At 61.6% G+C, this 54,095-nt stretch carries 57 protein-coding genes (2 of these 57 cut by a window edge); 28 read left to right on the plus strand and 29 right to left on the minus strand.

All coding sequences use genetic code 11. From position 1 onward, the window contains the following. Positions 1–243, plus strand: the 3' end of a protein-coding gene (locus BFN10_RS04050) for a LysR family transcriptional regulator (RefSeq protein WP_071488576.1). 684 nt of this gene lie to the left of the window's left edge; the window shows 243 of its 927 coding nt (coding positions 685–927); its start codon lies off the left edge, out of view; it ends in the stop codon at positions 241–243. On the opposite strand, the gene ribD is transcribed toward BFN10_RS04050, so the two are convergent. The 6 genes from ribD to BFN10_RS04080 form a co-directional block, all read right to left on the minus strand. Next, entirely contained in the window at positions 222–1,328 is a 1,107-nt protein-coding gene (gene ribD, locus BFN10_RS04055; RefSeq protein ID WP_071488577.1) for a bifunctional diaminohydroxyphosphoribosylaminopyrimidine deaminase/5-amino-6-(5-phosphoribosylamino)uracil reductase RibD, read from the minus strand. The genes BFN10_RS04050 and ribD overlap by 22 nt on opposite strands. Then, the gene (locus BFN10_RS04060; protein ID WP_071488578.1) at positions 1,325–3,028 is read right to left on the minus strand and encodes a WD40 repeat domain-containing protein; all 1,704 of its coding nucleotides are present in this window, start codon (positions 3,026–3,028) and stop codon (positions 1,325–1,327) included. Before BFN10_RS04060 ends, ribD begins: the two co-directional genes overlap by 4 nt. 40 nt (positions 3,029–3,068) lie before the next feature. Further along, the gene (locus tag BFN10_RS04065) at positions 3,069–3,683 is read right to left on the minus strand and encodes a GTP cyclohydrolase II (protein ID WP_071488579.1); all 615 of its coding nucleotides are present in this window, start codon (positions 3,681–3,683) and stop codon (positions 3,069–3,071) included. A 58-nt stretch (positions 3,684–3,741) separates the two neighbouring features. Continuing rightward, positions 3,742–4,749, minus strand: a complete 1,008-nt coding sequence (locus BFN10_RS04070) for a formylglycine-generating enzyme family protein (RefSeq protein ID WP_071488580.1) — start codon at positions 4,747–4,749, stop codon at positions 3,742–3,744. Between the two features lie 63 nt (positions 4,750–4,812). After that, the gene (locus BFN10_RS04075; protein ID WP_071488581.1) at positions 4,813–5,559 is read right to left on the minus strand and encodes a class I SAM-dependent methyltransferase; all 747 of its coding nucleotides are present in this window, start codon (positions 5,557–5,559) and stop codon (positions 4,813–4,815) included. A 92-nt stretch (positions 5,560–5,651) separates the two neighbouring features. Further along, positions 5,652–6,098 (minus strand): DMT family transporter, encoded by a 447-nt coding sequence (locus tag BFN10_RS04080; RefSeq protein WP_071488582.1) that lies wholly within the window; start codon positions 6,096–6,098, stop codon positions 5,652–5,654. Between the two features lie 189 nt (positions 6,099–6,287). Here BFN10_RS04080 and moaC point away from each other — a divergent pair, with 189 nt between their 5' ends. From moaC to moaE, 3 genes are read left to right on the plus strand one after another with little or no spacing between them, the layout of a single operon-like run. Then, positions 6,288–6,761, plus strand: a complete 474-nt coding sequence (gene moaC / locus BFN10_RS04085) for a cyclic pyranopterin monophosphate synthase MoaC (RefSeq protein WP_071488583.1) — start codon at positions 6,288–6,290, stop codon at positions 6,759–6,761. Then, positions 6,758–7,000: a molybdopterin converting factor subunit 1 gene (gene moaD / locus BFN10_RS04090; RefSeq protein ID WP_071488584.1), complete on the plus strand. Its 243-nt coding sequence runs from the start codon at positions 6,758–6,760 to the stop codon at positions 6,998–7,000. The genes moaC and moaD overlap by 4 nt, the downstream gene beginning before the upstream one ends. A 2-nt stretch (positions 7,001–7,002) precedes the next feature. Further along, on the plus strand, positions 7,003–7,455 hold the full coding sequence (gene moaE / locus BFN10_RS04095) for a molybdopterin synthase catalytic subunit MoaE (protein WP_071488585.1): 453 nt from the start codon (positions 7,003–7,005) through the stop codon (positions 7,453–7,455). A 127-nt stretch (positions 7,456–7,582) separates the two neighbouring features. Here moaE and rhlB read toward each other — a convergent pair whose 3' ends face one another. Beyond that, positions 7,583–9,052, minus strand: coding sequence for an ATP-dependent RNA helicase RhlB (rhlB, locus tag BFN10_RS04100; RefSeq protein ID WP_165447910.1), 1,470 nt, complete (start codon positions 9,050–9,052; stop codon positions 7,583–7,585). Positions 9,053–9,148: 96 nt separating this feature from the next. Further along, positions 9,149–9,805 (minus strand): alpha/beta hydrolase, encoded by a 657-nt coding sequence (locus BFN10_RS04105; RefSeq protein ID WP_071488587.1) that lies wholly within the window; start codon positions 9,803–9,805, stop codon positions 9,149–9,151. A gap of 346 nt (positions 9,806–10,151) precedes the next feature. Here BFN10_RS04105 and BFN10_RS04110 point away from each other — a divergent pair, with 346 nt between their 5' ends. The 4 genes from BFN10_RS04110 (at position 10,152) to BFN10_RS04125 (ending at position 14,321) form a co-directional block, all read left to right on the plus strand. Beyond that, the gene (locus tag BFN10_RS04110; protein ID WP_071488588.1) at positions 10,152–11,183 is read left to right on the plus strand and encodes an amino acid ABC transporter substrate-binding protein; all 1,032 of its coding nucleotides are present in this window, start codon (positions 10,152–10,154) and stop codon (positions 11,181–11,183) included. A gap of 72 nt (positions 11,184–11,255) precedes the next feature. Next, complete coding sequence (locus BFN10_RS04115; protein ID WP_071488589.1) at positions 11,256–12,437, plus strand: amino acid ABC transporter permease; 1,182 nt, start codon at positions 11,256–11,258, stop codon at positions 12,435–12,437. Positions 12,438–12,447: 10 nt separating this feature from the next. Beyond that, positions 12,448–13,545, plus strand: a complete 1,098-nt coding sequence (locus BFN10_RS04120; protein ID WP_058422897.1) for an amino acid ABC transporter permease — start codon at positions 12,448–12,450, stop codon at positions 13,543–13,545. 11 nt (positions 13,546–13,556) lie between these two features. Beyond that, entirely contained in the window at positions 13,557–14,321 is a 765-nt protein-coding gene (locus BFN10_RS04125) for an amino acid ABC transporter ATP-binding protein (protein WP_003171943.1), read from the plus strand. A gap of 52 nt (positions 14,322–14,373) precedes the next feature. Here BFN10_RS04125 and BFN10_RS04130 read toward each other — a convergent pair whose 3' ends face one another. Both BFN10_RS04130 and BFN10_RS04135 read right to left on the minus strand, forming a co-directional pair. Beyond that, complete coding sequence (locus BFN10_RS04130) at positions 14,374–14,856, minus strand: type II toxin-antitoxin system MqsA family antitoxin (RefSeq protein WP_071488590.1); 483 nt, start codon at positions 14,854–14,856, stop codon at positions 14,374–14,376. Next, positions 14,853–15,164: a type II toxin-antitoxin system MqsR family toxin gene (locus BFN10_RS04135; RefSeq protein WP_071488591.1), complete on the minus strand. Its 312-nt coding sequence runs from the start codon at positions 15,162–15,164 to the stop codon at positions 14,853–14,855. The genes BFN10_RS04130 and BFN10_RS04135 overlap by 4 nt, the downstream gene beginning before the upstream one ends. A 158-nt stretch (positions 15,165–15,322) precedes the next feature. Here BFN10_RS04135 and BFN10_RS04140 point away from each other — a divergent pair, with 158 nt between their 5' ends. Both BFN10_RS04140 and BFN10_RS04145 read left to right on the plus strand, forming a co-directional pair. Further along, entirely contained in the window at positions 15,323–15,982 is a 660-nt protein-coding gene (locus BFN10_RS04140; protein WP_071488592.1) for a FadR/GntR family transcriptional regulator, read from the plus strand. Further along, positions 15,972–17,237, plus strand: a complete 1,266-nt coding sequence (locus BFN10_RS04145; RefSeq protein ID WP_071488593.1) for a CynX/NimT family MFS transporter — start codon at positions 15,972–15,974, stop codon at positions 17,235–17,237. The genes BFN10_RS04140 and BFN10_RS04145 overlap by 11 nt, the downstream gene beginning before the upstream one ends. Positions 17,238–17,291: 54 nt before the next feature. Here BFN10_RS04145 and BFN10_RS04150 read toward each other — a convergent pair whose 3' ends face one another. The 9 genes from BFN10_RS04150 to BFN10_RS04190 all read right to left on the minus strand — a co-directional run bounded on the left by BFN10_RS04150 (position 17,292) and on the right by BFN10_RS04190 (position 25,667). Then, the gene (locus tag BFN10_RS04150; protein ID WP_071488594.1) at positions 17,292–17,942 is read right to left on the minus strand and encodes a DUF1120 domain-containing protein; all 651 of its coding nucleotides are present in this window, start codon (positions 17,940–17,942) and stop codon (positions 17,292–17,294) included. A gap of 10 nt (positions 17,943–17,952) precedes the next feature. Then, complete coding sequence (locus BFN10_RS04155; protein WP_071488595.1) at positions 17,953–18,573, minus strand: DUF1120 domain-containing protein; 621 nt, start codon at positions 18,571–18,573, stop codon at positions 17,953–17,955. A 10-nt stretch (positions 18,574–18,583) separates the two neighbouring features. Then, positions 18,584–19,711, minus strand: a complete 1,128-nt coding sequence (locus BFN10_RS04160) for a DUF1120 domain-containing protein (protein WP_071488596.1) — start codon at positions 19,709–19,711, stop codon at positions 18,584–18,586. Between the two features lie 11 nt (positions 19,712–19,722). Continuing rightward, a complete protein-coding gene (locus BFN10_RS04165) occupies positions 19,723–22,185 on the minus strand; it encodes a fimbria/pilus outer membrane usher protein (protein ID WP_071488597.1) in 2,463 nt (820 codons plus the stop codon). 81 nt (positions 22,186–22,266) lie between these two features. Next, complete coding sequence (locus tag BFN10_RS04170) at positions 22,267–23,004, minus strand: fimbria/pilus chaperone family protein (protein ID WP_071488598.1); 738 nt, start codon at positions 23,002–23,004, stop codon at positions 22,267–22,269. A gap of 2 nt (positions 23,005–23,006) precedes the next feature. Next, positions 23,007–23,636 (minus strand): DUF1120 domain-containing protein, encoded by a 630-nt coding sequence (locus BFN10_RS04175; RefSeq protein WP_071488599.1) that lies wholly within the window; start codon positions 23,634–23,636, stop codon positions 23,007–23,009. Positions 23,637–23,723: 87 nt separating this feature from the next. Continuing rightward, entirely contained in the window at positions 23,724–24,347 is a 624-nt protein-coding gene (locus tag BFN10_RS04180; RefSeq protein ID WP_071488600.1) for a DUF1120 domain-containing protein, read from the minus strand. 36 nt (positions 24,348–24,383) lie between these two features. Continuing rightward, on the minus strand, positions 24,384–25,007 hold the full coding sequence (locus tag BFN10_RS04185) for a DUF1120 domain-containing protein (RefSeq protein WP_071488601.1): 624 nt from the start codon (positions 25,005–25,007) through the stop codon (positions 24,384–24,386). A gap of 33 nt (positions 25,008–25,040) precedes the next feature. Continuing rightward, entirely contained in the window at positions 25,041–25,667 is a 627-nt protein-coding gene (locus BFN10_RS04190; RefSeq protein ID WP_071488602.1) for a DUF1120 domain-containing protein, read from the minus strand. A gap of 448 nt (positions 25,668–26,115) precedes the next feature. Between BFN10_RS04190 and BFN10_RS04195 the strand changes: the two genes are divergently transcribed. Both BFN10_RS04195 and BFN10_RS04200 read left to right on the plus strand, forming a co-directional pair. Continuing rightward, on the plus strand, positions 26,116–26,937 hold the full coding sequence (locus BFN10_RS04195) for a response regulator (RefSeq protein WP_071488603.1): 822 nt from the start codon (positions 26,116–26,118) through the stop codon (positions 26,935–26,937). A 196-nt stretch (positions 26,938–27,133) separates the two neighbouring features. Further along, entirely contained in the window at positions 27,134–27,766 is a 633-nt protein-coding gene (locus BFN10_RS04200) for a response regulator (RefSeq protein WP_071488604.1), read from the plus strand. A 156-nt stretch (positions 27,767–27,922) separates the two neighbouring features. On the opposite strand, the gene BFN10_RS29660 is transcribed toward BFN10_RS04200, so the two are convergent. Further along, positions 27,923–28,165, minus strand: a complete 243-nt coding sequence (locus tag BFN10_RS29660) for a hypothetical protein (RefSeq protein WP_231999551.1) — start codon at positions 28,163–28,165, stop codon at positions 27,923–27,925. Here BFN10_RS29660 and BFN10_RS04205 point away from each other — a divergent pair. The 6 genes from BFN10_RS04205 (at position 28,140) to dacB (ending at position 34,732) form a co-directional block, all read left to right on the plus strand. After that, complete coding sequence (locus tag BFN10_RS04205) at positions 28,140–28,625, plus strand: DUF1120 domain-containing protein (protein ID WP_231999546.1); 486 nt, start codon at positions 28,140–28,142, stop codon at positions 28,623–28,625. The two genes, BFN10_RS29660 and BFN10_RS04205, sit on opposite strands and share 26 nt — an antisense overlap. 96 nt (positions 28,626–28,721) lie before the next feature. After that, positions 28,722–29,192, plus strand: coding sequence for a nuclear transport factor 2 family protein (locus BFN10_RS04210; protein ID WP_071488605.1), 471 nt, complete (start codon positions 28,722–28,724; stop codon positions 29,190–29,192). A 37-nt stretch (positions 29,193–29,229) separates the two neighbouring features. Beyond that, complete coding sequence (locus BFN10_RS04215) at positions 29,230–29,502, plus strand: GIY-YIG nuclease family protein (protein WP_071488606.1); 273 nt, start codon at positions 29,230–29,232, stop codon at positions 29,500–29,502. Between the two features lie 75 nt (positions 29,503–29,577). Next, positions 29,578–30,513, plus strand: a complete 936-nt coding sequence (locus BFN10_RS04220) for a glutathione S-transferase family protein (protein ID WP_071488607.1) — start codon at positions 29,578–29,580, stop codon at positions 30,511–30,513. A gap of 109 nt (positions 30,514–30,622) precedes the next feature. Beyond that, the gene (locus BFN10_RS04225; RefSeq protein ID WP_083351542.1) at positions 30,623–33,040 is read left to right on the plus strand and encodes a TonB-dependent siderophore receptor; all 2,418 of its coding nucleotides are present in this window, start codon (positions 30,623–30,625) and stop codon (positions 33,038–33,040) included. A 234-nt stretch (positions 33,041–33,274) separates the two neighbouring features. After that, a complete protein-coding gene (gene dacB, locus BFN10_RS04230) occupies positions 33,275–34,732 on the plus strand; it encodes a D-alanyl-D-alanine carboxypeptidase/D-alanyl-D-alanine endopeptidase (protein ID WP_071488609.1) in 1,458 nt (485 codons plus the stop codon). 1 nt (position 34,733) lies between these two features. Here dacB and BFN10_RS04235 read toward each other — a convergent pair whose 3' ends face one another. Then, positions 34,734–35,513 carry an IclR family transcriptional regulator gene (locus tag BFN10_RS04235; RefSeq protein ID WP_071488610.1) on the minus strand — a complete coding sequence of 260 codons (780 nt, stop codon included), beginning with the start codon at positions 35,511–35,513 and terminating at the stop codon, positions 34,734–34,736. Between the two features lie 120 nt (positions 35,514–35,633). Between BFN10_RS04235 and hmgA the strand changes: the two genes are divergently transcribed. The 4 genes from hmgA to BFN10_RS04255 all read left to right on the plus strand — a co-directional run bounded on the left by hmgA (position 35,634) and on the right by BFN10_RS04255 (position 40,303). Continuing rightward, a complete protein-coding gene (gene hmgA / locus BFN10_RS04240) occupies positions 35,634–36,917 on the plus strand; it encodes a homogentisate 1,2-dioxygenase (RefSeq protein ID WP_071488611.1) in 1,284 nt (427 codons plus the stop codon). A gap of 3 nt (positions 36,918–36,920) precedes the next feature. Next, positions 36,921–38,207, plus strand: a complete 1,287-nt coding sequence (gene fahA / locus BFN10_RS04245; protein ID WP_071488612.1) for a fumarylacetoacetase — start codon at positions 36,921–36,923, stop codon at positions 38,205–38,207. Positions 38,208–38,219: 12 nt separating this feature from the next. Further along, positions 38,220–38,855, plus strand: a complete 636-nt coding sequence (maiA, locus tag BFN10_RS04250; RefSeq protein ID WP_071488613.1) for a maleylacetoacetate isomerase — start codon at positions 38,220–38,222, stop codon at positions 38,853–38,855. Between the two features lie 77 nt (positions 38,856–38,932). Next, a complete protein-coding gene (locus tag BFN10_RS04255; protein ID WP_071488614.1) occupies positions 38,933–40,303 on the plus strand; it encodes an MFS transporter in 1,371 nt (456 codons plus the stop codon). Positions 40,304–40,446: 143 nt separating this feature from the next. Here BFN10_RS04255 and BFN10_RS04260 read toward each other — a convergent pair whose 3' ends face one another. Beyond that, positions 40,447–41,250 carry a SirB1 family protein gene (locus BFN10_RS04260; RefSeq protein ID WP_071488615.1) on the minus strand — a complete coding sequence of 268 codons (804 nt, stop codon included), beginning with the start codon at positions 41,248–41,250 and terminating at the stop codon, positions 40,447–40,449. Between the two features lie 187 nt (positions 41,251–41,437). Between BFN10_RS04260 and BFN10_RS04265 the strand changes: the two genes are divergently transcribed. Further along, a complete protein-coding gene (locus tag BFN10_RS04265) occupies positions 41,438–42,457 on the plus strand; it encodes a Glu/Leu/Phe/Val dehydrogenase family protein (protein ID WP_071488616.1) in 1,020 nt (339 codons plus the stop codon). A 54-nt stretch (positions 42,458–42,511) separates the two neighbouring features. Here the strand turns inward: BFN10_RS04265 and BFN10_RS04270 are convergent, their stop codons facing one another. Further along, positions 42,512–42,772 carry a YebG family protein gene (locus BFN10_RS04270; protein ID WP_003171979.1) on the minus strand — a complete coding sequence of 87 codons (261 nt, stop codon included), beginning with the start codon at positions 42,770–42,772 and terminating at the stop codon, positions 42,512–42,514. Between the two features lie 248 nt (positions 42,773–43,020). On the opposite strand from BFN10_RS04270, the gene BFN10_RS04275 reads away from it, so the two are divergent. Then, on the plus strand, positions 43,021–43,509 hold the full coding sequence (locus tag BFN10_RS04275; protein WP_058427808.1) for a phosphate-starvation-inducible protein PsiE: 489 nt from the start codon (positions 43,021–43,023) through the stop codon (positions 43,507–43,509). Here the strand turns inward: BFN10_RS04275 and BFN10_RS04280 are convergent. Together BFN10_RS04280 and BFN10_RS04285 are read right to left on the minus strand one after the other, a co-directional pair. Continuing rightward, on the minus strand, positions 43,506–43,820 hold the full coding sequence (locus BFN10_RS04280; protein WP_071488617.1) for a DUF3509 domain-containing protein: 315 nt from the start codon (positions 43,818–43,820) through the stop codon (positions 43,506–43,508). The genes BFN10_RS04275 and BFN10_RS04280 overlap by 4 nt on opposite strands. A gap of 334 nt (positions 43,821–44,154) precedes the next feature. Then, entirely contained in the window at positions 44,155–45,531 is a 1,377-nt protein-coding gene (locus BFN10_RS04285) for an L-serine ammonia-lyase (protein WP_071488618.1), read from the minus strand. Between the two features lie 137 nt (positions 45,532–45,668). Between BFN10_RS04285 and BFN10_RS04290 the strand changes: the two genes are divergently transcribed. Beyond that, complete coding sequence (locus tag BFN10_RS04290; RefSeq protein WP_071488619.1) at positions 45,669–46,616, plus strand: LysR substrate-binding domain-containing protein; 948 nt, start codon at positions 45,669–45,671, stop codon at positions 46,614–46,616. A 212-nt stretch (positions 46,617–46,828) separates the two neighbouring features. Further along, on the plus strand, positions 46,829–47,239 hold the full coding sequence (locus BFN10_RS04295; protein WP_071488620.1) for an HPF/RaiA family ribosome-associated protein: 411 nt from the start codon (positions 46,829–46,831) through the stop codon (positions 47,237–47,239). 54 nt (positions 47,240–47,293) lie between these two features. Here BFN10_RS04295 and BFN10_RS04300 read toward each other — a convergent pair whose 3' ends face one another. Next, complete coding sequence (locus BFN10_RS04300) at positions 47,294–48,805, minus strand: MFS transporter (RefSeq protein WP_071488621.1); 1,512 nt, start codon at positions 48,803–48,805, stop codon at positions 47,294–47,296. A gap of 105 nt (positions 48,806–48,910) precedes the next feature. On the opposite strand from BFN10_RS04300, the gene BFN10_RS04305 reads away from it, so the two are divergent. Then, on the plus strand, positions 48,911–49,783 hold the full coding sequence (locus BFN10_RS04305) for a LysR family transcriptional regulator (RefSeq protein WP_071488622.1): 873 nt from the start codon (positions 48,911–48,913) through the stop codon (positions 49,781–49,783). Here BFN10_RS04305 and fecA read toward each other — a convergent pair. From fecA to BFN10_RS04320, 3 genes are all read right to left on the minus strand, one after another. Further along, the gene (gene fecA, locus BFN10_RS04310) at positions 49,780–52,116 is read right to left on the minus strand and encodes a TonB-dependent Fe(3+) dicitrate receptor FecA (RefSeq protein ID WP_071488623.1); all 2,337 of its coding nucleotides are present in this window, start codon (positions 52,114–52,116) and stop codon (positions 49,780–49,782) included. The genes BFN10_RS04305 and fecA overlap by 4 nt on opposite strands. Positions 52,117–52,207: 91 nt before the next feature. Further along, positions 52,208–53,149, minus strand: a complete 942-nt coding sequence (locus tag BFN10_RS04315) for a FecR domain-containing protein (RefSeq protein ID WP_071488624.1) — start codon at positions 53,147–53,149, stop codon at positions 52,208–52,210. Further along, positions 53,146–53,634, minus strand: coding sequence for a sigma-70 family RNA polymerase sigma factor (locus BFN10_RS04320; protein ID WP_071488625.1), 489 nt, complete (start codon positions 53,632–53,634; stop codon positions 53,146–53,148). Before BFN10_RS04320 ends, BFN10_RS04315 begins: the two co-directional genes overlap by 4 nt. A 170-nt stretch (positions 53,635–53,804) precedes the next feature. On the opposite strand from BFN10_RS04320, the gene BFN10_RS04325 reads away from it, so the two are divergent. Continuing rightward, positions 53,805–54,095, plus strand: the 5' portion of a protein-coding gene (locus BFN10_RS04325; protein ID WP_071488626.1) for a DUF3649 domain-containing protein. It continues 12 nt past the right edge of the window; 291 of the gene's 303 nt are visible here — the first part of the coding sequence; it begins with the start codon at positions 53,805–53,807; its stop codon lies off the right edge, out of view.

The following is a 54,095-nucleotide window of genomic DNA, read 5'->3' on the forward strand; positions in this document are numbered from 1 at the left end:
GTGCCGCACTGGCGTACGGCGCCGAGCCTGTTGCACAACACCGACCTGATCCTTACCGTGGCCACCCGCACGCTGGAAGACACGTTGCTTAACCCGGACCTGGTGCAATTGCCGCCACCGTTCAGCATTCCGCGCTTTCCCTTTGTGCAGATCTGGCACCAGCGATTCTGTGACGATCCGGCACATGCGTGGTTGCGCGAACAGGTCAAGCAAGTGGTAGCTCATACCGTGCAGGTCGACTGATCGGGGCGCAGGCGTAATCGCAAGTCCTGGCCCAACTGGGTCACTTCATACAGGGTGAAGTCCAGGGAGTGGGTGAGGTTTTCCAGCTCCGGCAAATGCACCAGCGGCCGTGCGAGGTCGCCGAGCAGGCGCGGCGCGACGTACAGCAACAGCTCATCCACCAGTCCGGCGCGCAGCAGGTTGCCGGCCAGGGTCGGCCCGGCCTCGACCATCACATCATGCAAACCGCGCTGGCTCAGATGGACCATCAAGGCATGCAGATCGAGGCCATTCTGGTTGCCCGGCAGGCCGAGCAAGCGCTCAGCGTTGGCGCCTGGCGGCAGATGTTGCTCGTGCACCACATGCAGGCTTGGCGCCTGGTCGTCGAACACTCTCGCGGTACCCGGCACCCGCGCCTGGCTGTCGAGGATCACCCGCAGCGGCGCGATGGCTTCGGCGGACGCCATCTCGCGTACGGTCAATGAGGGGTTGTCGGCCAGCACCGTGCCGCTGCCGGTGAGGATCGCTGCACTGCGCGCTCGCCAATACTGCACATCGGAGCGCGCCCTGGCGCCGGTGATCCATTGCGAGCGCCCGTTGTTCAGCGCGGTGCGGCCATCCAGGCTCATGCCCATCTTCAGTTGCACCCACGGCCGCTGGCGCTTGACCGAGGACAGGAAGCCACGGTTCAACTCGCGGGCGACCGCATTGAGTAAGCCCACGCGAACCTCGATCCCGGCGTCGCGCAGTTCGGCGATGCCACGACCGTCGACCTGCTCGAACGGGTCTTCATGGGCAACGACCACACACGCCACGCCAGCCTCGATCAGCGCCTGGTGACAGGCACCGGTGCGCCCGACATGGCTGCAGGGTTCCAGCGTCACATAGGCCGTGGCGCCCTTGGCCAGGGCACCGGCCTGGCGAAGGGCGAAGATCTCGGCGTGCGGACCGCCCGCACGCCGATGCCAGCCCTCGCCCACGATGTGTGCACCGTGGGCGATGACGCACCCGACCCGTGGATTGGGCCAGGTGGAGTGACTGCCGCGCTCGGCCAACGACAATGCATGGTGCATATGTTGAAAGTCGATTTCGCTGAAGTGGGTCATGGGCGGCGTTGCCCTGCCACGGCGTGGGCGGTGATCGGGTAGATACGCCCGTCGTAGGCGCTGGCCAGGAAGCCACTGCCTTCGGCGTCATGGGTCAGGCAGGAAATACCGCTGGCGGTGATCTTCTCCACCTTTGCCCATTTGCGCTTGGCCAGGTCGAACACGGCCACGGTGCCGCCGTAGCTGCCGGTGGCGATCATCTGGCGGTCCTTGGAGATCGCAATGCACTTGATCGAGTGGCTATGAGGGGTGTCATACACCTCGCTGTTGCCGGCTTGCCACAGGCGCAGCTTGAGGTCGCGCCCGATACTGGCAAAGCCGCCCTGGATCTGCGTGCAGCCGTTGGAAATACGGTCGTGGGCTTTGTCCAGGTAGGTTTCCAGTTCGAAGTCGCTGATCCGGAAGAACGCCGCGGCCGCTGTCGCGCATACGCTGAACAGGTACTGTTCATCGGCGGCGATGCCCTTGATGGCGTTCTCGTGCATGCGCACTTCGCGCAGGAAACGCGGCTGCTGGTTTTCCAGATTGAAGATCAAGGCTTCGCCAGTGTACGTACCGATTGCGGCGTGCAACTGGCCATCTTTTTCGAAGGTGGTGCCGCAGTTGAGCGGTGAACGGTGCTGGTAGATGACGTCGCCGGTCTTGGCGTCGAACACCGTGCCCATCTGGCCGCCGGTCAACACGCTGTCGCCGAAGGGCAGCAGGAAGTTGCACAGACTGCCGGCCTTGGTGCTGGGCTGGCCATTGATCTGCAGGATGCCGGCATCACCGATGCTGTAGATGTCGTCGCCGACCACCGTGACGGCGTTCAAGCTGATGGCCGGCTCGATGCCGCCCACGTCCCATTCCTGAGTGGTGAAATCCCAGGTGGCGTAGGTGGAGCCGAAGGTCACGAAGGCGATGCGATGGTTGCCCAGCAATGCACAGCTGCGTGGCCAGATGATGCTTGGCAGTGAAGTCTGGGCGGTTTTTACCAGTTGGTTGTCGGGCGTCAACTCCCACAGCATGACGCAACGGTCGTAGCTGAGGCTGACCAGCAGGCGCTGCGCGTCGTTCCATACGATGCGCTTGATGCCGGCGGCATGGGCGGCTTGCAGGTAGGTGCCGCTGCTGCTGATCACGGAGATTTTGCCTTCGTCGTCACCGGCGAAAATGATGCCCTCGCGGGACAGGGCCACGGTGTCGGTTTCGACGCCGCCCAGGTCGATCAGGTCCAGTTGTTCGCCGCTGGCAGCGTCCCAACGGCGGATCGAACCGTCATCGCTGCTGGAAACCAGGGTCTTGCCATCGGCGGCCCAGCACACCGAAATCACATCGGCATCGTGACCGCTGAGGATCCGCAGGGTTCGCCCACTGAGGTCGAACAGGCGGATGCTGTGGTCCCGCGAGCAGGTGGCGATGGTCTGGCCATCCGGTGAGAAGGCAGCCATTTCGATGTCGTCATCGTGACCCACCAGCACGCTTTTCAAGCGCAGCGAAGGGATTTCCCAGACGCGGGCAGTGTAGTCGCTGCTGGCGCTGACCAGCAGGGTGCCGCTGGCGTTGAACGCGCATTGGTTGGCCAGGTGGTCGTGGAGCACGCGCTGGATCGGCGTCTTGGTTTTTGCATCCCACAAAATAACCTGGTTGTCATAACCGGCGGTTGCAACGTACGTATCGTTGAATGTTGCGATACCGCTAATAGGGCCAAAGTGTCTCATGCGTCATCATCCTTAATGTAGTGTGGGCGAAAGAAAGTGTTCAGGCGCGCTTCGGTTGTTTCATCAGGTTGATCACGTGGTTTTTCTTATCGACTTTCGCTTGCAAGTAATGAGTGTTATGTCGGGTGACAAACACGCCGGTCGGAATAACGTTGTCCACTACAATGCCGTTATCCACCAGGGCTTGAACTTTGTCCGGGTTATTGGTGATCAATTGGCAATGTTTGATGTTCAGCGCTTTCAACATGCCTGCGGCCATGGAGAAATCGCGGTCATCTTCCGGAAAGTTCAGATGAGTATTGGCTTCGAACGTGTCCATGCCAGAATCTTGCAGGCGGTAGGCGTCCAACTTTGCATATAAGCCGATGCCGCGGCCTTCTTGGCGCAGGTAGATAAGATAGCCACCCACTTCCTGCATGCGCAGGATCGACTCGTTTAATTGCGGGCCGCAGTCACAGCGCTGTGAACTGAATACATCGCCGGTCAGGCATTCGGAGTGAATACGCACCAACGGGCTGATGGGATTGGCGGGGCCAAGCTTTATCACGATATGTTCGTGTGCCGTGTCCAACCCACTGAACGTGTAGAAAGTTCCAGGGTTGGAATGGTCGTCCAGGGGGATATCAACATGGTTGCGTACGCTTAGGCGGTTCATGGCGGTTCCTTCCGTGCTTGAATGTTCAACGCGTTATTGTTTTGGTACAGAGGAGGGATTACAGGGTTTGTGCGAGGCGAAAGCCCATTACGTAAATCTGTCGCGGATACTTGCCGTGACGCCGGCAATTTCGGGTCAGGTCGCGAAACCGCGTGAAGCTGCCACCACGGGCGATGCGGTGGGTGCCAACCACAGTGACGAGGTCGTCGGTGATGGCGGTGCCGCCGGGGTAGGGGGCGTAGTCGTCAGCGACGAATTCTTCGACATTACCGGCCATGTCCAGACAGCCAAATGGCGAAGCACCCTCGACCAGGAAGCCGACCGGAGTGGTGTCGAACAGGCCCAGTTCGGCGGTGTTGGCACGCTCGGGCAGGAAGGTATTCCCCCAGGGATATTCGAGGTTTTCCGGGCCGGCGGCGGCGTATTCCCATTCAGCCTCGGTGGGCAGGCGGAAGCTGCGGCCACTGGCTTCGCTGAGCCAGGCAGCGTAGGCGTCGGCGTCATCGGCAGTGATCCCGTAGACCGGATGGTTAGCGCGTGCGTGAGGGTACTGTCCGAAGGCCCAGCTTTCGGGAATCCGTGCCTGCGTGTTGGCTTCGAGAAAGGCTCGGTATTCGAGGTTGGTCACCGGATATTTACCGATGGCGTATGGCCGCAGGTGTACGCGATGACGAGGGACTTCCTTGGCGATCCAGTCCTGATCCAGGCCCAGGCCGCGCATGTCATGCATCACCTGGTCGACCGCCGATTCGGCCAGACCGATCTCGACGGTGCCTGCGCTGATTTGAATCATCGTGGGGTTGAGTACATCGAGCCTGGGGTCATGGGTCAGTGCCAGCAGTTGGGCGGCGGCATAGCGCCAGGCCAGCGGCGAGACAGGGTTTTCGACGCGGTCGGCCAACTGTTCGCTGGTCTCTTCCGACACCAGGCGCCAGGCTGCCAGCGGCAACTTGAGGTTGACGGCTTCGTGGAAATGCTCAGGTAGGCCCATCAAGAAACGGTCTGTCATTTCGGCGGTCAGGGGGCCGTCGAACACGGGCCAATGGTTGAAACCCTTGGGAGTCATAACGCTCGTTTTCCTACTGCGTGGGAGAAAAGGCACGTACACCCAGGCGTACGTGCCCGGCCTTCAGAGGGTGCAGATCAGCCCGGTTTGCAGGCAGTTGCGTTCGAAATCATCCCAGTAGCCCTTGGGGTGCTTGGCCCGCTCGGCCTCGGAAATAATCGGTTTTTGCCACTGCAGGCGGGAGAAGCCGGCTTTCATGATCGCCAGCTCATAGCGTTCGCGGCTCCAGCGATGGAAGGTGAAGGCGCTGGGCGGTGTGGTGACGAATTCGGCGTGGTGGCGAAAGCCGCCTTCGTGGGGTTCTTCGGTGAGTACGTGCACGCCGTATTTGGTGAAGTTGCCACGTTTCAATTGAAAGGTTGGCTCTACCGTGTAAGCCACGACCCGTCCACCTGGGGCGAGGTTCTTGGCGACGACCTGGAACATCTTGTCCAGTTTTTCTGGCGAATCGGCATAGTTGAACAGCCAAGCGGCGGTGATCAGGTCGAACTTGCCGAGAATGCCCAGATCGCAGATATCGCTGACGTGGTACTCGATTGGCTCCTGGTTGCGCGCCGATTCTTGCCGGGCCAGTTCAATCATGGAGGCGGAGATGTCCACGCCAACCACTTTGCTGGCACCTTGGCGATACAGCTCGCGTCCGAAGAAACCGAAACCGCAGGCCAGGTCCAGTACGGATTTGCCCTGGGGATTACCGACCATACTGAAGAAGGTCGCGGTTTCCACCGAGCGCTGCGAGGCGCTGTCCGTGAAAGCTTCGAAGCGTTCGCCGATGGCGTCGTAAGTTGCCGTTGCAGTTTGAGTGGTCATTGCCTCACCTTTTTAAAGTTAATAGCTGTCGTCAATCCCTGACTGGGAACATGAAGAAGTCTTCTGTTTTTGGTGACCCTGTTAGGCGTGAATCAAGTGCGAGTGGTAATAAGGAATCCTCCTATGACGACAAGTACGCCGACCAGTTTATTAATGTTGAGAGACTGTTTGGGGAAGCCCAATAAGCCAAAATAGTCAATCGCAATTGAAACGATAAGTTGTCCGATCAATACCGCCATGATGAAGTTGAGGGCGCCGAGTCGAGGCGCCATCAATAACGCTACGGTAATATAAAAAACGCCGGCAACACCGCCCATCCAAATCCACCAGGGGCCGTCTTGCACGGCGGCAAGATTGGGGCGAGGCGCCTTGACTGCAATAATGACAACAATGAGTACAACCAGGCTGACCAATAGAGATACTGCCGTGGCCCATAAAGGATGGCCTAGCAGGTTACCCAGTTTTGCGTTGGTGCCTGCCTGCAAGGGCACTGCAAAACCGGCGAATAAACTGAGCAGGATGAAATACAGTAAGGTCATGAAGTGGGCATTCCGTTTTTTTTCAAGTTTTACGGTGCTTGGATTGTTGGCGCCAATTCTTTGTTCTGATGGGGTGTATTCGTCGCACTGATCGAGCATTGGCTACTGGTGATTCAGGGACGGGGAATCAGGTGTGCGCAATCTTGACCGACGGGTTTACAATCGCTGCTCCTGATCAGGAGTATCCCTGTGCTGACTCATCTCGATTCCCAAGGTCGCGCCCATATGGTCGACGTCACCGACAAGTCCGTGACGTTCCGTGAGGCGGTGGCCGAAGCGCGTGTGCGCATGCTGCCCGAGACCCTGCAAATGATTGTCGACGGCGCCCACCCCAAGGGCGACGTATTTGCCGTGGCCCGTATTGCCGGGATCCAGGCCGCGAAAAAAACCAGTGACCTGATTCCCCTCTGCCATCCGTTGATGTTGACGGGCGTCAAGGTCGAACTGAGCGCCGAGGGTGCAGACTTGGTGCGTATCGTGGCGCGCTGCAAACTCTCCGGCCAGACCGGCGTGGAGATGGAAGCCCTTACTGCTGCCAGCGTCGCGGCGCTGACGATCTACGACATGTGCAAGGCGGTGGACCGTGGCATGACCATCGAAAGCATTCGCCTGCTGGAAAAACTCGGCGGCAAAAGCGGGCATTTCAAGGCGGACCAGGCATGAGCATCAACGTATTGTTTTTTGCGCGTTACGCCGAAGCGGTGGGTTTTGATTCGTTGGAGATGGAGGGCGACTTCGCCACTGTCGATGCGGTGCGTCTGGCGCTGGCCAGTGACCCGGAGTTTGCAGTGCTCAACGAAACCAGCCTGATGTGTGCGCGCAACGAAGAGATGTGCGGCCTTGATGAGCCGGTGCAGGCAGGTGACGAAGTAGCATTCTTCCCACCCGTGACCGGAGGCTGAGCATGGCCATTCGTGTGCAGGCCCAGGCGTTTGATCCCGGTGCTGAAGTCAACGCGATGCATGCGGCCAATGTCGGCGTGGGCGCGGTGGTGAGTTTTGTTGGCTATGTACGCGATTTCAATGACGGTCTGGATGTCGCGGGAATGTTCCTGGAGCACTACCCCGGCATGACCGAAAAGGCCCTGGCCAAGATCGCTGTGGAAGCCGAGCAGCGCTGGCCGTTGCTCAAGCTGGAAGTGCTGCACCGCATTGGCGCGCTGGAACCTGGCGAGCCGATTGTGTTTGTTGGGGCGGCCAGTGCCCATCGCCAGGCGGCGTTTGATGCCTGCGCGTTTGTGATGGATTACCTGAAGACGCGGGCGCCGTTCTGGAAGAAGGAAAATACCAGTGAGGGGCCGCGTTGGGTGGAAGGGCGCCACAGCGACCACGCCGCCGCGGAGCGCTGGAAGTCTTAGGCCAAACACAGCACCAAATGTGGGAGGGGGCTTGCCCCCGATTGCAGTGGGTCAGCCAACAGAGATGTTAGATGTGCCATCGCTATCGGGGGCAAGCCCCCTCCCACAGTTTTCACTGCATTCCAGCTTACGGGCGCTTGCGCTCCACAGCCCGCAGCAAGTGCGTCGGCGGCGTCTCACAGCTGATCTTGCGCCCCAGCAGCGCCTCGATCGACGGCAGCTGATACGAGTCATCTTCCCCGGCAAAGCTGATCGACACACCCGCCGCCCCGGCACGGCCGGTACGGCCAATGCGGTGCACGTAGTCATCCGGCACTTCCGGCAGGGTGAAGTTGATCACATGGCTGATGCCGTCGATGTGAATCCCACGCCCGGCCACGTCGGTGGCCACCAGCACACGGATCTTGCCTTCGCGGAAGCCTTCCAGGGTCTTGATGCGCTTGTGTTGCGGCACATCGCCGGACAGTTGCGCGGCGTTCACACCGTCACGCACCAGGCGTTCTTCGATCCGGCGCACCTCGTCCTTGCGGTTGGCGAACACCATCACGCGTTCCCAGCCGTTGTCGTTGACCAGGTTGTAGAGCAGCTTGTACTTATCGGCGCCGGCTACCGCGTAGATGTGTTGCTCGACGTTTTCGCTGGCGACGTTTTCCGCTTCGATCTCGACGATGGACGGGTCGGTGGTCCATTGCTTGGCGAGGTTCATCACGTCTTCGGTGAAGGTCGCGGAGAACAGCAGGGTCTGACGCTCGGATTTCGGCGGGGTCTGGCGAATGATCTGGCGCACTTGCGGGATGAAGCCCATGTCGAGCATGCGGTCGGCTTCGTCCAGCACCATCACTTCGACCATGTCCAGGTGCACGTCGCCGCGCTGGTTGAAGTCCAGCAGACGGCCAGGGGTGGCCACCAGGATGTCGCAGTGGCGGGCTTCGAGGTGTTTGAGCTGCTTGTCGAAGTCCATGCCGCCCACGAACGTCATGACGTTGAGGCCGGTGTACTTGGTCAGGTCGGCGGCGTCCTTGGCGATCTGTACCACCAGCTCCCGGGTCGGGGCGATGATCAGCGCGCGCGGTTCGCCCATGTAGCGCTCTTTGGGCGGCGGCGTCTGCAGCAACTGGGTGATGATCGAGATCAGGAACGCGGCGGTCTTGCCGGTGCCGGTCTGGGCGCGGCCGATGGCGTCTTTGCCGGCCAGGGTAAAGCCCAGCACCTGCGCCTGGATCGGCGTGCAGTATGGAAAACCAAGGTCCTGGATGGCGTGCATCAGTTCCGGGGCCAGCTTGAAATCATGGAAGCGGGTCTTGCCTTCCTGGGGTTCGACGACAAAGTCTTCGAGTTTCCACGGAATTACCGGCGGTTTTGGCGCACGTTCACGGCGCGGTTTTGGTGCCACCGGTGCGGCAACGGGTTCGACCGGTCTGGCCTGTTCGGGTGGGGTCACCGTCGGCTTCTTCGGCTGGGCGGCGGGTGCGGTCCGGTCGGGCTGTCTGCCGTCATTGCGGCTGCCGGCTGTCGGGGCAGGAGCACTGGAATCAGGCGCGAGCGGCTCAGCCTCGCTTTTGCCGAACATCTTCTTGAGTGCTTTGAGCACGGTGATCTCATTAATTGGTTAAGGAATGTACGCCGGCCAGTGTAATGCAAGAATCGGGCGCGGCGTAGTGCGTCTGTCATACGGCTACATAAACACTGGTGTTCAGCCCAGGCGAGCGGTCAACCAGGCACCGATATCGCGTATCTCCTCGGGTAACACTTCGTGGCCCATTGGGTATTCCTGCCATGTCACGGTGACACCACGGCTCTTCAAATGCTCGTAGGCGCTGCGGCCCATGGCGTTCTGCACCACGTCGTCGTACTGGCCGTGCAGGCACAGGGCGGGAATGCGCTGCTGGCTGGCGGACAATTCCAGCTCGTCGCTGAACGTGGGGGCATAGGTGGAGAGGGCAATCACGCCACCCAAGGGGCCTTCCCAATTCAGGAATGCGGTGTGAAAGACCACGGCGCCACCCTGTGAAAAGCCGGCGAGGAAAATCCGCGAAGCCTCTATTCCGGTTCTCTTCTGTGCCTCGATCAAATCCGTGACCATTGTTGCCGAGACTTCCAGCTCTTCCAGGCTGATGGAACGGGCCGGGCTCATGGCTTTGATGTCGTACCAGCTTGGCATCTCGTAGCCACCATTGATCGTCACCGGCCGGGTCGGTGCCTGGGGCAAAACGAAACGCGTGGTCAGCAGGCTTTCCTGCAGCGCCTCGGCCACTGGCAGGAAGTCATAGCGATCGGCACCCAGGCCATGCAACCAGATAACGCAGGCGTCTGCGGGCTTGGCGGGCTGAAGAATCAAGGGTTCGGTCATGTCTGCTCCATTAATGTGCGCGCGCTCCGATTAAGTGCGACGGAACGGTGCGCGATGGGTTGATCTGTTAAGAAGATGTCGCACGGTTGAATCTTTTTCTCTTGACCGGGGGCTGGAACGACTCAGCCGGCACTCTGGTACGGCGCTTGCTATGTGTTGAACGATGTCAGCGCTATCCCGGGACGGTAACACTATCAGTGACTGCCGCTTGTGGGATAGCAACTGGAATTACTGCGACAACTTCATGCCGCTTGACCCTAAAAAAAGCCAACACGGGTCGATATCGCCTCATAAGGGTGCGCTGAGGTTTGAGCTCCGACACAACAAGAGCAAACTGGAGGTTTGAATGAAGGTATTGAAATCCACCCTGGCCATCGTGACTGCGGCGGCTGTACTGGGTGTCAGTGGTTTCGCCCAGGCGGGCGCCACGCTGGACGCCGTGCAGAAAAAAGGCTTTGTGCAGTGTGGCGTGAGTGACGGCCTGCCGGGTTTCTCGGTACCGGATGCCAGCGGCAAGATCCTCGGGATTGACGCCGACTTTTGCCGCGCTGTGGCCGCCGCCGTTTTCGGCGACGCGACCAAGGTCAAATTCAGCCAGTTGAATGCCAAGGAGCGTTTCACCGCGCTTCAATCCGGCGAAGTCGACATTCTGTCCCGTAACACCACCATGACCAGCTCCCGCGACGCCGGCATGGGCCTGAAATTCCCAGGCTTCATCACTTACTACGACGGCATCGGCTTCCTGGTAAACAACAAGCTGGGCGTGAAAAGTGCCAAGGAACTGGACGGTGCAACCATCTGCATCCAGGCCGGTACCACCACCGAGCTGAACGTTTCCGACTACTTCCGTGGCAACGGCCTGAAATACACGCCGATCACCTTCGACACTTCCGATGAAAGCGCCAAGTCGCTGGAATCCGGGCGTTGCGACGTACTGACCTCCGACAAGTCCCAGCTGTTCGCCCAGCGCAGCAAGCTGGCCTCACCGAAGGACTACGTTGTTCTGCCGGAAACCATTTCCAAGGAACCACTGGGCCCGGTCGTGCGTAATGGCGACGACGAGTGGCTGGCCATCGTGCGCTGGGTTGGCTACGCCATGCTCAACGCTGAAGAAGCCGGCATCACCTCCAAAAACGTCGAGGCTGAAGCCAAGTCCACGAAGAACCCGGACGTTGCGCGTCTGCTCGGTGCTGACGGCGAATACGGCAAAGACCTGAAAGTGAAGAAAGACTGGGTTGTACAGATCGTCAAGCAAGTCGGTAACTACGGTGAAGTGTTCGAGCGCAACCTGGGCAAGAGCACCCCGCTGGAAATCGACCGTGGCCTGAACGCGCTGTGGAACGCTGGCGGCATTCAATACGCACCACCTGTGCGCTGATCGCTGATGGTTCTGTCACCCGGTGGGCCAACCGCCGGGTGATGTTCTGTTCCATTATTTCCGGGGCACTTCATGCAAAATCAAATCGGCGCACCCAAGCAGAAGCTCAGCTTCAGCGACCCTAAAGTGCGTGCGTGGCTCTTCCAGATCATCACGATAGTGGCGGTGGTCTCGCTGGGCTGGTACCTCTTCAACAACACCCAGACCAACCTTCAGCACCGGGGCATTACCTCGGGTTTCGACTTTCTTGAACGCAGTGCCGGCTTCGGCATCGCGCAACATTTGATCGACTACACCGAATCGGACAGCTATGCCCGGGTCTTCGTGATCGGCTTGCTCAACACCTTGCTGGTGACCTTTATCGGCGTGATCCTGGCGACCTTGCTGGGGTTCATCATCGGCGTGGCGCGGCTGTCACCGAACTGGATGATCAACAAGCTGGCGACCGTGTATGTGGAAGTGTTCCGCAACATTCCGCCGCTGCTGCAAATCCTGTTCTGGTACTTCGCGGTGTTCCTGACCATGCCGGGGCCGCGTAACAGTCATAACTTCGGTGACACCTTCTTTGTCAGCAGCCGTGGCCTGAACATGCCGGCAGCGATTGCCGCTGACGGGTTCTGGCTGTTTGTGGTCAGCATCGTTGTCGCCATCGTGGCAATCGTGCTGATGGCGCGTTGGGCCAACAAACGTTTCGAAGCCACCGGCGTACCGTTCCACAAGTTCTGGGCGGGCCTGGCGCTGTTCATCGTGATCCCGGCGTTGTGCGCCTTGATCTTCGGCGCGCCGCTGCATTGGGAAATGCCCAAGTTGCAAGGCTTCAACTTTGTCGGCGGCTGGGTACTCATCCCTGAACTGCTGGCACTGACCCTGGCGCTGACCGTCTACACGGCAGCGTTCATCGCCGAGATCGTGCGTTCGGGCATCAAGTCCGTCAGCCATGGCCAGACCGAAGCCGCGCGCTCCCTGGGCCTGCGCCCCGGGCCGACGCTGCGCAAGGTCATCATCCCGCAGGCGCTGCGGGTGATCATTCCGCCGCTGACCAGCCAATACCTGAATCTGGCGAAGAACTCGTCCCTGGCCGCCGGTATCGGTTACCCGGAAATGGTCTCGCTGTTTGCCGGCACGGTGCTCAACCAGACCGGCCAGGCCATCGAAGTCATTGCCATCACCATGAGCGTGTACCTGGCGATCAGCATCAGCATTTCCCTGCTGATGAACTGGTACAACAAGCGCATTGCGCTGATCGAGCGGTGAGGAAACCAGCATGACTACGCATACATTCAAACCGGATATGCCGCCGCCGAACAAAGTGTTCGGGCCGATGGCATGGATGCGCGCCAACCTGTTTTCCAGCTGGCTCAACACCCTGCTGACCCTGTTGGCGTTTTACCTGATCTACCTGGTGGTGCCGCCGATCCTGCATTGGGCGATCCTGGATGCCAACTGGGTCGGCACCACGCGGGCCGATTGCACCAAGGAGGGCGCCTGCTGGGTGTTTATCCAACAGCGCTTCGGGCAGTTCATGTACGGCTACTACCCCGGCGACCTGCGCTGGCGCGTGGACCTGACCGTGTGGCTGGCCATCGTTGGCGTAGCGCCGCTGTTCATCTCGCGTTTCCAACGCAAGGCGATCTACGGCCTGAGCTTTTTGGTGCTGTACCCGATCATCGCCTACTTCCTGTTGCATGGCGGCATCTTCGGCCTGACCAACGTGGCGACTAGCCAATGGGGCGGGCTGATGCTGACCCTGGTGATCGCCACCGTCGGCATCGCCGGTGCCTTGCCGCTGGGCATCATGCTGGCGTTGGGGCGGCGCTCGAACATGCCGGCGATTCGGGTGGTCTGCGTGACCTTCATCGAATTCTGGCGCGGCGTGCCGTTGATCACCGTGCTGTTCATGTCCTCGGTGATGCTGCCGTTGTTCCTGCCCGAAGGCATGGGCATCGACAAACTGCTGCGGGCGTTGATCGGCGTGATCCTGTTCCAGTCGGCCTACGTGGCCGAGGTGGTGCGCGGTGGCTTGCAGGCGATTCCCAAAGGTCAGTACGAAGCGGCTGCAGCGATGGGCCTGGGTTACTGGCGCAGCATGGGCCTGGTGATTCTGCCGCAAGCCCTCAAGCTGGTGATTCCCGGCATCGTCAACACGTTCATCGCGCTGTTCAAGGACACGAGCCTTGTGATCATCATCGGCCTGTTCGACCTGCTCAACAGCGTCAAGCAAGCCGCCGCCGATCCTAAATGGCTGGGCATGGCCACCGAGGGCTACGTGTTCGCAGCCCTGGTGTTCTGGATTTTCTGTTTTGGTATGTCGCGCTATTCCATTCATTTGGAACACAAGCTCGACACAGGCCACAAGCGTTAGGAGTTGTTGTTATGAGCGAAGCGATCAAACAGCCTGTGAGCCCTGAAGGCATTATCCAGATGCAGGGCGTCAACAAGTGGTACGGCCAGTTCCACGTGTTGAAAGACATCAACCTCAACGTCAAGCAGGGCGAACGTATCGTACTGTGCGGCCCGTCGGGTTCGGGCAAGTCCACCACCATCCGCTGCCTCAACCGCCTGGAAGAGCACCAGCAGGGTCGCATCGTGGTCGATGGCGTGGAGTTGACCAACGACCTCAAGCAGATCGAAGCGATCCGCCGCGAAGTCGGCATGGTGTTCCAGCATTTCAACCTGTTCCCGCACCTGACCATCCTGCAAAACTGCACGCTGGCGCCAATGTGGGTGCGCAAGATGCCCAAGCGCAAGGCCGAGGAAATCGCCATGCACTACCTGGAGCGCGTGCGCATCCCGGAGCAGGCGCACAAGTTTCCGGGGCAACTGTCCGGCGGCCAGCAGCAGCGCGTGGCCATCGCCCGTGCGTTGTGCATGAAGCCCAAGATCATGCTGTTCGACGAGCCGACTTCGGCACTCGACCCGGAAATGGTCAAGGAAGTACTCGACACCATGATCGGCCTGGCCGAAGACGGCATGACCATGCTGTGCGTGACCCACGAAATGGGCTTTGCGCGCACCGTGGCCAACCGCGTGATCTTCATGGACAAGGGGGAGATCGTGGAACAGGCGGCGCCGAATGACTTCTTCGACAACCCGCAGAATGATCGGACCAAGTTGTTCCTGAGCCAGATCTTGCATTGATCGATGCTTGAAACGACAAACCCGGCCTGGTGCCGGGTTTGTTTTTGCCTGTCTAGGAGGCCTTGAGCGCTTCCTGATCGGTATTGATGGTGTGGTTGAATCCGCGCATATCAGTACCCTCGGCCAACGCCCTCGCATCGGCCAGCAGGTGTGGGTAGCGATCCAATAGTCGCATCAGCAGCACCAGGGGTTTGGGGGGCAGAAGCTCGCCGCGCTCGTAGCGTGAAAAAGCGTTGTGACCGCCTCCCGATAGCAGTTCCACCGCTTCCTTCTGTGTAATGTGCAGTTTGCGTCGGATGCGTTTCATCTCGGTGCCGATCATTTTTCGCGCGGCGTGGATGAGTTCATCACCGGCTTTCGCATGGCGCTCTGAACTATCAGGGTCATACACGCTGTCGCTGCATGCATGGCATTCCCAGCCAGAAAGGTCATCGACACGACTTTCCATGCCTTTGACACTAAGGGTTTCGCTTCGGCCCTCGAACCGGGTCATTCCGCCGGGTGTACCGCATATATAGCATTGTCGGGTTTTCATGAGTTGCACTCCTTGAAGGAGATGACCGGGGGGTTACCGCCTGGGCAGTAAGTCACCTTTATGTACATCTCCATGCCGTGTGAACTGATGTGGTACACGTCCTGCCATACCCGATGGTCTGCATAGGTAGTCATTGATTTGTACAACATCCTGGTTTGCAATTGATAAACGACCTCCTTCATCTCATGGATTGCGAAGCCGAGTTTCCTTCCTGTGGCCTTGGCCGTTGAGGTAAATGCCTGGTCTCCCAGCCGTCTCACATCCGCCTTTATCACCGCCAAATCGTAATGAGGTGTGTACTTTTCCATAAGACACCTAAGTCCATAATTACCCTCAAAGGGTAATTTTACCAATCGAAAATACTGCTCCTTTACCTGCCTAAGAACCGTAGTGCGTTGCCTTTGTAGGTAAGTCCGAATAGGCTGTAGGAAAATTCATCCTATGATTGGACGAAAGCGCGGAGCCCATGACAGACATCGCCCCTTTGATCAAACGCTCCCTGGTCGACCAGGCCCTGGAGCAGTTGCGCCTGCGCATCACTGAAGGCCGGTGGGCCATCGGTGAGCGCCTGCCCACCGAGCCCGAGCTGTCCGCCGAATTGGGCATCAGCCGCAATACCGTGCGCGAGGCCATGCGCGTATTGGCGTTCTCCGGCTTGATTGAAATCCGCCAGGGCGATGGCAGTTACCTGCGCTCGATGACCGATCCGCTGGGCACGATGCGGGCGCTATCCCACTGCACCCTGGAGCAGGCGCAGGAGACGCGGCAGATTCTTGAAGTGGAAGCCATCGGGTTGGCCGCCATGCGTCGTACCGAACAAGACCTCATCGCCTTGCGCGAAGCCCTTGACACCAGTGGCAAGCTGTATCACGGCGACCTTGAGGCCTATATCAGCGCTGACCTGGTGTTCCACAAGCACCTGGTGGACGCCGCGCACAATCCGGCACTCAGCGAGCTGTACCAGTATTTCTCGCGCATCGTTGCCGCCCAGTTGCGCCAGACCCTGAACATTTCACCGCGTCGCCAAGCGGTGTTCGACCTGCACACCGCCTTGCTCGACGCCGTGGAACAGCAAAACCCTGAACGCGCCAAATCCCTCTGCCGGCAGTTGATCAATGAGCCTTGAAACCCAGCGCAAAACCGAATTCGAAGAACTGCTGATCGACGCCGAAGCCGATGACGAGGTGGTGCAGCACACGCCACCGCTGGTGAGCCGCCCATGGCTGTTGCTGCTGGGCCTGGTGCTGGTGGCACTGAACCTGCGTCCGGCACTGTCGAGCATGGCGCCGTTGCTGGCCGACGTTTCCGCCAGCCTGGGGCTGTCGGCAGCCCGGGCCGGTCTGCTGACCACGTTGCCGGTGTTGTGCCTGGGCCTGTTCGCGCCGACCGCTCCGCTGCTGGCGCGCCGCTTCGGCGCCGAACGGGTGGTGCTGGGCATCCTCCTGGCCCTGGCCGCCGGCATCATCCTGCGCAGTTCATTTGGCGAAGCCGGGCTGTTCGTCGGCAGCCTGATCGCCGGAGCGAGTATCGGCATCATCGGCGTACTGTTGCCGGGGATCGTCAAGCGTGATTTCCCCCGGCAGGCGGGCACCATGACCGGCGTCTACACCATGGCCCTGTGCCTGGGGGCGGCATTGGCAGCTGGCGCTTCGGTGCCCCTGAGCCATTACTTCGGCGACAGCTGGAGCATCGGCCTGGGGTTCTGGGTCTTGCCGGCATTGGTAGCGGCACTGGCCTGGTTGCCGCAGGTCGGGCACAAGCACGGCGCGCACCACGTGGCCTATCGCGTGAAGGGCTTGTTGCGCGACCGGCTGGCCTGGCAGGTGACGTTGTACATGGGCCTGCAATCGTCCTTGGCCTATATCGTGTTCGGCTGGTTGCCGTCGATTTTGATCGGTCGTGGCCTGAGCGCCACTGAGGCCGGGTTGGCGCTCTCGGGTTCGATCATCGTGCAGCTGTTCAGCTCGCTGGCGGCACCGTGGTTGGCGACGCGGGGCAAGGATCAACGGCTGGCGATTGTGGTGGTGATGCTGCTCACCCTCGGCGGCCTGTTCGGTTGCCTGTACGCGCCGCTCGACGGCTTGTGGGGCTGGGCGATCCTGCTGGGCCTGGGCCAGGGCGGCACCTTCAGCCTGGCGCTGACCTTGATCGTGTTGCGCTCGCGGGATTCCCACGTGGCCGCCAACCTGTCGAGCATGGCGCAAGGCTTTGGCTACACACTGGCGTCCATGGGGCCATTGGCGGTGGGTGTGCTGCATGACTGGACCGGCGGCTGGGGCGCCACCGGCTGGGTGTTCGCTGTGATCGGCCTGGGGGCAATCATCACAGGGCTCGGCGCCGGCCGAGCACGCTATGTTGGCGTGCTCAGCGAGCGGGTTTGATCTGCGGCCTCGACGTAGCGCAGGGGCTACGTCGCACAGTCACTCAGGCACGGCCTACAGGTACACCACTTCCAGCGTCGCGGAGCCATCCATCGGCGTTTCCACACTCAGGTCGAGGTTCTGCTTGGCGTTGATCACGGCTTCCAGGGTCAGGGTGCTGGTCAGGTTCTGGATCGCTGATGGGCCGGCGGTGCTGCCAGCCACATCGGTAAAGCCCAGCAGGCTCCTGGAGCCGATATCGATGGGGTTGCTGTTGGATGTACGCCACGCCACCCCACCCGTGGTCGACTCGGTGCCATAAGTCACCGGCAAAGCATCGGCCACCGTTTGCTTGGGATCGAATTTCACCGAGTACACGCCAATCTTGTTACCCGCGCTGTCCAGGCCCAGGCCGTAGTAAATCTCGCTGTTGACGTGAGCCGAGCCGTCGCGGTTGTCGTGCATGCGCAGGGCATAGCGACCGGGGGCGTTGCAACTGACGGTCAGGGTCAGTGACTTGAGCGGCAGCCGGGTGCCCGTGGCCTGGTTGAGGTCCTGTTGGGAGATCTTGCCGAAGTCGATCAACCCACCGCCGGAAAACGCCGGGGTGCAGGCCATGGGGGTGATCAGGCCACCCACGGTCAGTTCCACCGTGGACGCGGCCTGGGCGGTTGAAATACTGGCCAGCCAGGCAAGGGCGGCCACGCGAATCAGTGAGGCTTTCATGGTTCAGCTCCTATAAGTACTTGATGGTCAGGGTCACCGAGCCTTCGAAGGGCACTTCTTCGCTCAGTGGCAGGGTGTTGGCGGGGGCGAGGGCTGGTGCGACGTGCAGTTGGGCGGTCAGTTGCTGCACAGGTGCTGGAGCGAATACGTCTTTTGGGGCAAATGCGGTGAGGAAGTGGTGCGATAGAATGCTCGTGGGTGACCAGGACGAGGACGCCGTCGAGCCAATCGGTATCATCTCAACGCCGTCGGCCAACACGGTATCGAGGGTCAGCAGCAGGAAGCCGAGCTTGGCGTTATTGCCGGTCAGCCCCAGGCCGAATGAGTTGGGTGAATCGTTGTAACTCGAGCCGAGGCGATTGTCCCGGGGCTCAAGGGCCAGCAGCGTCATGGCTTCACAGGTGATTGCCAGTTGCAGGCTGGTGGCGGGCAATAGGGTGGGTCGATCGCTGTTCAAGTCTTTGGCGGCTATCTTGCCCAAGTCATACACGCCGCCATCGGACAGGCTGGGCGCGCAGGCGCTGGGCGTGATCCGGCCGCTGACGTTCAGCTCGACGGTTGAAGCGGCCTGGGCCTGCAGCACGTGGCTCAGGCACACGCAGGCGACCAGTCGGATCAGTATCGTTTTCATGGTTGAGTTCCTATAAGTAATGAATTTCGAGCGTGGCCGAGCCGTCGAGGCGAACCTCATTGCCCAGATCCAGCGATTCCAGTGGGGCGACCGTCGCCTCCAGGCTCAGCGTGGCGTTGAGGTGTTGAATGGCGCTGGGCCCGCCGGTACTGCCCGATGTGCTGCTGAAACCCAGGTAACGAATGGCCCCCACCGCCGTGATACGCGCACTGGCGCTGCTCCAGGGCAGGCCGCCGGTGCTGGAATCGGTGCTGAAGACTTGGGCGAAGTTGTCGGCGCTGATGAGGGCCGGGTCGAACAGCAGGCGGTAGCGCCCGATTTTCTGACGGCTGGCGTCCAGGCCCAGTCCATAAGTGGTTTCATCACCGGCACCGGTTGCCGAACCCTGGCGGTTGTCCTGCATGCGCACGGCGAAGGCTGTCGGCGCATCGCACGTTACGCTGAGGGACAACGCGCGTGGCGCCAGGGGCGTGTCCTTGTCGTTGGACAGGTCGCTGACCGACAACTTGCCCAGCTCCACATGGCCGCCGTTGGACAGGGTGGGGGTGCACGCCGCCGGTGCAAAACGTGCCTGCCAACGCAATTCCCGCGAATGGTCGACGGCGAGGGCGTCGAACAACCCCGCAGTGTCCCAGCTGACCGCGTCGCGTACCCGGACGGCGTCCTCGCTGGCCCAGGCACTGGCGTCCAGTTGCAGCGACAGGTTACGCCCGGTCACCGCCACGCCACCGCGCATCGGCACCACGCCGTGGTCGGGCTGCCAGCTCAGCCGAGCGCTGACTGCGGACGGCGCTTGCCCCGGACCCGCGATCAAACCGAGTTCGACCGCCTGGCCGTCCAGCACTGCGTCACGCACTTGCAAGCCGTAACTGCCGAGCTCGGTAAAGCGGAACCGCCCCGGCCCCGCCGCCAGCCCACGATAAAACACACTCATGTCGGTGGGCTGCGGGCAGTTCAACGTCAGGCTCAGTTGTCGCTCTCCCAGCAGGCGCTCGGGGGCGGGCACCAGTCCCACGGCGCGGTTCATCAAACCAAAGTCCACGTGCGTCTGGCTGAGGTTGAGTTGGCATTCGTCGGCGGCCAGGGCATGGGCGCCGAACAGGGCGCCCATGACGTACAAGACAGGTTTCAGGCCCATGGTCACAGTCCTCATGGCTGGTGGCACCGGGCGGGTGCGGTTTCGTAATACACCTCGGGGTCGACGTCGTCCGCCAATTCGTAGCTCAGGCGGCAACGCGCCTGGCCGGGGGCCTTGATCCACAGCGGACGCGGGTTGAGCACGTCGGGCAGGAACACTTTGCTGTCTTCCTGCACCAGAGTGATGAATTCACCGTCGGCGGTGCTCACGGTCGCGCCGCGCGGCAACGGCTGACCGTTGTCGGTGGTTACGTTCAATAGCGCGCGCCGGGTGAGGGCGACGCCGAATTCAACCTTGTCCACCGCGCCGCGCCCGGCGGAAATCACCGCCAGGCCATTGTGGATATCGGCGTTGCGCGGCAGTGAGCGCGTCTGCACTTCCACCGGGCTGCGGCCGTAGGCGTTGAGTTGCGACACCACGGCCTGGCCTTGCCAGTCGGTCCACACCGGGCCGCTGGGCGTCGTCACCTTGATCCCCGCCATCTCGCCCACCGACATCACGGCAAAGGTGTCGCGCACCGGATAGGGCGAGAAGGTCACGCCGTCGCCATGCACCACCACGCCGCCACGGGCGCCGCCCTGGTAACTGGAGTGCTCGTCATTGCTGCGGGTGTAGTTGAAGTCCAGTTGGCTGTACCACGGCAGGGCCGACACGCCGATCGAAGACTCCACCTCGCGGTCGCGGCTGTCATGCTCCACGCCCACGCGGTAACTCAACTGGTCGTTGAGTTGCTCGTTCAACCCCACGCCCAGGCGATGCTCACCGCCGGCCCTGCGCGCCCAAGTGCGGGCGCGGCGGTTTTCACCCAGCGGCAGGCTGATGTTCAGGTAAACGCTGTCATCGTTTTGCTGGCGGCCGCCCACCTGCCATTCGGCACTGGCGGACACTGACACCCGGCCAAAACTGGTGCCCCAGGACGCCAACGCGCGGCTGCTGCTTTCACCGTTGTAAGCCGCAGTGCGTGACACCCCGGCACTGAACGCTCCCAGTGCGGGATGCGCCCAGGACGCGGTGAGGCTTTGCTGGTCGCGATAGCGCGAGCGCTGTTGGTCGCGACTGTTGCCGACGAAGGTCGAATCCTCGAGGTCGCGATAGCCCTGGGAGCGCCATGAGCCGGCGGTAGTCACCGACCAGTTTTCACTGAAACGCTGGGACCAGGACACGTCCGTCTGGACGCCACGCTCACGCCCATCGTGGCTGGCCTGGGCCGCTTGCGCCGAGACCTGCAATTGACTGTCCTGCCAGGGCAGCCACCCCAGGCTGACGCCCGCCGAATGGTAGTCATCGGCGACCAATGCGCCGCCACCCAGGCTGACTTGCGGGTGTACCGCACCGCTCCAGCCCGCGCTGACCACCCAGGGCTCAGTGCCGTCACTGTCGCCAATTTTTCTCACGCGTCCCGCCGCCACGGAATAACCCGGCGCCGGCAGGCCCAGGCCGAGCATGGCTGCGGGCACCGTAAAGCGGCGTTCTTCGCCAGTGGTTTCCTTGACCGTAACCTCCACGTCTGAGCGGCTGTTCAAACGGCGTACATCCGTCAGCGCGAACGGCCCGGCCGGCACCACGGTGGAGTGAATCAGTGCACCGTTCTGGCGGACTTCCACCTGGGCCGGGCTGTTGGCGATGCCGTTGATCGTCGCGCCCTGATTCTGGTCTTGCAGTGCTGTTTCGGTCAGCACTTGGGCGCCGGTGATCTGCGTGCCCGCCAGCACCGGGTTGTAGAGGCTGATCTGGCCGGCCTGGAACACCGCCTGTTGCTCGGCAAAGGTGCGCTGGGCATAGGCATCCAGATGAGCGGTGCGTGAACGGCTGTCTTGCCAGGTCTTGACCTGGCGGCTGCGTACGATCCAGTCGCCGGCGTTGAAGCCGACTTCGGTGTTGGCTGAGCCGAAGCGGCTGGTGTTGTCGCCGAACTCGTTGTGCAGGCCCGTGAGGTCATAGTTGAGCAGGCCGGCAAAACCACCGGTCTGATAGCCGGAGATATCCTGCCGGGCGGGGCGCAGTGCGTCGGTCGGTACCACCAGGGCCAGGCTCAGGCTGGCCGGGTCTTGCTCGATGACAGTTTGTCGGTAGCGCTCGAGGAAACGATGGCAGCCTGGGGTCTCGACTTCATCGGGCACTATCAGGTTGGCCGCATCCAGCAGGGCCCGGCTGAAGCAGAGACTGCCCTGGTGGTCGAATTCCACATCCACCCGACCACGGCGTTGGCCGTTGACGCTCAGGTTGACGGCATGCCGGCCCGCGGTAAAACGGGGCGTTTGCAGGAGCAGGTTGGCCAACTCCGGATCGATGCCGCGATGGGACAAAGTTTGGGGGTCGAAGGCGCCGGCAATCAGGTTGTCGCTCGCCCAAGCTGCCTCGTATGGCAGTGAACCACCCAGGGTCAGCGCCAGCCCTGCCAATAAGGTGTGCGCGCGGCGTGGTGAAACGGCGGGCACGGCTTGGCCGCGACGGTCAGTCATTACTGTGCTCACAAGGTCACTCTCAGCTGTGGGTGGCCTGCTGACTCTGCGGTTCAGTCAGGCCCTTCGGTGGCGTTGGCAGGCCACTCTTTTTTATAGGGTGATCGGTGCTTCATAAGGCGCCACGGCAAAGCCATACACCGTGGCCGGTTGCAGTTGCACGCGACTCGCGCCGCCGCCGGTGACCGTCACGCGCAGGGTCTCACCGGGCAGCACGTAGGTGCGCGGCAGCAAGGCCGAACCGTCGCCGGGCAACAAACGCAGCTCCTGAGCCAGGCGTACCACATAGGCCGTGGGGTTGCTGACGCTCAATTGGTTGTTCTGCAGGCGCCACTCCAGTCCGGTCCAGGGTGTGCGGTTGGGGGGCAGGCCCTTGGGGTGCAGAATCACCGGCAGGTTCTGGCGCACCGTCACGCCCACCCGTGCGTGCCCGGCCTGGGCCGCCGAACGGCCTTGGGGCATGCCTTCGAATATCACCCGTTTCAGGCGCTGGGTTTTCAGCGGTTCCGGCGATTGCAGAATGAAGCGGATCAGTTGGCTCTTGTTCGGTTCCACTCGGGCCAGGGGCGGGGTCACGAACAACAGTGAGGCTTTGTCCTCGGGGATGTCTTCAAGGGTCACGTGCAGCAGCGCCAACTTGTCGTCGGTATTGGTCACGGACACCGAGGCTTCGCCGTCCGCCTCGTTGACGATGACCACCGAGGTGTCGGGCACCATGCCGTCGGCCAGCACCCACGAGGGACCGCCGAACGTCAGGGCCAGTGCGCCGAGGTAGAGGCCGGCGTAGCGAATGGCGGTGAAGGCGCGGGTTGAAAAGGGAAGGGGGGACATGGCTACAGATACCTCAGGTCAAGCACGATGGAACCGTCCAGGGGGACTTCCTGCTTGAGGGTCAAATAGGCGGCCGCGTTGATCGACGTATTGACTTGCAAGGTGGCCGCGATCTGGCGGTGGGGTTCCGGCACCAACGTACCGGGGTGAGCGAACCCCATGTAATTGTTCGGGTAGGCATTGCTTTCCGGGAACCAGGTCAGTCCCTGATTGCTGGACGCCAGCACCAATACGCGCTCGCCGTCGCCCATCACGTCGCGAAAGGCAATGGACACGGTGCCGAGTCGTTCAGTGGGGGCGTGGACGTTATGGCCCAGGCCATAGTAAAAACCCGGGCCCAGGGATGAATCGGCGCGGTTGTCCAAGCCCACCAACACAAACAGCACCGACTCGTTGCAGCTCACATTCAAGTCCAGGGCCTGGGTAGGCAAGACACTGAACTCGTATTGGTTGAGACTGCGTGCCGGCACTAATCCGTGGTCGACGATGCCATTGGCCGACAGTGTCGGTGTACACGCGCTGGGGGTGATTATCCCGGTCACATTCAATTCGGTACTGGAGGCCGCCAACGCTGCGGGCCCGCTACACAGCAGGCAAAGCATGGCAAGAAGGCGTGAAGAGGTGTGCTTCATGGGGAGGTTCACCGGTTGCCTGGTTCTTCGTTTCAGTGCAGGACACAGGCAGGTCTCATGACCTGCCTGTGTGCGTTTCGAGTGGGCTTAGAGGTAGCGCACCGTCACGGTCACCGAACCGTCGATGGCCACCTCGTTGGTCAGCGTCAATTGGCTGGAAGGGGCGATCTTGGGGCTGACAATCAGGTCCGAGGTCAACACTTGAACAGGGATGGGCGTGGCGACGGCGGTGTCGGCTACCGAGATCAGGTTGTCGGGCGTCAAGCTGCGCTCATTGACCCAGGTCACGCCGCCGTCGACGGAGGCGATCGTCCGCCCCTCCACGCCATCGGCAATCGGCGTGTTCAGGCTCAGGCCCATGGCCCCGAGCTTCTGTGTACCGTTGACCAGGCCCAGGCCGAATTCGCTGATGTCGCCGCCATAGTTCGAGCCGGCACGGTTGTCATCGGCGTCCAGGGCCATGAGGGTAGCCGCGTCGCAGGTGACGGTCAGTTGTACGGTTTGCTCGGTGAGGGGCGTTACCTGGTCGACATTCAAATCCTTGGCGGAAATCTTGCCGTAGTCCACAGACCCGCTATTGGACAGGGCTGGAGTGCAGGCACTGGGGGTGATCAGGCCCTTGACGGTGAGATCGACGCTGGAGGCCGCGAAGGCGCTGGTGCCACCGGCCAGCAGTACGGTGGCGAACAGGGTATTCAAGGAAAGTTTCATGGTCAGGCTCCATATAAAGGACAAGGGAAAAAAGGGTTACCAGTACTTGAGTTGCAACGTGGCACTGCCATCGATCGGCAGCTCGTCCAGCAGGGTCAGGTCGCGGGCCGGGGCGATGATGGTGAAGGCCCGCAGGCGAGCGCTGAGGTCGGTGATGGCAATCGGGGTATAGGGGGCGCCCGCGGCGGCGAAGGCGGTGAGTGCGGCGTGCCCCAGGTAGGACGACGGCCCCCAGCTGGCACCGCCGTCCCGCGACATGATGGCCTGTACCGGCGTCGCGTCCGCCACGGGCTCGAACAGCCCGAGCGCGACGCTGCCCAGCATCTGGTCATCGTTGACCACTCCCAGCCCGTGGAACACCGGGTTGATGGCTGACGTTCCGCCACGGTTATCGACGGTGGTCAGGGTGAAATGCGTGGCGCCCTCGCAATGCACATCCAGTTGCATTTCACCGGGGAGCAAACGGGTCGGCAGATCGATGTCCAGATCCCGACCGGTCAACTTGCCATGATCGACGACGCCCTCATTGGACAGGCTGGGGGTGCATGAGCTAGGCGTAATGGTGCCCGAGACACTCAGGTCGGTAGTGCTGGCTGCGAAAGCTGCGGGGGCGCAGACACTCAGCAATAGGGCAAGTGTGGCGCAGGTTCTTCTGTCCATCGGCACGGGTCCTTGTGAAGAGAAAAGAGGGGATTACAGGTAACGCATTTCCAAGGTGGCGGAGCCGGTGAGAGGCTGCTCCTCGGTCAAAGTCAGGCCGCGGGTGGCGGCAATGTATCCGTAGATGAGCAGGTTGCTGGTCAAGTTGCGGATCGGAACCGGTGCCCAGGCCCCGCCTGAGTCATCGCCGAAACCGGCGAGTCGACCACGGATCCACAACGCGTTCGGCGAGCTCTGGATCCAGGTGACACCGTTGTCTCGTGAGGACAGGGTGGAGATCGGCAGACCTTCGGCGGTGGAGCTGTTCAGCCCCAGGTGGTAAGCACCGATGGAGCGGTTCTGGTTGATCACCCCCAGGCCGAAGGAGGTATCGCCGCCGCCTACACTATTCTCGACGGCATGGAATACATACAACGTCGCGGCGTCGCATTCCACGCTCAGTTGCAGGTTGGCGGTCGGCAAGAGCGTGGCGCTTTCCACGTAGAGGTCGGCAAACGCTATCTTGCCGTAGTCGACAACCCCGCCTGCGCTGAGGGTTGGTGTGCAGGCGTTTGGGGTGATCACACCCGTGACGTTCAAGTCGATACTGCTGGCAGCCAGCGCAGGTGTAGCGGCTGCCATCAGTAAAGTGGTGAGAAGCAGGGAATGTGGGGCTTTCATTTGAACAACGTATTCCTGGCAAAGTGTTGGCACGGAGGGCAGACAAGTGGCACGGGCGGGGCGCTGGCGTCGCAGGGTCAGGATGTTTTTCACAAGCGACGCCGCGCCTTCTATTGCCTTGAGCCGGGACACATTTAACGCCCGTGGCCCAGGGGGGAGGAATGCAACAATTACGATAATGGGTCTGCCTGACAAACCTGCCTTGATGCTGGAAACAACTGATGTGCTTGTAAGAAAAATTGCTTAGTCGTAGTTGTTGTATCGATCAAACCCATTCATTCGGATATTTTTCGCGCTCTTTGAATCCGCACAGCCTGTGTTTTGTACAGGTCTGAATGTATTTGCGCGAAAAGTTCGAGTGAAATCGTCCGACAGGTCATTGACCTTTCGAACGTCTCCCTGCGCCGGGTGCCAGCCTGGTGAGCTGATCGCTCTGCATGAGGTTGTTATGCCGGGCAACGAGCCACGTCGTCATCCACCCAAGGTTTTGCATTCGGTTGACTCACCGGCCTATTGGCAACAAGCCAGGGTGCTGGTGGTCGATGACCATGCCACCTATCGGCTGCTGGTGGGCTCGCTGCTCCAAGTGCTTGGCGTCAGCCACGAAACCTGTGGCGACGGGCGCATGGCCTTGCAGGCCCTGGCTTCGCGTCACTTTGACTTGGTCATCAGCGACTGCCGCATGCCGGTCATGGATGGCTATGCCATGACGCGTGAATGGCGCCGACGCGAGCGCATCACGGGAAAGCCGGGGATTCCCATCATCGCCATGACCGGGCGCCTGGGGCTCGAAGAGGTTCAGCGTTGCCTGGGATGTGGCATGGATGGGTGGCTGGTCAAACCCATCGGCCTGTGGCAGTTGCGCGAGCTACTCACCGAGTGGCTGGCGCCGGCGCCGATGCACGCTGCGCAAGTGCGCGTGCAGCCGGCGAGGCGCCGGCGCGAACAGTTGCCTTCCCGGGCCAGCCTCACTGCCACCTTTGGTTCATGGGCGGTGGTAGAGACGATGCTCGCAAGCCTGGCGCGAGAGGCCCGGGAAGATCTGGCTATGCTGGTGCAGGCGCGTATCAGCGGGGACGCCGTGCTGACCTCGCAACGCTTGCATCGCCTGGCGGGCAGCGTGGCGTTTCTGGGGGCAACGCGACTGGAACAACACGCCGCTGTGTTGATTGACCGCGTGCAGGCCAGCGGAGTGGAGGTGAATCGGCAGGCACTGGAGCTGTTTCATCGCGAAGTCGAACGTTATCTGTTGCGCTTACATAAACTATGAGTTCAGGTAATTGTAGGATTTTTCATGTTTGAATCGTAGGAATTGTCTGTATGTAATTTCCTTTTATCATGTGGGCTAAGTGTCGCTCTCCAGTAACCATGGGGAGTGGGTAAACCCGTCCAGTTATTTCAGGTTGTTACATAGGACTGGGCGCGCTATTTTGCATATATTCAAATTGCCATCATGGGTAGCGACGATGATTCGCATAATTATTGCTGACGATCACCCCATCGTGCGTATCGGGCAGAAAGTGGTAATCGAAGCCAGTGGTAAGTGCAAAGTCGTAGGGGAGGCCAATGGTCCGGATGAATTGCTGGCGCTGGTGAACAGTACCGCTTGCGACGCCATCGTGACCGACTTTGCCATGCCGGGCGATCAACAGGCGGATGGTTACGGACTGCTGGGTTTGTTGCACCGGCAATACCCCAGGTTGCCGGTGATCCTGGTGACCATGTTCGCCAATGTGGTCACTTTGAGGGAGGCGTTCGCCCATGGTGCACGGGCGATCGTGGCCAAGAGCGCGTCTGCCAGGGAGTTGCCCTTGGCGCTGCGGGCTGTGGTCGAGGGGCGTACCTTCGTCAGTGAGTGCCTGCGCCTGCAGATGGAGCAGACCGAACTGGCGCATCCGTCCCAGCCACAGCTGTCGGGCAAGGAGAGAGAGGTGGTGAGAATGCTTGCCAGCGGCATGACCGTCAGCCAGATCGCCGCGCGGGTCAACCGCAGCATCTCGACCATCAGCAAGCAAAAGAGTACAGCCATGCAGCGGTTATGCATTTCCACCGATGTGGATCTATTCACCTATGCGCGGCAAAGCGGCATGGTGCCTTAGTTGTAATGCATTGCGAGAAAGTTTCAGTTTTATTGCGCGGTTCAAGAGGGCGATTCGTATTACTTGTATGGGGCATTAGTGTGGGGCGGGTTAGTGTGTGCTTATGTACCCGGCAGCGATAAGTCGGCGGCATAACTACTTATGTCCAACACTGAGTCAGGCAGGGGCGGGTGTCTTGTTATGCGACAGGACAAGCGTTTCTGTTTTGCCTTGAATGCGAGCACTCGAATTGATGAAACAATCACTTTCCCTTGTTACCAGCGCGTTTTTATTGATGGGCGCGTCGAACTTGTTTGCGGCCTCCAGCATAGACCTGAGGGTCGTGGGTGCCTTGACGCCTTCCGCCTGCACGCCTGCTTTGTCCGGCGGCGGTATGGTGGACCACGGCAAGATTTCCATGAGCGATTTTCCCGGTGACGCCTACCTGCCTGAGGTCACGTTGGCGTTGAGTGTCAATTGCGAAGCATCAACGTTGATGGCGGTCATGGCCATTGACAATCGCCCGGGCACTGCGTGGTACGGCCACGACACTGATGGGGCATTTGGCCTGGGGCTCTACAATAGCCGGCGCTTGGGCGGGTATCAGTTCCTTGTGAAAAACGTCCAGGCGGACGGTGCCGCGGCACCGGCGATTGAATCCGTGGATGGAAAAACCTGGTTTCCCGCGCCCGAAGACCAAACCTGGCAAGTCGGCTGGATGCGTTCGGTGGGGGCGGTCGGTGAAGTCGACGCGCTGCCGGTACCGGTCCAGAACCTGGCGATGGAAGTACTGATCCAGACCCGCGTCAGGAAGCCTACGGGCGCTACCGAGGAAGTCCCTTTGGACGGCAGCGCCACCCTGGATATCGTTTACCTCTGACGCACCCTCGCTTATCCACCGAGTGAAAGAACATGGTGTTTCCAGACGCCGCGGATTATCGTGCTGGCCTTATGCCGATAACCGCGGAGCCTGTCCATGAGTGAAGCCCACAATGCCCTGATCACCGAGTTCTACAGCGCCTTCCAGCGCCTGGACGCCGAGGCCATGTCGGCCTGCTACACCGACGATGTGGTCTTCAGCGACCCGGCCTTCGGCGAACTGCGCGGCCGCGATGCCGGTGACATGTGGCGCATGCTCACCACCCGCGCCAAGGATTTCTCCCTGACCTTCGACAATGTGCGCAGCGACGACCGTAGCGGTGGCGCTCACTGGGTGGCGACTTACCTGTTCAGCGCCACTGGCAACACAGTGGTCAACGATATCCAGGCGCGCTTTGTGTTTCGCGACGGCAAAATCTGCGAACACCACGATCACTTTGACCTGTGGCGCTGGTCGCGCCAGGCCTTGGGCACCAAGGGGTTGTTGCTGGGGTGGACGCCGCTGGTGAAAAACGCCGTGCGTGCCCAGGCGCGCAAAGGCTTGAAGGCATTCCAGGCCAGTCGTTGATAAGCTTGGCAACTCCTATGCCTTGCCGAATCGATCCGTGAATACGCCTGACCCCAAACCCTGGTTCGTCTACCTGGTGCGCGCCGCCAATGGCTCGCTGTACTGCGGCATCAGCAATGACCCGGTGCGCCGGTTCGCCTCGCACCAGAGCGGCAAGGGTGCGCGGTTTTTCCTGTCCAGCCCGGCGGTGGCGCTGGTGTACACCGAGCAATGCGCGAGCAAGGGCGAGGCCCTGCGTCAGGAACGGCTGATCAAGAAGTTGAAGAAGAGCGCCAAGGAGTGCCTGGCGGCAAGTGGCTCATTGATTTGACTGATGAGTTCCCATCATGCCCGCGCCAGGGTTTGCAGGCTAAGCTAGCGATTCACTTCTCTCGCGGAGCCTGGCATGTCTGAGTTGATCCTCCACCACTACCCGCAGTCCCCCTTCGCTGAAAAAGCCCGGCTGTTGCTGGGCTTCAAGGGGTTGTCCTGGCGTTCTGTACATATTTCGCCGGTGATGCCCAAGCCAGACCTCACCGCTCTCACGGGCGGTTATCGCAAGACCCCCGTGCTGCAAATCGGTGCCGATATCTACTGCGACACCGCGCTGATCGCCCGGCGCCTGGAACAGGAAAAAGCCGCTCCGGCCCTGTTTCCCCAAGGCCTGGAACTGGTCACCCAAGGCTTCGCCGCCTGGGCCGATTCGGTGGTGTTCTCCCATGCGGTGGCGCTGGTGTTCCAGCCGGAATCACTGGCGGTCAAGTTCGCCAAGGTGCCGCCGGAAATGCTCCAGGTGCTGGTGGCGGATCGCAGCAAACTGTTCAGCGGCGGCACGGCGACTCGGGTGCAATTGGATGTAGCCAAGCATCAGTGGCCGGCGATTGTTGGCCGCATCGATCAGCAACTGCAGCACCAGGCCGGGGATTTCCTGTTCGGCGAGCCGTCGATTGCCGACTTTGCCCTGGCCCATCCCCTGTGGTTCCTCAAAGGCTCTTCAGTGACGTCGCCTTTGGTAGACGCCTATCCCGCCGTTGCCGCCTGGTTGGATCGTGTGCTGGGTTTCGGCCACGGTACCTCCACTCAGATGAGCGCCGAGCAAGCCCTGGACGTGTCGCGCAATGCGACGCCGGCTGCTCTGCCCGAAGAACTGTTTGAAGACTTGAACGGCTTCAAGGCAGGCCAGCAGGTGACCATTTCGGCGACCGACTACGGCACCGACCCGGTCGCCGGCGAACTGCTGTTTGCCGGGCGTGAAGAACTGATCCTGCGCCGCACCGACGAGCGCGCGGGCACCGTGCATGTGCATTTCCCGCGCATCGGTTTTCGCATCCAGGCGCAATAGGGAAAAATATTTGCAAATAAAAGTGAGGTAAAACCACCGCGCAACCGTGTAGTGCTTGAAACTGCGATCTATTCGCATTAACAGCGTTTTCTACACGGGTTCTCACAGCATGAAGTCAGCGGCGGGCGGTTGGGTTAAACAGTGGCTGGGAGCCTCGGTATTGGCGGTATCGGGGCTGGCGGTGCTGCCCTTGAGCATGGCGCAGGCACAAGAGCAGCAAAGCGCCCAGTTCACCTTTGCCCTGGCAGCCAAGCCGCTGCCCCAGGCCCTGAGCGATTTCAGCCGGGTCACCGGGATCAGCGTGATCTACACCGACGAAGCGCCCTACGGCATCAAGGCCCCGGCGGTCAGCGGCCAGATGAGCGCGACCCAGGCCCTGCAGCGCCTGCTGGGCAGTTCCGGCCTGACCTTCCGCCAGATCGACGCTCGCACCCTGGCCCTGGAGCCGGTGCCCACCGAAGGCGCGGTCAACCTCGGCGCCACCACCATCAGCGGTGCCAGCCAGGTCCAGGACAGCACCAGCTACCAGCCACCACCCACCAGTTCGGTAATGCGCTCCCATGGCCTGCTGCTGGAGACCCCGCAAACCGTCAACGTGGTCCCCGCCCAAGTGCTGCGCGACCAGACCCCGCGCAACCTGGATGACGCCCTGGGCAATATCAGCGGCATCACCCAGGCCAACACTCTGGCCAGCACCCAGGACGCGGTGATGCTGCGCGGCTTTGGCGACAACCGTAACGGCTCGATCATGCGTGACGGCATGCCCATCGTGCAGGGCCGTGCGCTGAACGCCACGGCGGAGCGGGTCGAAGTGCTCAAGGGGCCGGCGTCGTTGCTGTACGGCATCCAGGACCCGGGCGGCGTGGTTAACATCGTCAGTAAAAAGCCTGAACTGGTCCAGTCCACCGCCCTCACCGTACGCGGCTCCACCTTCGGTGACGGCAAGAACGGCAGCGGCGGTAGCCTCGACACCACCGGCCCGATTGGCGACAGCGGCCTGGCCTATCGGCTGATCGTCGACCATGAAGATGAAGATTACTGGCGCAACTTCGGCACCCACCGCGAGAGCCTGATCGCGCCATCGCTGGCCTGGTATGGCGACAGCACCCAACTGCTGTTCGCCTATGAGCACCGCGAATTCCTCACGCCGTTTGACCGTGGCACCGCCATCGACAAGTCCAACCACCCGCTGGACATCCCGGCCACACGTCGTTTGGATGAGCCTTTCAACAACATGGAGGGCCGTTCCGACCTGTACCGCTTCGAAGCCGACCATGACCTGAACGACGACTGGAAAGCCCACTTCGGCTACAGCTGGAACCGCGAGACCTATGACGCCAGCCAGGTGCGCGTCAGCGCGGTAAACACCAACGGCACCCTGACCCGCAAGATGGATGGCACCAAGGGAGCGATCACCACCGACCGTTTCGCCACTGCAAGCCTGGAAGGCAAGGTCAATGTGTTCGGCCTGCAGAACGATGTGGTGTTCGGCCTGGATGATGAGTACCGCAAGATCTACCGCGCTGACCTGATCCGCCAGAATTCGCGCGGCACCTTCAACTACAACAACCCGGTGTATGGCAACGAAGTGGCGGGCACCACCGTCAGCCCCGCCGACAGCGCCCAGACCGACCTGTTGCGCAGCGACTCGCTGTTCTTCCAGGATGCGATTCACCTCAACGACCAATGGATTTTTGTCGCCGGTGCGCGCTACCAGATGTACGACCAATACGCTGGCAAAGGCGTACCGTTCAAGGCCAACACCAACGGCAATGGCCAGGCCTGGGTGCCGCGTGCTGGGCTGGTGTACCGCTATACCGATGAGTTGTCGTTCTATGGCAGCTACACCGAATCGTTCAAGCCCAACTCCACCATTGCTGCCTTGGCCGACGGCAGCACGCTGACTGGCGACCTGACGCCCGAGAAATCCAAGTCCTGGGAGCTGGGGGCCAAGCTCGACATCCCTGGGCGCATCACGGCCAGTGCCGCGTTGTTCACCATCGACAAGCGCAACGTGCTGGTATCGGTCGGTTCCGGCGCGAACACTATCTACAGCATTGCCGGCCAGGTGCGTTCCCGCGGCCTGGAACTGGACGCCACCGGGCAACTGACCGACAAGTGGAGCCTGATCGGCAGCTACGCCTACACCGACGCTGAAGACATCAAGGACAAGGACCCGACCCTGGAAGGCAACCGCCTGCAGAACGTGGCCAAGCACACCGGCTCGCTGTCGGTGGCCTATGACTTCGGCAACGTGTTCGGGGGCGATCAGTTACGGGTGGGGACCGGCGCACGGTATGTCGGCGAGCGTGCAGGCGATGCCGCCAACGATTTCACCTTGCCGGGGTACACCGTGGCGGATGCGTTTGCCACGTATGACACCAGGATTGACGGGCAGAAGGTCAAGTTCCAGCTCAACGTGAAGAACCTGTTCGACCGCGTCTACTACACCTCGGCGGCCAGCCGGTTGTTTGTGTCCATGGGTGATGCGCGTCAGGTGTCGGTGTCGAGCACCCTGGAGTTCTGATGCGCCTATTGTGTGGCGAACTGGCTTCCGTGGTGAGCAGGCTTCTGTGGCGAGCGGGCTTGCCCCGCGTTGGGCCGCGCAGCGGCCCCAAACCTGGTCGGTGAGAAATAACTGGTATAGCGCGGTGTTCTGATGGGGGCTGCTGCGCAGCCCAACGCAGGGCAAGCCTGCTCGCCACAGGGGGAGGGAGCTGTTAGCGTTGCTGCCACTGACCGCTTTAGGAAAACGCTACTGATGTACTTTGGAAAATGGATATCCACCAGCGGGATGCTGGTGGGCTTGAGCTTATTGCTGGGTGGCTGCGCGAGTGTTTCCCAGACGTCCACCCCAACCATCATCGACCAGTTGATGGCCGACCCGGCCCTCAACGGCGCCACTGTGTCCCTGATGGTGCGTGATGCCCGCAGCGGCAGCACCCTCTATCAACACAACCCGCGAACCTGCCTGATTCCCGCATCCAATCTCAAGCTGCTCACCACCGCAGCGGCGATGGATGTGCTGGGGCCGCAATATCGTTTTTCCACGCAACTGTTGAGCAACGGCACGCAGCAAGGCGAGCGCCTCAGCGGCAACCTGTACCTCAAGGGCCTGGGCGACCCGACCACGCAGTTCGCCGACTACCAGGCATTGGCGGCACAGCTTGCCGGCCAGGGCGTGCGTCAGATCCAGGGCGACCTGGTGTTCGACGATAGCTTTTTCGACGCCGAACGCCTGGGCGTGGATTGGGCCCAGGACGACGAAAGCACCTACTACGGCGCGCAAATTTCGGCGCTGACCGTGTCACCCAATTCTGATTTTGATGCGGGCACGTTGCTGGTCACGGCCAAAGCCCCCGCCGTGGTGGGTCAGCCGGTCAGCGTGTTGGTGAGTCCGTCCACCGACTACGTGCAACTGGACAACCGTGCTGTCAGCGGCCCCGGCAACAATTTCGGCATCACCCGCCAGCACGGCACCAACCTGCTGCAACTCACCGGCGCGTTGGCGCCGGGCAAGCAAAGCCGGCAGTGGGTGAGCGTGTGGGAGCCGACGCAACTGGTGGCGAATCTGTTTGAGCAAGCACTGGCGCAGCAGGGCATCCAGGTGCTCGGGCGCCGTGTGATCGGCGGTGCCAGTCCTGCGGCGGCCAAGGTCGTGGCGGAACATCAGTCGGCGCCGTTGCAGGAACTGATCACGCCGCTGCTCAAGCTTTCGAACAACAACATGTCCGAAGCCTTGCTCAAGGCCATGGGGCGCAAGACGTCCAATGCGGGCACGGCGCAGGCGGGGGTGGCCGCGGTGGCAGACTTCATGCAGCGCCAGGGCCTGGCCCCGACGACTCTCAGCCAGGTCGACGGGTCGGGCCTGTCGCGGCGTAACCTGGTGTCTTCCCAAGGCCTCACCGATCTGCTGCTGGCCACGGCCAGACAGCCGTGGTTCGACGCCTGGTACAACGCCTTGCCGATTGCCGGCAACCCGGACCGCATGACCGGCGGCAGCCTGCGCTATCGCCTGAGTGGCACGCCTGCGCAAAACAACCTGCACGCCAAGACCGGCTCCATGGCCGGCGTGTCGTCGTTGAGCGGCTACATCAGCGACGCCCAGGGCCGGCGCCTGGTGTTTTCAATGATCAGTAACAACTACCTGAGCAGCGCCGCGCCGATCCGCGCCCTGGAGAACCGCGTGGCGTTGGCCCTGGCCCACTGGCACGATTAGCTCAGGGCTGATAACCCATGCGCCAACTCACGGCCCGAGTCGCCGCCAGCAAGCGCTGCGCCGCCGGGCCGTCTTCATCGGCATGGAACAACGAGGTGGGGCCGACCACGGTCATCACTGCCGCGACTTGGCCGATGGCGTTGAACACCGGTGCGGACAGCGCATCGACGCCGGGCATCAACAAACCATGCACAAAGTGCAGGCCACGGCTGCGGATCTGTTCGCAGGTGATGGCGTAGGCCTGGTCGTCCGCCAACGCATGGGCGATGCCGGCCTGGATCTCACGTTCGCGCAGCTCCACGGTTTCCCGCGACGGCAGGAAGGCGCTGAACACCAGCCCGGTGGACGAACTGAGCAACGGCAGCACCGAACCCAGCTGCGTCACCACCGTCACCGCGCGCACCGCCGGTTCGATCTGCACCACGGTCGCGCCCTGGTTGCCCCACACCGCCAAAAAGCAGGTTTCATTCAATTCATCGCGCAACTCCGCCAGGGGCAGTGCGCCGACTTTCAGCACATCCATGCTGCCCAGCGCCGCCAGGCCCACACGCAACGCTTCGCGGCCCAGGCCATAGTGGTTGGTGGCGGTGTTCTGTTCGGCGAAACCCGAGGCGATCAGCGCCTGCAGGTAGCGGTGCACCTTGCTGGCCGGCATCTGTACGTGTTCGGCCAGGCGTGACAGCGACGTGGCCGGGGACAACTCGGCCAGGGCCTTGAGGATATCGGTGCCCACTTCGGCCGAGCGGACTTTCTGTTTACCGGTGTCGCGGGGCTTTTCCATGGAGGGACGAGAATCCGAGAGATGAATGGGCGTCTTTATAGCTTGACGGTCGATAGTGATCAAATTACGTTATGCGTAACTGGATTACGATAAAAACAACTTCCGTACAGAGGATGATCCATGAACCTCGAATACCTGTCGGGCTTCGGCAATGAATTCGCCAGCGAAGCCTTGCCCGGCGCACTGCCCGTCGGCCAGAACTCCCCGCAAAAAGCGCCCTACGGTTTGTACACCGAACTGTTCTCCGGCACCGCGTTCACCATGGCCCGCAGCGAAGCCCGGCGTACCTGGCTGTACCGCATCCAGCCGTCGGCCAATCACCCGGCGTTTATCAAGCTTGAACGACAGTTGGCCGGTGGTCCGCTGGGCGCGGTGACGCCCAATCGCCTGCGCTGGAACCCGTTGGATATGCCGAGCGAGGCGACGGACTTTATCGACGGGCTGGTCGGGATGGTGGCTAATTCCGGGTCAGAAAAACCCTCAGGCATCAGCATCCATCACTACCGCGCCAACCGCTCCATGGAGCGTGTGTTCTTCAACGCCGACGGCGAGTTGTTGGTCGTTCCCGAGCAAGGCCGCCTGCGCATCGCCACCGAGCTTGGCGTGTTGGAAGTGGGGCCACTGGAAATCGTCGTGCTGCCTCGTGGCCTGAAGTTCCGCGTCGAGCTGCTGGACGCGCAAGCGCGCGGTTACGTCGCCGAGAACCATGGCGCACCCCTGCGCCTGCCGGACCTGGGCCCTATCGGCAGCAATGGCCTGGCCAATCCGCGTGATTTCCTGACGCCGGTTGCGCACTATGAAGATGTGACGAAACCGACGACGCTGGTACAGAAATTCCTCGGCGAACTCTGGGCCTGCGAGCTCGACCATTCCCCACTCAACGTGGTCGCCTGGCACGGCAACAACGTGCCGTACAAATACGACCTGCGCCGTTTCAACACGATTGGCACCGTCAGCTTCGATCACCCGGACCCGTCGATCTTCACCGTATTGACCTCGCCCACCAGCACCCACGGCCTGGCCAACCTCGACTTCGTGATCTTCCCGCCGCGCTGGATGGTGGCCGAGAACACCTTCCGCCCGCCGTGGTTCCACCGCAACCTGATGAACGAATACATGGGCCTGATCCAGGGCGCCTACGACGCCAAGGCCGAAGGCTTCCTGCCGGGGGGCGCATCCCTGCACAGCTGCATGAGCGCCCACGGCCCGGACGGCGAGACCTGCACCAAGGCCATCAACGTGGAGCTGGTGCCCCACAAGATCGATAACACCATGGCGTTCATGTTCGAGACCAGCCAGGTGCTGCGCCCGACCCAATTCGCCCTGGACTGCCCGCAACTGCAACCTGCTTATGACGCGTGCTGGGCCTCGCTGCCCGCTACCTTCAACCCGAACCGGAGATAACCCATGACGCAGCCCACACTCACCCGCAGCTGGGTGGCCTCCGCCAACGGTCACACCGATTTCCCCTTGCAAAACCTGCCACTGGGTGTGTTCAGCATCAACGGCGGTGCGCCACGCAGTGGCGTGGCGATTGGTGACTCGATCCTGGATCTGCATGCCGCCATCGACGAGTTCAGTGGTGATGCCCGCCGCGCCGTCGAGGCTACCGCCGGTGGTCAACTGAACGCATTTTTTGAACTGGGCCGAGGCCCCCGCGTGGCCCTGCGCGAGCGTCTGCTGGAACTGCTGGCCGAAGGCAGCCCATTGCAAACCCGCGAGGCACAGGTACTGCACCGCGCCGCCGATTGCCGGATGCACGTACCGGCGCAGATCAACGACTACACCGACTTCTATGTGGGCATCGAGCACGCGCAGAACGTCGGCAAACTGTTCCGTCCCGATAACCCGCTGCTGCCCAACTACAAGTACGTGCCGATTGGTTACCACGGCCGCGCCTCGACCATCCGCGCCTCGGGCGCCGACGTGCGTCGTCCCAAGGGCCAGACACTGCCGGCCGGCCAGACCGAGCCGACCTTCGGCCCGTGTGCACGCCTGGACTATGAGTTGGAACTGGGTATCTGGATCGGCCAGGGCAACGAGATGGGCGATTCGATTGCCATTGGTGACGCGGCGGACCACATCGCCGGTTTCTGCCTGCTCAATGACTGGTCGGCGCGGGATATCCAGGCCTGGGAATACCAGCCATTGGGGCCGTTCCTGTCGAAAAGCTTCATCACTACCATCTCACCGTGGGTGGTCACGGTCGAGGCACTTGAGCCGTTCCGCACAGCGCAACCGGCGCGCCCCGAAGGCGACCCGCAACCGCTGTCGTACTTGCTGGATAAACGCGACCAGGCTGCGGGCGCCCTGGATATCGAATTGGAAGTGCTGCTGACCACCGCCGCGATGCGCGAACAGAACCTGCCGGCATTCCGCCTGGCCCTGAGCAACAGCCTGCACATGTACTGGACTGTCGCGCAATTGGTGGCGCACCACAGCGTCAATGGCTGCCAGTTGCAGGCCGGTGACCTGTTTGGTTCGGGCACCTTGTCCGGGCCGCAGGCGGGCCAGTTCGGCAGCCTGTTGGAAATGACCGAAGGTGGCAAAAAGGCGGTCGAGTTGCCGTCCGGCGAGGTGCGCAAGTTCCTCGAGGATGGCGACGAAATCATCCTGCGCGCCCGCTGCCGCCGCGAAGGCTTTGCCTCCATCGGCTTCGGCGAATGCCGTGGCACCGTGGTCGCGGCGCGCTAGGAGGGCCGGGCGATGGAACTCTACACTTACTACCGTTCCACTGCGTCGTACCGGGTGCGCATTGCCCTGGCGCTCAAGGGCCTGGATTTCACTGCCGTACCGGTCAACCTGCTGGTGCCGGCGGGCGGTGCCAATCGCCAGCCGGAGTACCTGGCAATCAACCCGCAGGGCCGTGTGCCGGCGTTGCGCACCGATGAGGGCGAGCTGTTGATTCAGTCGCCGGCGATCATCGAATACCTGGAAGAACGTTATCCACAGGCACCGCTGCTCTCCAACGACCTGGCGACCCGCGCCCATGAACGGGCGGTGGCCTCGATCATCGGCTGCGATATTCATCCGCTGCACAATTCCAGTCCCCAGAACCTGCTGCGCCAGTGGGGGCATGACGAGGCGCAAGTGCTGGAATGGATCGGTCATTGGATCAGCCAGGGCCTGGGTGCGGTGGAGCAGTTGATCGGCGACACGGGGTTTTGTTTTGGCGAGCAGCCGGGGCTGGCCGATACGTTCCTGATTCCCCAGTTGTATGCGGCGGAACGCTTCAAGGTGCCATTGGCGGCGTACCCGCGCATCGGGCGGGTGGCGGCATTGGCGGCGCAGAATCCGGCGTTTGTGAAGGCACACCCCGCCAATCAACCTGACACGCCTTAGGACACACTGTGGAAGGGTGCAAGCCCCTTCCACATTTTGACCTGCAACACCCTTATAAAAATAATAGGTACCTTGCGATGCATAATCAGATTGCCAGCTTTCGCGCGGCACTCGACGCCCGTCCGGTGTCGCGCTACCAGTGGTTGATTCTCCTGTTGCTGGCGCTGCTGCTGGTGACCGATGGCTACGACGCCCAGGTCCTGGGTTATGTGGTGCCGGCGCTGGCCCAGGACTGGGGGCTGGAGAAGGCTGCCTTTGGCCCGGTGTTCAGCGCCAACCTGCTCGGGCTGACCTTGGGCTCGTTGCTGGTCACCCCGCTGGCGGATCGTTTCGGGGTACGCCGTATCCTGCTCGGCTGTGTGCTGATCTACGCCACCCTGACTGTGCTGATGGTGTTCGCCAACTCGCTGACCACGTTGATGGCCGCCCGATTCATCTGTGGCATCGGCATGGGCGGCGCAATGCCGAGTGCGATGGCGTTGATGTCGGACTATTCCCCTCCACGCCTGCGCACATTGATGGTGACTTTGGCGGCTTGTGGTTTCTCGTTCGGCGGCGCGGCGGGCGGGTTTGTGGCGGCGGGGTTCATCGAAGGGTTTGGCTGGCAGGCCGTGTTTCTCGCCGGTGGCGTGACGCCGTTGCTGCTGTTTCCGTTTCTGGTGTGGCTGTTGCCGGAATCCTTGCCGCGTCTGTTGCGCGACGCTCCGCCTTATGTGCGGCTGCAAAGCGTGACGTCGCGCATGTTGCCGGGCTGGCAACCGCCGTTGGCCACCGAGGCGCAAAACCAACAGGAGCAGGGCAGCAAACTGACGGTGGTGGAGTTGTTCCGCAATGGTTATGCACGACCGACGCTGCTGATCTGGGCGACCTTTTTTGTCAGCCTGATCCTGTTGTACTTCATGATCAGCTGGTTGCCTTCGCTGCTGCTGGAAAGTGGGCTGGCGTTGAAAGAAGCCAACCTGGTGACCTCGATGTTCCTGTTCGCCGGGACCTTGGGCGCCATCGGCATGGCCTGGTTCGCCGACCGTTTGAAAAGCAAGGTGCGGCTGTTGTCCGGCGTGCTGGCGATAGCGGCGGTGTGCACCATCCTGCTCGGCCTGAACCATGACAACCCCCGTTACCTGGTGGCCTGTGTGTTTGCAGCCGGGTTTTGCATCATCGGTGGGCAACTGACGCTCAATGCCTTTGCCAGCAATTTTTATCCGGCACAGGTGCGCGCCACGGGGACGGGCTGGGCGTTGGGGGTGGGGCGGTTTGGTTCAATCCTGGGCCCGTTGTTTGGCAGCATGTTGCTGGCGATGCATATCCCGGTGGAGCAGATTTTCTTCTTCTGCGCGATACCGGCGGTAGTGGCGGCGTTGTTGATTATCCAGGTGCGTTCGCCTGGGGCTGGGGGGCCGAAGAGCGCGATGCCCGGCGATATTCTCAAGGCACCAGCCAATCACTGACACTGCGAGCGAACTAGCTGTGGCGAGCGGGCTTGCCCCGCGCTGGGTCGCGAAGCGGCCCCCAAAATTGGGCCTGCTACGCAGTCCAACGCGGGGCAAGCCCGCTCGCCACAGAAAGAGATAATCTCCTGAAAGTCGTGGGTTCAGTGCACCACTGAGTTGGGCGGCAAATGCCCCAGGCGTTCGGTCAGGCGCAGGCGCTGGATCGGGTCTTCGCTGAGCATCAGCGCGTGTTCCAGATCGAAGCGCTCGGCGTTGGGGCAGTCCAGGCGCTGATACAGGCTGGCCCGTGCCAGGTAATCGGCGGCGCTGGCATTGCCCAGTTCCAGCACACGTTCGGCGTCGACCAGGGCCTCGAGCGGGGCGTCGTTGGACAGATGCAATTGCCGCAGGTTGCGGGACAGTCGCTGCAGGATCGAACGCGGGTCGGCGGTGTGCAGGTGGTCGGCCTGCAGCTTGAGGTTGGGGCCGTACTGGCGTTGCAGCAGGTCGCGGCAATCATTGGGATACAGGCGCCGGCCTCCGCACGGGTCCAACAGGTGATCGGCGCCGGGTACGCGCAGCAGGAAATGTCCGGGGAAGTTCACGCCGACCATGGGGATATCCATCCGTCGCGCCAGCTCCATGGCGATCAGCCCCATCGCCAGGGGTTGTCCGCGCTTGCGTTGCAACACCTTGTCCAGCAAAGCGGCGGCGGGGCGCAGCGGGGTGAATTCATCCTGGGCAAACCCCAGGTCGTTCAGGCGCCGCAGCAACGGCTGGCCCAGCTCATCCGCCGGCAGCACGGGCATGCCGATGCTCACCTGTTGTTGCAGCAGCGTCAGTTCCTGCAGGATCACGGATGGCTGCACCGCCGGGTCATGCTCGGCCGCAATCCACAACGCTGCTTCAAACAGCGCGGGCGGGGAGCGTTCCAGGCAGGCGAAAAAGGCTTTGCGGGGGTTCATTGCGTTCTCCGGCGGATGCCCCCGTTTTAGCCTTGCTGGGAATTTTCGTCCAGTGGCTTGGGAAATATCCTGCGCGCTTATGTCGCAAGCCCTACCAAATCGGCCGGCTTATTCCAGCGTATTCCGGCAGTTTTCTACCGCAAGCCTATACTTGGCCCACTACCAGAAGTGACTCGGGAGCTTGACGATGTTTGCTCTCATGCACAGCACCCGCCTTGAATCGCTGCACTTGAGCGTCGACCCGGTCACCGGGCTGAAGGCGGTCATTGCCATCCATAACAGCCGTCTGGGGCCTGCCCTTGGCGGCTGTCGCTACCTCTCCTATCCCGACGACGAAAGTGCCGTGGCGGATGCCGCGCGCCTGGCCCAGGGCATGAGCTACAAGGCGGCCCTGGCCGGTTTGCCGGTGGGCGGTGGCACCGCCGTGATCCTGCGTCCCGCTCATGTGGAAAACCGTGCCGCCTTGTTTGAAGCCTTCGGACGTTGCATCGAACAACTCGACGGTCGCTATATCACGGCCATCGACAGCGGTACTTCGGTGGCCGACATGGACTGCATCGCCCAGCACACCCGCTACGTCACCAGCACCACCGCTGCGGGCGACCCTTCGCCCCACGCTGCCATGGGCGTGTTCGCCGGCATCCGCACCACCGCCATGGCACGCCTGGGCAGCGACAACCTCGAAGGCTTGCGTGTCGCCATCCAGGGCCTGGGCAACGTCGGCTTCGCCCTGGCTGAACAACTGCACGCGGCCGGGGCCGAACTGCTGGTGAGCGACATCGACCACGGCAAGGTGCAACTGGCCATGGAGCAACTGGGCGCACACCCCATCGCCAATGACGCCTTGCTCAGCACGCCGTGCGACATCCTCGCCCCCTGCGGCCTCGGCGCCGTGTTCAACCGCCAGAGCGTCGGCCAACTGCGCTGCGCCGCCGTGGCCGGTTCCGCCAGTGCACAACTGACCCACCTCGACAACGCGGATCAACTGGAGGCGCGTGGCATCCTCTATGCACCGGACTACGTGATCAACTCGGGAGGGCTGATCTACGTCGCCCTCAGGCACAGCGGCGCAGAGCTCCCTTCCATCACCGCGCACCTGTCCAACATCGGCACGCGCCTCACCGAAATCTTCGCCCACGCCCAGGCCGAAAAACGCTCACCCGCCCGCGTGGCCGACGAACTCGCCGAGCGCCTGCTTTACCAATAGCCAGGTAGTAAAAAGGCCCTGAACCAATGATTCAGGGCCTGTTCAATTCGGGCTTTATTCCGCCGCCGCGTTCAGCAACTCGGACAACGCGTCCGGCTGGCTCTTGAACGCCTTGGCGAACACATCGCGGTTCTTCGCCATGTAGATCCCGGCTTCTTCCACCTGCTGCTCGCTCAGGGACGGCACGGCTTTTTGCAACACTTCTGCGAGCAACTCGGCGAGTTCAAGCATCTTGTCATGACGGTCAGCTTCGGCTTTATCCATGAACAAACGCTCCAGATCTCGGCTGCTGCGGTATACCACTTCGACGGCCATTCACCACCTCACATGCCTTCACGATAGTTGTCTTTTGCGACCACTGTATTTATATACAGCGAAAAGGGTAAGCCAAACCGTGGGGTTTGGGTAGCAGTTTTTTAATGTAGTCGGGAAATACGGGATTGGAGTGCCTCATATCACCCCGCCATCATCTTATACCTGCCCCTGGCCTTTTTTCTGCATGCAGAACAACCGTCACGTCCAACCCGCATTATCCGGTCGAGTCGACCTAAGGAAGCATCATCGTGAAAATCAACTGGGCCGAAAGGCTGCGCCAGCAAGTACATGGTCTGGCCGAGTCCCTGGGCAATCTGTTCGTCGAGTCGTTCCACTACCTGGCGCTGTTCGCCATTGGTGCGGTGACGGCCTGGGCGGCGGTGATGGAGTTTCTGGGGATGCTGGAGAACGGACACATCAAGATCGATGACATCTTGCTGCTGTTCATCTACCTGGAATTGGGCGCGATGGTGGGGATTTACTTCAAGACCAATCACATGCCGGTACGCTTCCTGATCTACGTGGCAATCACCGCGCTGACGCGTCTGCTGATCTCCAACGTGTCCCATCACAACCCGCCGGATGTAGGCATCATCTACCTGTGCGGTGGGATTCTGCTGTTGGCGTTCTCGATCCTGGTGGTGCGCTATGCCTCATCGGCATTCCCTTCCGTGAAGGTCGAAGGCCCGCGTCGCAAGGGCGAGGCGAGCCTGGAAACCGAGAAGGGCGAGCTTTAAAGCCCGATGCTGAAGGGCAGGGTACGGGCAGGCGGCCGCTGTAGCACTTTGTGGTCGCCATCCGTCATTACCGTGAGGATGTCCATGGCGCTGTGGCCCTGCTCGATGGCGATGCCGAACTGGATGCTCTGCACCAGACGTTTGAGCCGCTTGGGATCATTGCGTTGCTCGGCGCTGATCATGCGTTTGGCTACCACGCCCTGCTCGTTGGAGAGGGTCAGCATGATGCTGCCGTCCAGGCGTTGAATGCTCAGATTGACGCGGTATTGCGGGGTGAAGGTGTCGGTGATGATCTGAAAAGGATTGTCCATGGTGTGTTACCGCCTGATAAGAACATGCAGTCATTGACGACCGGTGTCGGGATTAGTTCGCGTCTCCTGACCACCGGCCACTTCGTCGCTGAGGTTTCACAAAGTCCGTTTGCCTCATGAGCTGTACAGCAAAGGCCGTGCCGTGTGGGGCGCGTATCCCAATGTGGGAGGGGGCTTGCCGCCGATAGCAGAGTTTCAGCCAATGAATGCTTGGCTGGAAGACCGCTATTGAGGGCGAGCCCCCTCCCACCGTTGTTTTGGGTCGTGCTTGAGTGGGGTGACCTGTTTCAGGGCAGTCCCGAGAAAACGATCGCTGACAGCGCAACCAAGCCGATCAGCACTCCACCCAACTGACCGCCAGGCCGCCCCGTGAAGTTTCTTTGTATTTGTCATGCATATCGGCGCCGGTATCGCGCATGGTGCGGATCACCCGGTCGAGGGAAATGAAGTGCTTGCCGTCACCGCGCAGGGCCATTTGCGTGGCGTTGATCGCCTTGACGGCGGCGATGGCGTTGCGCTCGATGCACGGCACTTGCACCAGGCCACCGACCGGGTCGCAGGTGAGGCCGAGGTTGTGTTCCAGGCCGATTTCCGCGGCGTTTTCCAGTTGCTCGGGGGTTGCACCGAGCACGTCGGCCAAACCGGCGGCGGCCATGGCGCAGGCCGAACCGACCTCGCCCTGGCAGCCAACCTCGGCACCGGAAATGGAAGCGTTTTTCTTGCAGAGGATGCCGACGGCGGCAGCGGCCAGGAAGAAATTGACCACGTCGTCGTCAGACGCGTCGGCGTTGAACTTCATGTAGTAATGCAGTACGGCCGGGATGATCCCGGCGGCACCGTTGGTGGGCGCGGTGACCATGCGCCCGCCGGCAGCGTTTTCTTCGTTGACGGCGAGGGCGAACAGATTGACCCATTCCATGGCGGACAAGGTGGAGGTGATGACATTCGGCTTGCCGATTTCCAACAGGCTGCGGTGCAGTTTCGCCGCGCGGCGTGGCACATCCAGGCCGCCCGGCAGGATGCCTTCGTCGCGCAGGCCTTGCTCCACGCATTCGCGCATCACCGACCAGATATGCAGCAGGCCGCTGCGGATATCGGCGTCGCTGCGCCACGCACGTTCGTTGGCCATCATCAGTTCGGAAACCCGCAGGCCGTGCTTGTTGCACAAAGCCAGCAGTTCGACGGCACTGGAAAAGTCGTAGGGCAATTGCACATCGCTGGCTGGTGCGATGCCGGAGGCTGCTTCGGCGGCTTCGATAATGAAACCACCGCCTACCGAGTAATAGGTTTGCTCGCTCAGCAGGCCGTTTTCACCGTAGGCGTGCAGGGACATGGCGTTGGGGTGGTAGGGCAGGCTTTCGTCCAGTAGCAGGAGGTCGGTGTGCCAGTTGAAGGCAATGTCCTGCTGGCCGGCGAGTAACAGTCGGCCGGATTCACGCAGTTGCTGGATACGGGCATTGATCGAGGTGGGGTCGACGGTGTCCGGCCACTCACCCATCAGGCCCATCACACAGGCGCGGTCGGTGGCATGCCCTACACCGGTGGCGGACAGCGAGCCATACAAGCGTACTTCCACGCGGCGGGTGGCGCTCAACAATCGTTGGTCGATCAGGGCTTGGGCAAAGGTCGCCGCCGCGCGCATGGGGCCGACGGTATGGGAGCTGGAAGGGCCGATGCCCACTTTGAATAGATCAAAAACACTGATAGCCATGCTAAACCCTTACAAGCAATGGAGTAGGAATCGCTGCCATGTTTTGTAGGCCGAGCGCAATTGGCGCGATACTGAGCCTCTGGCACGACACTGACCAACGAATTATCCTAAGACACCCTTTAGCGAGACTAAACGCTATGACCCGGCCCCTCCATGGCCAGACGTATGTCTGGCTGCACGTTTTTTCCTGTGCTGCGCGGCACCTGTCGTTCACCCGTTGTGCCGAAGAACTGCACATCACGCCGGGCGCGGTGAGCCAGCAAATCCGTCAGTTGGAAGAGCGATTGGGGTTTCGTCTGTTTCATCGACGTGCCCGTGGGGTGGAGCTGAGTGCCGAGGGGCAACGTTTGGCCGCGACGGTGGGCGAGGCCTATGGCAGCATCGACGCGGAGTTGCAGCGCCTGGACGCGGGAATGATCAGCGGCACCTTGCGCCTGCGCTCGATCCCGTCGTTTCTCGGCAAGTGGCTGACCCCTCGGTTACCGCGTTTGCAGCAGCGCTTTCCGGATATCCAATTGCGTATGGTCGCCGAGGACAGCAGCATCGCCTTGCATGAGGGCGACTTCGACCTGGCCGTCGACTTGAACGACGGCAGCTACCCCGGCCTGTTATCCACCGCCTTGCTCGACGAGCAGATCTTCCCGGTGTGCGCGCCGAGCCTGCTACGCGGTCGCCCACCGTTGCATGGGCCGGCCGACCTGGTGCATTTCCCGCTGCTGCATGACATCACCGCCTGGCGTGGCAGTTATGAGTATGCGGAGTGGGAGTTTTACTTGAATGCCATCGGCTACCACGACGCCGATGTGCGCCGTGGCCACACCTTCAACCGTAACCACCTGACCATCGAAGCCGCCATCGCCGGCATGGGCGTGGCCATCGCACGCCGCACCTTGCTCAACGATGAATTGGAGCGCGGCACCTTGATCGTGCCCTTCGGCCTGGCCGTGCCTAACCATAAACGCTACGTACTGCTGTATGCGCCGGGTGCGCTGAGCCATCCGGGCGTGCGTGCGGTACATGATTGGCTGGTGGAGGAGGCGGAGATCTTTCGCGGATTGCACCCGTTGGGAGAGGGGCAACTTTAAGGTTGATTGCACGTAAGAAGATGTAACTAACTCCCCACCCTAACAGCGTTTTTGCTCGTCGTCAGGCTTAATTTGTAATGTAGGATTTATCTTTGCAAAGGGGTTGAATTGTTCTGCGGACTGCTCAATTGTGTAATCAAGAGGTCATGGTTTCACCGCCCCGGTGTCGCAGTTGTGACCTCTCGCGAGCTAGCTGAAATAAGGGAAGAACTATGCAAATCCAAGTCAATAGCGATAACCATATTGAAAGCAGCATCCGACTGGAGGAGTGGGTACGTACTACCATTGAGAGCACGCTCGAACGTTACGAAGAAGACCTGACCCGAGTGGAGGTCTACCTGCGGGATGAGAACGGCGACAAGCCCGGTCCCCACGATTTGAGTTGCCGCCTGGAAGCGCGGCCAAAAGGCCATCAGCCACTGTCGGTGCTGCACAAGGCCGATACGCTGGAACAGGCCATCGACGGTGCGGCGACCAAGCTGGACCATGCGTTGGAACATCTGTTTGGCAAACTGCAAGGCAAGCCACGCGCTGCCGGGAAAAGCCAGCCAACCACCAAAGTCAATGAAGATGAGCTTGAGCAGGAGTTCCTGGAAAAAGAACGTGCCGTGTTCAACGGCTGATAACGTTCTCGCGCTCCACTAAGAACGGGCCTGCAACTGCAGGCCCGTTTTCATTTACTGTCCGCGTCGGAAAAAGTACCGGCTCGATAGCGCCAGCCCACACGCACCCAACCCTGCAAACAGCATCGCCCAGCCGGCACCGTGGCGCAGTGCGGCCTGTGTCTGCGCGGCGTTCAACCCCGGTACATCGAGCTTGCCGGCCGCGATGTTCTGGCTGATGCCCGGCCAATCCAGCGCCGTGGCGTCGGGCAGTACATTCGCCAGTTGATCGCTGATCCCCAGCAACAGCACCAGCCCCATCAACGCGATGTTGAGCGCCAGGGTAATCAGCCGTGCGCTGAGGTCGATGCCCGAGGCCATGCCGGCGCGGTCCGCCGACACCGAGCCGGTCGTGGTGTTGGTGGTGGGGGAGTTGGTCAGCGCCAGGCCTGTGCCGGCAATGATGCAACTGCCCAGGATCAGCAGGATACTGGGTTGCGCCACCCCATTGGCAGCGGCCATGGCCAGGAAGCCGACACCCATCAACCCCAGGCCCAACGGAATGATGCGCTCGGCGCCATAGCGCAGGGCCAGGCGCTCAGCCAGCGGCGGTACCAGCAGTGTGGGCAGGGTGTAGGCGAGCAGGGCGCCGCCGCTGGTCAGGGTGTCGTAGCCCAGGCCGGCCTGGAAATACAACGGCAGGTAGATCATGAACGGCCAGAAGCTGAAATTCATGCCGATCGAGCCCATCAAGGCGCCATTGAAGCGCTGGATGCGCAATACCGAGAAGTCGAACATCGGGTGGGCGCTGCGTCGTTCAACGACGATGAACAACAGCAACCCGGCCACCGCCAGTCCCGCCCAGCCGAGCATGACTGGTGTGCCAAAACCGTTCTCGGTGCCCTGGGTGATGAAATAGACCAGCGCGAACACCGACAGCGTCAAGGTGAGCATACCGGCGATGTCCAGGCGATGGCTGGCCGGGTCACGGGACTCCTGCACGCTGACATGCAACAGCACCAGGGTGAACAGGGTGAGCGGTACATGCACCAGGAACACCCAGCGCCAGTCCGCCACTGCCAGGATCAACGCCCCCACCATCGGCCCGAAGCCCAGGCCCACGCCGGCGATTACGCCCCAGATTGCGAACGCCCGTGCCCGCGCCGCCGGTTCGCGAAACAGGTGCGACAGAATCGCGAACTGGCAGATCATCATCGCCCCGGCGCCCACGCCCTGGATGAAGCGCGCGGCAATCAGCGTCGGTGCATCGTTCGCCAACCCACACGCCAGCGAAGCCAGTCCGAACAACCATAGGCACAGCACCAGTATGCGCTTGCGGCCAAAACGGTCCGCCAGGGTGCCGGCTGCCATCAATACGCTGGTGCAGGCCAGTGTGTAGGCATTCATGATCCATTGGGCATCCTGGAAGCCTGTGCCCAATTGCTGCTCCAGCGTGGGCAGGATCACCGGCACGCTGGAGATCTCCAGGCCGAACATCAGGGCGACGAGGCATACGGCGGTGAGGGCGAGGCCGTTTCTGGCGGTGCGGGGTGGGTTGACGGCCGATAAGGTGGCGGCGGGTGGCATGGGATTCTCCTGAGGTTGAGGGGGCGTTAGATTTTCAGGGGAATCTGTTTCTTTATTCGTGATAAGTTTTCCATCAACAGGGGAATCAAGGGCGACAATATAATCATGGCCACTGCGCGTTTCGATGGCGTTGAACTCTTTCTGCAGATCGTCGAAAGCGGCAACCTGACGGAAGCCGCCGAACGTCTGAATCTCACGCGCTCGGCGGTGGGCAAGGGCCTGGCGCGGCTGGAGGCGCGGCTGGGGACTTGCCTGTTGCAGCGCTCCACTCGCCGCCAGCGTCTGACGGAAGACGGGCAGGCGTACTACGAGCATTGCCTGCGCGCACTGGCCGAACTCGAAGCCGCCGAATCGGTGCTGGAGAGTGGCCGGCAGTTGCCACGCGGCCGGCTGCGCGCCAGCGTGCCGCTGGCCTTCGGGCATCACTATGCGGCGCCCGCGTTATGGGGGTTGATGGACCGTTACCCGCAACTGGAGATCGAGGTGTGTTTTGCTGACCGTATGACCGACCTGGCGCAGGAAGGCTTCGATATCGCCGTGCGAATCGGTGCTTTGCCTGACACCGAACGCTTGAGTGCACGGCGCCTGGGTGAACAGTCGGTGGGGCTGGCCGCTTCACCGGCGTACTTGCAGCGGGTGGGACGGATTGAATCGACGGATGACCTTGCCGGCCACCGCGGCATTGCCTACCGCAGCAACACGCCGCATCGTTCGCGGGTCGTATCGCCGTTGGTGCTGGATGACCTCCAGGCCGTGGCGGACGCTGCTATCGCGGGCGTCGGCCTGGCCTGGTTGCCCAGTTGGTTGATTGCACACTATGTGCTGCGCGGGCAGTTGGAAGCGGTGTTGCCCGCCTACCGTGAGCAACCCTCGCCGATCCACGTGATCTGGCCGACCGCCGCGCATATGCCGGCCAAAACCCGCTGCGCCATCGACGCCCTGGTCGCGGCCACTCCCAGTTGCCTGGCGGGCAGTTAGAACGCGATCGAGGTCTGTACGTACACCGTGCGCGGCTCGCCGACGTATTTGCCCTTGTTGTTATCGTCGAACGAGCGCGTGTAGTACTGCTTGTTGAAGATGTTTTTCACCCCCACCGCTACGTTCAAATCCGACAACTGCGGGCCGAAGTCGTAGGCGGCACGGCTGCTGAACAACATATAGCCCGGGATACGTCCATTGGCACCGTCGGCACTTTCGGCCTGGGTGTTGGCGTTGTCGGCGAATTGGCTGCTCTGGTAGCTGCTGTCCAGGTTGAGTTTCCAGCGGCCTTCGGTATAACCGACGCCGAGGGTGCCTTTGTGCTTGGACGAGAAGGGCACGCGGTTGCCTTTGTTCGGGCCGTCCTCGCGGATGGTGGCGTCGACGTACGCGTAAGTGGCGTACACATCAAACCCGGCCAGCGCCGGGCTCAAACCATCGAGCGCGTAGTTGACGCTGGTCTCGATACCCTGGTGGCGGGTTTCGCCACGGGCAATCACCGAGTCGTTGGTCTGGTTGCTTTCGTACTGGTTGTCGAAGTTGATCAGGAACGCGCCGATCTCGGCACGCAAGGTGCCGTCGTCGTAACGGGTACCCAGTTCCCAGGTGCGGGCTTTTTCCGGTTTTACTTCGCCGCTGGTCACGCGGTTGGGCATCTGGCTGTACTGCACGCTGCCGAACGAACCTTCGGTGTTGGCATAGAGGTTCCAGCTGTCGGTGAGGTGGTAGAGCACGTTCAGCGCCGGCAGCGCGGTGTTGTAGTCACCCTTGTATTTGACGTTGCTCAGGTTGTTGGTCTGCTGGGACTCGATCATCTCGTAGCGCACGCCCGGGGTGATGGTCCACTTGCCGATATCGATCCGGTCGTCGATGAAGAATGCATTGGCTTCGGTGCCGCCACGGGTGTCGCGGTCGTTGCGGCTGTTGGTAGTGGGAATCTGCTGGTTGGCGGCAATTGGCGTGCGATAGCGCAGTTCGTGGCCGGCCTCGTTGATGTAGCGGTAGCCGACGCCGACTTCGTGGCTGGTCGGGCCCACATCAAAGCCTTGGGCGAAGCGGGTCTCGATGCCACGCACCCAGTACTCGCGCGGGGACAGCGAGAGGAAGGTGCCCTGGTCCAGGTAACCACTGCGCAGTGTCTTGGTGAAGAAGCTATTCACGGTGAACTCGCGACGATCCTGCTCATAGCGGTAGCCGACGTTGAACATCGTGCGGCGGCCCCAGAATTTGTCGTAGGGGCGGGTGGACTGGTACGGATCTGCCTTGTAGTCCGCAACGTTCAAACCCCCAGGCATATCGGCCTGGCCTTCGTAGTACTGCGCCATGGCGTTGAAGCTGTTGGCGTCGTCGAGCTGGTATTTACCCTTGAGGATCAGGTCGTCGATGCGCGTGTTGCTGTTCTCGCGCCAGTCGCCTCCACGGGTGCCGGAGTACAGCAGCGCACCGCCCAGACCATTGTCGGCCGTGCCGCCGGCCAGCAGATTGCCGGTGGTCTTGAAGCCGTCATGGCTGGAGGACGGGCTGGTTTCGGTCTGCAGGCCGCCTTTGACCGTGGGCGCATCCGGGATCGCCCGGGTCACGAAGTTGACCACGCCACCGACGTTCTGCGGGCCGTAGCGCACGGCGCCGCCGCCACGCACCACGTCGACGGCATCCATGTTGCCCATGCTGATCGGCGCAAACGACAGTTGTGGTTGGCCGTACGGCGCAAACGGCACCGGAATACCGTCCATCAGTACCGTGGAGCGCGAGGCCAGGCGCGGGTTGAGGCCGCGAATACCGAAGTTCAGCGCCATGTCGTGGCTGCCGGTGCCGTTGTTGTCCGGGGCGTTGACGCCGGGGATGCGATTGAGCACGTCCCTGGCCTGGGTGGCGCCCTGGCGTTCGAACTCTTCGCGGCGGATCACATCTCGGGCGCCGGGGTGTTCGAACACATTGGTTTGCGCTGCGTCGCCGAGCCAGTCGCCGACCACGCTGGAGGTGCCCAACTCAATAGTGGTCGGTGCATTGGTCGGTTGCAGGCTGTAGGCATTGTCGCCTTCGGCGCGGGCTTGCAGGCCGGTGCCTTCCAGCAGTTTCTGCAGGCCGTCTGCGGTGCCGTAGTTACCGGACAAGCCACGACTCTGCATGCCCGCGGTGACTTGCGAACCGAAGGAAATCAGCACACCCGCTTCACGTCCGAATTGATTCAACGCCGCTTCCAGCGAAGTCGGCGCGATGTGATACGGCTTGGCATCGGCCGCCATGGCGTGTGGCAGTACCGTAAGACTCAGGCTGGCGCCAAGTAGGAACTGGCGCAGGGTGCGGGCGAGAAGCGTGGGTTGCTGGGGCATGAAGAGCGGTCCTGAGAAGAAAGGATCAAGGGGGCTTTCCTTCTCTGTCACGCGAGGTGTGGAAAACGGCTCACAGTGTTTTGAATTAATTTCAGGCGCGTGCCTGCACCGTCACCCAATACCGCGTGAAGCGCCGCACTTTCACCGGCAGGCTCACTTCCAGCAGGTCCAGAATCCGTTCGCTGTCGTCCAGCGGGTAGCTGCCGGAGATCAGCAGGTTGGCCACCAGTGGGTCGCAATTGACCTGGCCACGACGATAACGGCCGAGTTCGCCGAGGAAATCTTCCAGGCGCATGTGGGCTGCGACCAGCATGCCGTCAGCCCAGGCGCCGCTGTTGGCGTCGCTAGGGCGCGGGGTGTCCCAGCCTTTGCGGGTGAAGTTGACCTGGCGCGCGGCCTCGACCGTCAGCGGCAGGCCGCTGTAGGTGTTGGGCATTACCTCGACGCGGCCATCGAATACCGCCAGCTGGGTGTGGTCGTTGAACTGACGCACGTTCATGCGTGCGGCCTGGCTGGTAAGTAGACCCTGGCCGGTCAACACGTTAAGCGGTGTGTTGCCGGCGATACCGGTCAGCAGGATTTCGCCTTCAAGCAGGCGGATCAGTCGTTGCCTGCCATCGAAGTGCACATCCACCGCGCTGCCGGTATTGAGTTGCAACTGGCTGCCATCGGCCAATTGCACCTTGCGGCGTTGGCCGACGGGGCTGCGGTAGTCGGCGCTCAGCGGCGGCAGGATATGTTGCTGGCGCAGGCCCCAGGCGGCGGCCGAACCGGCACCGAGGATCAACAGCAACTTGAGCGCCTGGCGGCGGCTGGTGGAGGTTGGCGCGTTCAACGCCGCATGGGCAAGGGGCGAGGGCATGCCGCGCAGGCGCTGGTTGACGCGTTGCATGTGGTCCCAGGCGCGCTGGTGTTCGCTGTGGGCGTTCAGCCAGTGTTGCCAGGCAGCCTGCTGGCGAGGGTTGAGTCCGCCTTGCTGCATTTCCATCAGCCAATGCACGGCCTGTTCGGCGACTTGAGTGGAGAAGTTCATAGGGCAAAATAGCAGCGCATGGCCGCTTTGGTCAGGTGACGTTTGACGGTGGCAATGGAAATCCCAAGCTCCGCGCCGATTTGCGCGTAGGTCAGCCCATCCAGTTGCGCCAGCAGGAAGGCGCGCTTGACCTGCACCGGCAGGCCGTCGAGCAGTTGGTCCAGCTCGACCAGGGTTTGCAGGATGATTGCGCGTTCTTCTTCCGATGGCGCCACGTGTTCGGGCATGTGTGCCAGGGCATCGAGGTAGGCGCGTTCCAGGTCTTGGCGGCGGTAGAAGTTGAACAGCACGCGCTTGGCAACCGTGGTGAGAAACGCGCGGGGCTCGACCAGGGTGGGCGTTTCCCGCGCGGTGAGCACGCGCATGAAGGTGTCCTGGGCCAGGTCGGCGGCGCTTTCCGGGCAGCCGAGCTTGCGTCGCAACCAGCCGGTGAGCCAGTGGTGATGGTCGGTGTACAAAACTTCGACGGTGTTGGACGGGCTCAACGGGGACACTCCACAAGCATCGCCATGCTTTAGAGAACAAGAATTGTTCGCATTGTAGGGCGCGTGAGTGGCTTCGGCAATCCATCCGCACAGGTGATTCATCCGTTCTGTTTTGCTTATGAGAATATTTATCATTAATATTGCGCGCTGATGAACCTGGCGCCTCCCGCATGAAAAGCAAAACCTCGCTGCCTGTCTCCTATCGTCTCGCCGTGACCTCGCGTGTGCTGGCTGCCGTGGTGGGCGGTTACCTGATGGCGTCCCTGGCCAGCATCTGTCTGGCGCTGTGGCTGCCTACCTCTCGCGCCGATGCGGTGATCACCGGGATGATGAGTTCCTTCGTGTTTTATCTGCTCGCTGTGCTCTGGTGTTTCGCCTGCCGCAGTGCCGCACGCGCCTGGTTCGGTGTGCTGCTGCCAAGTGCGGCGTTCGCCACCCTGGCGGGCGTGGGTTTGTGGATG

Origin of the sequence: Pseudomonas extremorientalis (assembly GCF_001870465.1) — a bacterium.
GTDB classification, from domain to species: domain Bacteria; phylum Pseudomonadota; class Gammaproteobacteria; order Pseudomonadales; family Pseudomonadaceae; genus Aquipseudomonas; species Aquipseudomonas extremorientalis.

What these genes read in the sequence shown, in the direction of transcription:
- ribD (WP_071488577.1), bottom strand. Translation starts at nt 1,328, where the DNA reads ATGACCCACTTCAGCGAAATCGACTTTCAACATATGCACCATGCATTG.
- BFN10_RS04060 (WP_071488578.1), bottom strand. Translation starts at nt 3,028, where the DNA reads ATGAGACACTTTGGCCCTATTAGCGGTATCGCAACATTCAACGATACG.
- BFN10_RS04065 (WP_071488579.1), bottom strand. Translation starts at nt 3,683, where the DNA reads ATGAACCGCCTAAGCGTACGCAACCATGTTGATATCCCCCTGGACGAC.
- BFN10_RS04070 (WP_071488580.1), bottom strand. Translation starts at nt 4,749, where the DNA reads ATGACTCCCAAGGGTTTCAACCATTGGCCCGTGTTCGACGGCCCCCTG.
- BFN10_RS04075 (WP_071488581.1), bottom strand. Translation starts at nt 5,559, where the DNA reads ATGACCACTCAAACTGCAACGGCAACTTACGACGCCATCGGCGAACGC.
- BFN10_RS04080 (WP_071488582.1), bottom strand. Translation starts at nt 6,098, where the DNA reads ATGACCTTACTGTATTTCATCCTGCTCAGTTTATTCGCCGGTTTTGCA.
- moaD (WP_071488584.1), top strand. Translation starts at nt 6,758, where the DNA reads ATGAGCATCAACGTATTGTTTTTTGCGCGTTACGCCGAAGCGGTGGGT.
- moaE (WP_071488585.1), top strand. Translation starts at nt 7,003, where the DNA reads ATGGCCATTCGTGTGCAGGCCCAGGCGTTTGATCCCGGTGCTGAAGTC.
- BFN10_RS04105 (WP_071488587.1), bottom strand. Translation starts at nt 9,805, where the DNA reads ATGACCGAACCCTTGATTCTTCAGCCCGCCAAGCCCGCAGACGCCTGC.
- BFN10_RS04110 (WP_071488588.1), top strand. Translation starts at nt 10,152, where the DNA reads ATGAAGGTATTGAAATCCACCCTGGCCATCGTGACTGCGGCGGCTGTA.
- BFN10_RS04115 (WP_071488589.1), top strand. Translation starts at nt 11,256, where the DNA reads ATGCAAAATCAAATCGGCGCACCCAAGCAGAAGCTCAGCTTCAGCGAC.
- BFN10_RS04120 (WP_058422897.1), top strand. Translation starts at nt 12,448, where the DNA reads ATGACTACGCATACATTCAAACCGGATATGCCGCCGCCGAACAAAGTG.
- BFN10_RS04125 (WP_003171943.1), top strand. Translation starts at nt 13,557, where the DNA reads ATGAGCGAAGCGATCAAACAGCCTGTGAGCCCTGAAGGCATTATCCAG.
- BFN10_RS04130 (WP_071488590.1), bottom strand. Translation starts at nt 14,856, where the DNA reads ATGAAAACCCGACAATGCTATATATGCGGTACACCCGGCGGAATGACC.
- BFN10_RS04135 (WP_071488591.1), bottom strand. Translation starts at nt 15,164, where the DNA reads ATGGAAAAGTACACACCTCATTACGATTTGGCGGTGATAAAGGCGGAT.
- BFN10_RS04140 (WP_071488592.1), top strand. Translation starts at nt 15,323, where the DNA reads ATGACAGACATCGCCCCTTTGATCAAACGCTCCCTGGTCGACCAGGCC.
- BFN10_RS04145 (WP_071488593.1), top strand. Translation starts at nt 15,972, where the DNA reads ATGAGCCTTGAAACCCAGCGCAAAACCGAATTCGAAGAACTGCTGATC.
- BFN10_RS04150 (WP_071488594.1), bottom strand. Translation starts at nt 17,942, where the DNA reads ATGAAAGCCTCACTGATTCGCGTGGCCGCCCTTGCCTGGCTGGCCAGT.
- BFN10_RS04155 (WP_071488595.1), bottom strand. Translation starts at nt 18,573, where the DNA reads ATGAAAACGATACTGATCCGACTGGTCGCCTGCGTGTGCCTGAGCCAC.
- BFN10_RS04160 (WP_071488596.1), bottom strand. Translation starts at nt 19,711, where the DNA reads ATGGGCCTGAAACCTGTCTTGTACGTCATGGGCGCCCTGTTCGGCGCC.
- BFN10_RS04170 (WP_071488598.1), bottom strand. Translation starts at nt 23,004, where the DNA reads ATGTCCCCCCTTCCCTTTTCAACCCGCGCCTTCACCGCCATTCGCTAC.
- BFN10_RS04175 (WP_071488599.1), bottom strand. Translation starts at nt 23,636, where the DNA reads ATGAAGCACACCTCTTCACGCCTTCTTGCCATGCTTTGCCTGCTGTGT.
- BFN10_RS04180 (WP_071488600.1), bottom strand. Translation starts at nt 24,347, where the DNA reads ATGAAACTTTCCTTGAATACCCTGTTCGCCACCGTACTGCTGGCCGGT.
- BFN10_RS04185 (WP_071488601.1), bottom strand. Translation starts at nt 25,007, where the DNA reads ATGGACAGAAGAACCTGCGCCACACTTGCCCTATTGCTGAGTGTCTGC.
- BFN10_RS04190 (WP_071488602.1), bottom strand. Translation starts at nt 25,667, where the DNA reads ATGAAAGCCCCACATTCCCTGCTTCTCACCACTTTACTGATGGCAGCC.
- BFN10_RS04195 (WP_071488603.1), top strand. Translation starts at nt 26,116, where the DNA reads ATGCCGGGCAACGAGCCACGTCGTCATCCACCCAAGGTTTTGCATTCG.
- BFN10_RS04200 (WP_071488604.1), top strand. Translation starts at nt 27,134, where the DNA reads ATGATTCGCATAATTATTGCTGACGATCACCCCATCGTGCGTATCGGG.
- BFN10_RS04205 (WP_231999546.1), top strand. Translation starts at nt 28,140, where the DNA reads ATGGTGGACCACGGCAAGATTTCCATGAGCGATTTTCCCGGTGACGCC.
- BFN10_RS29660 (WP_231999551.1), bottom strand. Translation starts at nt 28,165, where the DNA reads ATGGAAATCTTGCCGTGGTCCACCATACCGCCGCCGGACAAAGCAGGC.
- BFN10_RS04210 (WP_071488605.1), top strand. Translation starts at nt 28,722, where the DNA reads ATGAGTGAAGCCCACAATGCCCTGATCACCGAGTTCTACAGCGCCTTC.
- BFN10_RS04220 (WP_071488607.1), top strand. Translation starts at nt 29,578, where the DNA reads ATGTCTGAGTTGATCCTCCACCACTACCCGCAGTCCCCCTTCGCTGAA.
- BFN10_RS04225 (WP_083351542.1), top strand. Translation starts at nt 30,623, where the DNA reads ATGAAGTCAGCGGCGGGCGGTTGGGTTAAACAGTGGCTGGGAGCCTCG.
- dacB (WP_071488609.1), top strand. Translation starts at nt 33,275, where the DNA reads ATGTACTTTGGAAAATGGATATCCACCAGCGGGATGCTGGTGGGCTTG.
- BFN10_RS04235 (WP_071488610.1), bottom strand. Translation starts at nt 35,513, where the DNA reads ATGGAAAAGCCCCGCGACACCGGTAAACAGAAAGTCCGCTCGGCCGAA.
- hmgA (WP_071488611.1), top strand. Translation starts at nt 35,634, where the DNA reads ATGAACCTCGAATACCTGTCGGGCTTCGGCAATGAATTCGCCAGCGAA.
- fahA (WP_071488612.1), top strand. Translation starts at nt 36,921, where the DNA reads ATGACGCAGCCCACACTCACCCGCAGCTGGGTGGCCTCCGCCAACGGT.
- maiA (WP_071488613.1), top strand. Translation starts at nt 38,220, where the DNA reads ATGGAACTCTACACTTACTACCGTTCCACTGCGTCGTACCGGGTGCGC.
- BFN10_RS04255 (WP_071488614.1), top strand. Translation starts at nt 38,933, where the DNA reads ATGCATAATCAGATTGCCAGCTTTCGCGCGGCACTCGACGCCCGTCCG.
- BFN10_RS04260 (WP_071488615.1), bottom strand. Translation starts at nt 41,250, where the DNA reads ATGAACCCCCGCAAAGCCTTTTTCGCCTGCCTGGAACGCTCCCCGCCC.
- BFN10_RS04265 (WP_071488616.1), top strand. Translation starts at nt 41,438, where the DNA reads ATGTTTGCTCTCATGCACAGCACCCGCCTTGAATCGCTGCACTTGAGC.
- BFN10_RS04270 (WP_003171979.1), bottom strand. Translation starts at nt 42,772, where the DNA reads ATGGCCGTCGAAGTGGTATACCGCAGCAGCCGAGATCTGGAGCGTTTG.
- BFN10_RS04280 (WP_071488617.1), bottom strand. Translation starts at nt 43,820, where the DNA reads ATGGACAATCCTTTTCAGATCATCACCGACACCTTCACCCCGCAATAC.
- BFN10_RS04285 (WP_071488618.1), bottom strand. Translation starts at nt 45,531, where the DNA reads ATGGCTATCAGTGTTTTTGATCTATTCAAAGTGGGCATCGGCCCTTCC.
- BFN10_RS04290 (WP_071488619.1), top strand. Translation starts at nt 45,669, where the DNA reads ATGACCCGGCCCCTCCATGGCCAGACGTATGTCTGGCTGCACGTTTTT.
- BFN10_RS04295 (WP_071488620.1), top strand. Translation starts at nt 46,829, where the DNA reads ATGCAAATCCAAGTCAATAGCGATAACCATATTGAAAGCAGCATCCGA.
- BFN10_RS04300 (WP_071488621.1), bottom strand. Translation starts at nt 48,805, where the DNA reads ATGCCACCCGCCGCCACCTTATCGGCCGTCAACCCACCCCGCACCGCC.
- BFN10_RS04305 (WP_071488622.1), top strand. Translation starts at nt 48,911, where the DNA reads ATGGCCACTGCGCGTTTCGATGGCGTTGAACTCTTTCTGCAGATCGTC.
- fecA (WP_071488623.1), bottom strand. Translation starts at nt 52,116, where the DNA reads ATGCCCCAGCAACCCACGCTTCTCGCCCGCACCCTGCGCCAGTTCCTA.
- BFN10_RS04315 (WP_071488624.1), bottom strand. Translation starts at nt 53,149, where the DNA reads ATGAACTTCTCCACTCAAGTCGCCGAACAGGCCGTGCATTGGCTGATG.